56 protein-coding genes and 2 pseudogenes (2 of these 58 running past the window's edge) are annotated in these 55,180 nt (G+C 61.9%); 51 read left to right on the top strand and 7 right to left on the bottom strand.

Features of this window, described 5'->3' with window-relative positions; all coding sequences use genetic code 11:
- The 38 genes from fliF to H7R73_RS16415 all read left to right on the top strand — a co-directional run.
- Nucleotides 1–1,141: the 3' portion of a flagellar basal-body MS-ring/collar protein FliF gene (gene fliF / locus H7R73_RS16600; RefSeq protein WP_041212623.1), read on the top strand. It extends 560 nt beyond the left edge of the window; the window shows 1,141 of its 1,701 coding nt (coding positions 561–1,701); the start codon falls outside the window, past its left edge; its stop codon occupies nucleotides 1,139–1,141.
- On the top strand, nucleotides 1,134–2,195 hold the full coding sequence (gene fliG / locus H7R73_RS16595) for a flagellar motor switch protein FliG (RefSeq protein ID WP_010673917.1): 1,062 nt from the start codon (nucleotides 1,134–1,136) through the stop codon (nucleotides 2,193–2,195). The genes fliF and fliG overlap by 8 nt, the downstream gene beginning before the upstream one ends.
- Nucleotides 2,196–2,265: 70 nt before the next feature.
- The gene (gene fliH / locus H7R73_RS16590; protein ID WP_010673918.1) at nucleotides 2,266–3,069 is read left to right on the top strand and encodes a flagellar assembly protein FliH; all 804 of its coding nucleotides are present in this window, start codon (nucleotides 2,266–2,268) and stop codon (nucleotides 3,067–3,069) included.
- Between the two features lie 74 nt (nucleotides 3,070–3,143).
- Nucleotides 3,144–4,475 (top strand): flagellar protein export ATPase FliI, encoded by a 1,332-nt coding sequence (gene fliI / locus H7R73_RS16585; protein ID WP_182951331.1) that lies wholly within the window; start codon nucleotides 3,144–3,146, stop codon nucleotides 4,473–4,475.
- Nucleotides 4,476–4,491: 16 nt separating this feature from the next.
- Entirely contained in the window at nucleotides 4,492–4,932 is a 441-nt protein-coding gene (gene fliJ, locus H7R73_RS16580) for a flagellar export protein FliJ (RefSeq protein ID WP_039039911.1), read from the top strand.
- Between the two features lie 87 nt (nucleotides 4,933–5,019).
- Nucleotides 5,020–6,921 (top strand): flagellar hook-length control protein FliK, encoded by a 1,902-nt coding sequence (locus H7R73_RS16575; protein ID WP_103259759.1) that lies wholly within the window; start codon nucleotides 5,020–5,022, stop codon nucleotides 6,919–6,921.
- Nucleotides 6,922–6,978: 57 nt separating this feature from the next.
- On the top strand, nucleotides 6,979–7,485 hold the full coding sequence (gene fliL, locus H7R73_RS16570; protein ID WP_010673922.1) for a flagellar basal body-associated protein FliL: 507 nt from the start codon (nucleotides 6,979–6,981) through the stop codon (nucleotides 7,483–7,485).
- Between the two features lie 10 nt (nucleotides 7,486–7,495).
- On the top strand, nucleotides 7,496–8,569 hold the full coding sequence (gene fliM / locus H7R73_RS16565) for a flagellar motor switch protein FliM (protein ID WP_041212627.1): 1,074 nt from the start codon (nucleotides 7,496–7,498) through the stop codon (nucleotides 8,567–8,569).
- 42 nt (nucleotides 8,570–8,611) lie between these two features.
- Nucleotides 8,612–9,007, top strand: a complete 396-nt coding sequence (gene fliN / locus H7R73_RS16560; protein WP_010673924.1) for a flagellar motor switch protein FliN — start codon at nucleotides 8,612–8,614, stop codon at nucleotides 9,005–9,007.
- Nucleotides 9,004–9,387 carry a flagellar biosynthetic protein FliO gene (gene fliO / locus H7R73_RS16555; protein WP_103259760.1) on the top strand — a complete coding sequence of 128 codons (384 nt, stop codon included), beginning with the start codon at nucleotides 9,004–9,006 and terminating at the stop codon, nucleotides 9,385–9,387. Before fliN ends, fliO begins: the two co-directional genes overlap by 4 nt.
- Nucleotides 9,374–10,132 (top strand): flagellar type III secretion system pore protein FliP, encoded by a 759-nt coding sequence (gene fliP / locus H7R73_RS16550; RefSeq protein ID WP_010673926.1) that lies wholly within the window; start codon nucleotides 9,374–9,376, stop codon nucleotides 10,130–10,132. The genes fliO and fliP overlap by 14 nt, the downstream gene beginning before the upstream one ends.
- 123 nt (nucleotides 10,133–10,255) lie before the next feature.
- On the top strand, nucleotides 10,256–10,525 hold the full coding sequence (gene fliQ, locus H7R73_RS16545; protein WP_010673927.1) for a flagellar biosynthesis protein FliQ: 270 nt from the start codon (nucleotides 10,256–10,258) through the stop codon (nucleotides 10,523–10,525).
- A 91-nt stretch (nucleotides 10,526–10,616) separates the two neighbouring features.
- Nucleotides 10,617–11,414, top strand: a complete 798-nt coding sequence (gene fliR, locus H7R73_RS16540; protein ID WP_010673928.1) for a flagellar biosynthetic protein FliR — start codon at nucleotides 10,617–10,619, stop codon at nucleotides 11,412–11,414.
- A 74-nt stretch (nucleotides 11,415–11,488) separates the two neighbouring features.
- On the top strand, nucleotides 11,489–12,619 hold the full coding sequence (flhB, locus tag H7R73_RS16535; RefSeq protein ID WP_010673929.1) for a flagellar biosynthesis protein FlhB: 1,131 nt from the start codon (nucleotides 11,489–11,491) through the stop codon (nucleotides 12,617–12,619).
- A gap of 344 nt (nucleotides 12,620–12,963) precedes the next feature.
- Nucleotides 12,964–15,066, top strand: coding sequence for a flagellar biosynthesis protein FlhA (gene flhA / locus H7R73_RS16530; RefSeq protein WP_010673930.1), 2,103 nt, complete (start codon nucleotides 12,964–12,966; stop codon nucleotides 15,064–15,066).
- A 16-nt stretch (nucleotides 15,067–15,082) separates the two neighbouring features.
- Entirely contained in the window at nucleotides 15,083–16,579 is a 1,497-nt protein-coding gene (flhF, locus tag H7R73_RS16525) for a flagellar biosynthesis protein FlhF (RefSeq protein WP_010673931.1), read from the top strand.
- 1 nt (nucleotide 16,580) lies between these two features.
- Nucleotides 16,581–17,456: a MinD/ParA family protein gene (locus H7R73_RS16520; RefSeq protein ID WP_010673932.1), complete on the top strand. Its 876-nt coding sequence runs from the start codon at nucleotides 16,581–16,583 to the stop codon at nucleotides 17,454–17,456.
- Complete coding sequence (locus tag H7R73_RS16515) at nucleotides 17,449–18,168, top strand: RNA polymerase sigma factor FliA (protein WP_041212632.1); 720 nt, start codon at nucleotides 17,449–17,451, stop codon at nucleotides 18,166–18,168. The genes H7R73_RS16520 and H7R73_RS16515 overlap by 8 nt, the downstream gene beginning before the upstream one ends.
- 122 nt (nucleotides 18,169–18,290) lie before the next feature.
- On the top strand, nucleotides 18,291–18,662 hold the full coding sequence (gene cheY, locus H7R73_RS16510) for a chemotaxis response regulator CheY (RefSeq protein WP_425278782.1): 372 nt from the start codon (nucleotides 18,291–18,293) through the stop codon (nucleotides 18,660–18,662).
- A 12-nt stretch (nucleotides 18,663–18,674) separates the two neighbouring features.
- Nucleotides 18,675–19,415 carry a protein phosphatase CheZ gene (locus tag H7R73_RS16505; protein WP_010673935.1) on the top strand — a complete coding sequence of 247 codons (741 nt, stop codon included), beginning with the start codon at nucleotides 18,675–18,677 and terminating at the stop codon, nucleotides 19,413–19,415.
- Between the two features lie 11 nt (nucleotides 19,416–19,426).
- Nucleotides 19,427–21,574, top strand: coding sequence for a chemotaxis protein CheA (locus tag H7R73_RS16500; RefSeq protein WP_103259761.1), 2,148 nt, complete (start codon nucleotides 19,427–19,429; stop codon nucleotides 21,572–21,574).
- 31 nt (nucleotides 21,575–21,605) lie between these two features.
- Nucleotides 21,606–22,721, top strand: coding sequence for a protein-glutamate methylesterase/protein-glutamine glutaminase (locus H7R73_RS16495; RefSeq protein WP_103259762.1), 1,116 nt, complete (start codon nucleotides 21,606–21,608; stop codon nucleotides 22,719–22,721).
- Nucleotides 22,722–22,723: 2 nt separating this feature from the next.
- Complete coding sequence (locus tag H7R73_RS16490; RefSeq protein ID WP_042016381.1) at nucleotides 22,724–23,461, top strand: flagellar motor protein; 738 nt, start codon at nucleotides 22,724–22,726, stop codon at nucleotides 23,459–23,461.
- Between the two features lie 2 nt (nucleotides 23,462–23,463).
- Nucleotides 23,464–24,372, top strand: coding sequence for an OmpA family protein (locus H7R73_RS16485; protein WP_103259763.1), 909 nt, complete (start codon nucleotides 23,464–23,466; stop codon nucleotides 24,370–24,372).
- Between the two features lie 4 nt (nucleotides 24,373–24,376).
- Nucleotides 24,377–25,171, top strand: coding sequence for a ParA family protein (locus H7R73_RS16480; RefSeq protein ID WP_010673940.1), 795 nt, complete (start codon nucleotides 24,377–24,379; stop codon nucleotides 25,169–25,171).
- Entirely contained in the window at nucleotides 25,168–26,034 is an 867-nt protein-coding gene (locus tag H7R73_RS16475) for a chemotaxis protein CheW (protein ID WP_103259764.1), read from the top strand. The genes H7R73_RS16480 and H7R73_RS16475 overlap by 4 nt, the downstream gene beginning before the upstream one ends.
- A 69-nt stretch (nucleotides 26,035–26,103) precedes the next feature.
- Nucleotides 26,104–26,592, top strand: coding sequence for a chemotaxis protein CheW (locus H7R73_RS16470; protein WP_010673942.1), 489 nt, complete (start codon nucleotides 26,104–26,106; stop codon nucleotides 26,590–26,592).
- A 71-nt stretch (nucleotides 26,593–26,663) separates the two neighbouring features.
- The gene (locus tag H7R73_RS16465) at nucleotides 26,664–27,050 is read left to right on the top strand and encodes a DUF2802 domain-containing protein (RefSeq protein WP_010673943.1); all 387 of its coding nucleotides are present in this window, start codon (nucleotides 26,664–26,666) and stop codon (nucleotides 27,048–27,050) included.
- Nucleotides 27,051–27,269: 219 nt separating this feature from the next.
- Nucleotides 27,270–27,905, top strand: coding sequence for a cytochrome c biogenesis heme-transporting ATPase CcmA (gene ccmA / locus H7R73_RS16460; protein ID WP_039039903.1), 636 nt, complete (start codon nucleotides 27,270–27,272; stop codon nucleotides 27,903–27,905).
- Between the two features lie 3 nt (nucleotides 27,906–27,908).
- Entirely contained in the window at nucleotides 27,909–28,577 is a 669-nt protein-coding gene (ccmB, locus tag H7R73_RS16455; protein ID WP_010673945.1) for a heme exporter protein CcmB, read from the top strand.
- Nucleotides 28,578–28,743: 166 nt separating this feature from the next.
- Nucleotides 28,744–29,484: a heme ABC transporter permease gene (locus tag H7R73_RS16450; RefSeq protein ID WP_010673946.1), complete on the top strand. Its 741-nt coding sequence runs from the start codon at nucleotides 28,744–28,746 to the stop codon at nucleotides 29,482–29,484.
- A 2-nt stretch (nucleotides 29,485–29,486) separates the two neighbouring features.
- Entirely contained in the window at nucleotides 29,487–29,693 is a 207-nt protein-coding gene (ccmD, locus tag H7R73_RS16445) for a heme exporter protein CcmD (RefSeq protein WP_039039901.1), read from the top strand.
- The gene (gene ccmE, locus H7R73_RS16440) at nucleotides 29,690–30,181 is read left to right on the top strand and encodes a cytochrome c maturation protein CcmE (RefSeq protein WP_103243523.1); all 492 of its coding nucleotides are present in this window, start codon (nucleotides 29,690–29,692) and stop codon (nucleotides 30,179–30,181) included. Before ccmD ends, ccmE begins: the two co-directional genes overlap by 4 nt.
- Nucleotides 30,182–30,260: 79 nt before the next feature.
- The gene (locus tag H7R73_RS16435) at nucleotides 30,261–32,216 is read left to right on the top strand and encodes a heme lyase CcmF/NrfE family subunit (RefSeq protein WP_041212639.1); all 1,956 of its coding nucleotides are present in this window, start codon (nucleotides 30,261–30,263) and stop codon (nucleotides 32,214–32,216) included.
- Complete coding sequence (locus tag H7R73_RS16430) at nucleotides 32,213–32,743, top strand: DsbE family thiol:disulfide interchange protein (protein WP_041215578.1); 531 nt, start codon at nucleotides 32,213–32,215, stop codon at nucleotides 32,741–32,743. The genes H7R73_RS16435 and H7R73_RS16430 overlap by 4 nt, the downstream gene beginning before the upstream one ends.
- A 10-nt stretch (nucleotides 32,744–32,753) precedes the next feature.
- Nucleotides 32,754–33,236 (top strand): cytochrome c-type biogenesis protein, encoded by a 483-nt coding sequence (locus H7R73_RS16425; protein ID WP_103259765.1) that lies wholly within the window; start codon nucleotides 32,754–32,756, stop codon nucleotides 33,234–33,236.
- Nucleotides 33,233–34,495 carry a c-type cytochrome biogenesis protein CcmI gene (gene ccmI, locus H7R73_RS16420; protein WP_052815848.1) on the top strand — a complete coding sequence of 421 codons (1,263 nt, stop codon included), beginning with the start codon at nucleotides 33,233–33,235 and terminating at the stop codon, nucleotides 34,493–34,495. Before H7R73_RS16425 ends, ccmI begins: the two co-directional genes overlap by 4 nt.
- 78 nt (nucleotides 34,496–34,573) lie before the next feature.
- Complete coding sequence (locus H7R73_RS16415) at nucleotides 34,574–35,386, top strand: MlaA family lipoprotein (protein ID WP_029314176.1); 813 nt, start codon at nucleotides 34,574–34,576, stop codon at nucleotides 35,384–35,386.
- Nucleotides 35,387–35,496: 110 nt separating this feature from the next.
- On the opposite strand, the gene sodB is transcribed toward H7R73_RS16415, so the two are convergent.
- Nucleotides 35,497–36,081, bottom strand: coding sequence for a superoxide dismutase [Fe] (sodB, locus tag H7R73_RS16410; RefSeq protein WP_010673954.1), 585 nt, complete (start codon nucleotides 36,079–36,081; stop codon nucleotides 35,497–35,499).
- A gap of 287 nt (nucleotides 36,082–36,368) precedes the next feature.
- Between sodB and H7R73_RS16405 the strand changes: the two genes are divergently transcribed.
- A complete protein-coding gene (locus H7R73_RS16405) occupies nucleotides 36,369–36,713 on the top strand; it encodes a Grx4 family monothiol glutaredoxin (protein WP_010673955.1) in 345 nt (114 codons plus the stop codon).
- 67 nt (nucleotides 36,714–36,780) lie between these two features.
- Here the strand turns inward: H7R73_RS16405 and H7R73_RS16400 are convergent, their stop codons facing one another.
- Entirely contained in the window at nucleotides 36,781–37,992 is a 1,212-nt protein-coding gene (locus H7R73_RS16400; protein WP_069652836.1) for an RsmB/NOP family class I SAM-dependent RNA methyltransferase, read from the bottom strand.
- Between the two features lie 211 nt (nucleotides 37,993–38,203).
- Here H7R73_RS16400 and H7R73_RS16395 point away from each other — a divergent pair.
- The 4 genes and pseudogenes from H7R73_RS16395 (at nucleotide 38,204) to H7R73_RS16380 (ending at nucleotide 42,235) form a co-directional block, all read left to right on the top strand.
- Nucleotides 38,204–40,160, top strand: a pseudogene (locus H7R73_RS16395) (reprolysin-like metallopeptidase).
- Nucleotides 40,157–40,480 (top strand): hypothetical protein, encoded by a 324-nt coding sequence (locus H7R73_RS16390; RefSeq protein WP_039039894.1) that lies wholly within the window; start codon nucleotides 40,157–40,159, stop codon nucleotides 40,478–40,480. Before H7R73_RS16395 ends, H7R73_RS16390 begins: the two are co-directional and overlap by 4 nt.
- Before the next feature lie 157 nt (nucleotides 40,481–40,637).
- A complete protein-coding gene (gene pdxH, locus H7R73_RS16385; protein WP_103259767.1) occupies nucleotides 40,638–41,276 on the top strand; it encodes a pyridoxamine 5'-phosphate oxidase in 639 nt (212 codons plus the stop codon).
- Nucleotides 41,276–42,235: a LysR substrate-binding domain-containing protein gene (locus tag H7R73_RS16380; RefSeq protein WP_010673960.1), complete on the top strand. Its 960-nt coding sequence runs from the start codon at nucleotides 41,276–41,278 to the stop codon at nucleotides 42,233–42,235. The genes pdxH and H7R73_RS16380 overlap by 1 nt, the downstream gene beginning before the upstream one ends.
- A gap of 66 nt (nucleotides 42,236–42,301) precedes the next feature.
- On the opposite strand, the gene H7R73_RS16375 is transcribed toward H7R73_RS16380, so the two are convergent.
- The 3 genes from H7R73_RS16375 to H7R73_RS16365 are packed head-to-tail and all read right to left on the bottom strand — an operon-like array spanning nucleotide 42,302 to nucleotide 44,747.
- Nucleotides 42,302–43,483 (bottom strand): M20 metallopeptidase family protein, encoded by a 1,182-nt coding sequence (locus H7R73_RS16375; RefSeq protein WP_103259768.1) that lies wholly within the window; start codon nucleotides 43,481–43,483, stop codon nucleotides 42,302–42,304.
- Complete coding sequence (locus H7R73_RS16370; RefSeq protein ID WP_103259769.1) at nucleotides 43,483–43,932, bottom strand: hypothetical protein; 450 nt, start codon at nucleotides 43,930–43,932, stop codon at nucleotides 43,483–43,485. Before H7R73_RS16370 ends, H7R73_RS16375 begins: the two co-directional genes overlap by 1 nt.
- Nucleotides 43,929–44,747 carry a DUF3100 domain-containing protein gene (locus tag H7R73_RS16365; RefSeq protein WP_010673963.1) on the bottom strand — a complete coding sequence of 273 codons (819 nt, stop codon included), beginning with the start codon at nucleotides 44,745–44,747 and terminating at the stop codon, nucleotides 43,929–43,931. The genes H7R73_RS16370 and H7R73_RS16365 overlap by 4 nt, the downstream gene beginning before the upstream one ends.
- A gap of 262 nt (nucleotides 44,748–45,009) precedes the next feature.
- On the opposite strand from H7R73_RS16365, the gene H7R73_RS16360 reads away from it, so the two are divergent.
- Both H7R73_RS16360 and H7R73_RS16355 read left to right on the top strand, forming a co-directional pair.
- On the top strand, nucleotides 45,010–46,200 hold the full coding sequence (locus H7R73_RS16360) for a GNAT family N-acetyltransferase (protein WP_103259770.1): 1,191 nt from the start codon (nucleotides 45,010–45,012) through the stop codon (nucleotides 46,198–46,200).
- A gap of 152 nt (nucleotides 46,201–46,352) precedes the next feature.
- Nucleotides 46,353–46,859 carry a GNAT family N-acetyltransferase gene (locus tag H7R73_RS16355; protein ID WP_010673966.1) on the top strand — a complete coding sequence of 169 codons (507 nt, stop codon included), beginning with the start codon at nucleotides 46,353–46,355 and terminating at the stop codon, nucleotides 46,857–46,859.
- A gap of 72 nt (nucleotides 46,860–46,931) precedes the next feature.
- On the opposite strand, the gene H7R73_RS16350 is transcribed toward H7R73_RS16355, so the two are convergent.
- On the bottom strand, nucleotides 46,932–47,432 hold the full coding sequence (locus H7R73_RS16350; RefSeq protein WP_010673967.1) for an SRPBCC family protein: 501 nt from the start codon (nucleotides 47,430–47,432) through the stop codon (nucleotides 46,932–46,934).
- 182 nt (nucleotides 47,433–47,614) lie between these two features.
- Between H7R73_RS16350 and H7R73_RS16345 the strand changes: the two genes are divergently transcribed.
- Nucleotides 47,615–48,055: a GNAT family N-acetyltransferase gene (locus H7R73_RS16345; protein WP_103259771.1), complete on the top strand. Its 441-nt coding sequence runs from the start codon at nucleotides 47,615–47,617 to the stop codon at nucleotides 48,053–48,055.
- Nucleotides 48,056–48,177: 122 nt separating this feature from the next.
- Here H7R73_RS16345 and eda read toward each other — a convergent pair whose 3' ends face one another.
- Complete coding sequence (eda, locus tag H7R73_RS16340; protein WP_232092703.1) at nucleotides 48,178–48,798, bottom strand: bifunctional 4-hydroxy-2-oxoglutarate aldolase/2-dehydro-3-deoxy-phosphogluconate aldolase; 621 nt, start codon at nucleotides 48,796–48,798, stop codon at nucleotides 48,178–48,180.
- Between the two features lie 56 nt (nucleotides 48,799–48,854).
- On the opposite strand from eda, the pseudogene H7R73_RS24580 reads away from it, so the two are divergent.
- The 5 genes and pseudogenes from H7R73_RS24580 to H7R73_RS16320 form a co-directional block, all read left to right on the top strand.
- A pseudogene (locus H7R73_RS24580) lies at nucleotides 48,855–48,965 on the top strand (GntR family transcriptional regulator); the annotation flags it as partial.
- Between the two features lie 6 nt (nucleotides 48,966–48,971).
- Nucleotides 48,972–49,142, top strand: a complete 171-nt coding sequence (locus tag H7R73_RS24575; RefSeq protein WP_223924562.1) for a hypothetical protein — start codon at nucleotides 48,972–48,974, stop codon at nucleotides 49,140–49,142.
- A gap of 984 nt (nucleotides 49,143–50,126) precedes the next feature.
- The gene (locus tag H7R73_RS16330) at nucleotides 50,127–50,432 is read left to right on the top strand and encodes a hypothetical protein (protein WP_103259773.1); all 306 of its coding nucleotides are present in this window, start codon (nucleotides 50,127–50,129) and stop codon (nucleotides 50,430–50,432) included.
- The gene (locus tag H7R73_RS16325) at nucleotides 50,429–50,644 is read left to right on the top strand and encodes a hypothetical protein (RefSeq protein ID WP_158657307.1); all 216 of its coding nucleotides are present in this window, start codon (nucleotides 50,429–50,431) and stop codon (nucleotides 50,642–50,644) included. The genes H7R73_RS16330 and H7R73_RS16325 overlap by 4 nt, the downstream gene beginning before the upstream one ends.
- Nucleotides 50,645–51,606: 962 nt before the next feature.
- Nucleotides 51,607–55,180, top strand: the 5' portion of a protein-coding gene (locus H7R73_RS16320; RefSeq protein WP_182951330.1) for an ATP-binding protein. The gene runs 1,856 nt beyond the window's last position; only the first 3,574 of its 5,430 coding nucleotides appear in the window; its start codon is at nucleotides 51,607–51,609; the stop codon falls past the right edge of the window.

Below are 55,180 nucleotides of genomic sequence, written 5' to 3'. Positions count from 1 at the left end.
GCCCAGCGCCACCGTGGTCCTGAGCCTCAAGGGCAACGCCCTGGGCCAGGGTGAGGTGGACTCCATCGTCGACATGGTCGCCTCCGCCGTTCACGGTCTGGAGCCGACCCGCGTCACCGTGACCGACCAGAACGGTCGCCTGCTCAACTCCGGCTCCCAGGATCCCCTCTCTGCCCAGACCCGCAAGGAGTTTGCGATGCAGCAGAAGCAGGAGCTCGAATACAAACAAAAAATTGACGCCATCCTGATCCCGGTGCTGGGGGCCGACAACTATACGGCAGAGGTGGATCTCTCCCTCGACTTCTCCCAGCAGGAACAGACCCGCAAGACCTACAACCCGGACCTGCCGGCGGTGCGCTCCGAAATGACCATGGAAGAGAACAGCGCCAGCGGCAGCAACGGCGGGGTACCCGGCGCCCTCTCCAACCAGCCGCCCGCTGCGTCCAACATTCCCGAGCAGGCTGCCGGCGGGGAAGGAACCGCCTCTTCCGGCCGTTCCCGCAAGGAAGCGACCCGCAACTTCGAACTGGACACCACCGTCAGCCACATCCGGCGCCAGCAGGGCGGCATTCGCCGCATGACGGTGTCGGTGGCGGTAGATTACAAGGCCATCCCCGGCGCCGACGGTGCCGTGACCCGGGAAGCCCGCAGCCAGGCCGAACTCGATACCCTGCGCCGTCTGCTGAGCGGCGGTCTGGGCTTTGACGTGACCCGGGGGGATACCCTGGAGGTGGTCGCCATTCCGTTCAACCGCCCGGAACTCGAGACCGTGGCCGACATCCCTCTCTACGAGCAGCCCTGGTTCTGGCGCGCGGTGCGCATCGCCGCCTCCGTGCTGGTCATCATAGTGCTCATCGTCACCGTGGTGCGACCCATGCTCAAGCGCCTGCTCTACCCGGACGCCAAGCCGGAAGGGGAGCTGGACTTCGACAACCACACCGTGCTGGGTGGCGACGACGAACTGAGCCTGCTGGCCGCCCAGGCCGAGGCCGAACCGGTATTCGGTCTGCGGGATGGTCAGCTCAAGCTGCCTGACCTGCACCGTGACGAGGATCTGCTCAAGGCCGTGCGCGCCCTGGTAGCGAACGAACCTGACCTGGCCGCCCAGGTCATCAAAGAATGGGTAACCAAAGATGCCTGAAGAGAATAAAAGCCAGGTCACCGGTAACGACATCACCGAAAGCCAGCGTCTGATCCTGGATCAGATGGGCGGCATGGAGATGGCGGCGGTGCTGATGCTGAGCCTCAACGAGGAGGATGCGGCCCAGATCTTCCGCCACCTCGAGCCCAAGCAGGTGCAGCGGCTCGGCATGTCCATGGCCTCCATGTCGGATTTCAGCCACGATCGGGTGGCGGCGGTGCATCGTCAATTTATCGACGACATCCAGAAGTACACCAACATCGGCATCGGCAGTGAAGACTTCGTGCGCAAGGCCCTGGTGGCGGCGCTCGGGGAGGACAAGGCCAGCAACCTGGTGGATCAGATCATCCTGGGGTCAGGTGCCCGCGGTCTCGACTCCCTCAAATGGATGGATGCCCGCCAGGTGGCCAGCATCATCCAGAACGAGCACCCGCAGATCCAGACCATCGTCCTCTCCTATCTGGAGCCGGAGCAGTCCGCCGAGATCCTGAGCCAGTTCCCGGAGCAGGTGCGCCTGGATCTGGTGATGCGCATTGCCAACCTCGAAGAGGTGCAACCGGCGGCGCTGCAGGAGCTCAACGACATCATGGAGAAACAGTTCGCCGGTGCGGCCGGTGCCCAGGCGGCCAAGATGGGCGGCCTGAAGGCGGCGGCCAACATCATGAACTACCTGGATACCAACATCGAAGGCCAGCTGATGGACTCCATCCGCGAGTCGGACGAGGAGATGAGCCAGCAGATCCAGGATCTGATGTTCGTGTTCGAAAACCTCATCGACGTGGACGATCGGGGCATCCAGACCCTGTTGCGGGAAGTGCCCGGGGATCTGCTGCAACGGGCCCTCAAGGGGTCGGACGACCAGATGCGGGAAAAAGTATTCAAGAACATGTCCAAGCGGGCCGCCGAGATGCTGGCGGACGACCTCGAGGCCATGGGGCCGATCCGGGTCTCCGAGGTGGAAGCCGCCCAGAAGGAGATCCTCTCCACCGCGCGCCGCCTGGCGGATGCGGGCGAGATCATGCTGGGGGCGGGTGGTGGCGAAGAGTTCCTCTAAGCCATGGGCCATGGAATGTGCGATGATGTCGGCCCCTGTACCCGGCCCTCGATAGGAGTCTCTTCGGCACATGAATGACAAGAACAGCAAACTGCGCGGCTATCTGAGGCCCGAGTCCGACACGGCGCAGATTGAGACCTGGGGCTGGCCAGAGATGGAGACCGAAGCAGAGGTCGAGACCAATGCCCTGGGGCTGGCTCCTGACTGGTATCGTCAGGAGCAGGCCGATGCGGCCCTGCCGGAAGAACAACCCGAAGAACCCGCCCCCAGCATCACCGCCGAAGAGGTGGAGGCGATTCGTCAGGCTGCCTGGGAAGAGGGGATGCGTGATGGGCGCGAGGCCGGTTTTGCCAAGGGGCTGGAAGAGGGCAAGCTCGAAGGCTTGCAGCAGGGCCACCAGGCTGGGCTGGAGCAGGGCAGGGAAGAGGGACTCGCCATGGGGCGGGAGCAGGTGGAGCTGGAGATAGCCCGCTGGCAAGCCCTGGTCTCACGCCTGGCCACTCCCCTTGGCGAGATGGACGAGGCGGTGGAGCAGCAGCTCATCGCCCTGGTGCAGCAGCTCGCCCGCGCCCTCATCCGCCATGAGGCGCAAACCTCCCCCACGCTGCTGCTGGAGGCCCTCAAGCAGGGGTTGGCCCTGCTCCCTGCCGCCGAGCAGGGGGTCACCCTGATGCTGCACCCGGAGGATGTGACCCGGGTAGAGGCCGCCTTTGGCGCCGAGGAGTGCGCCAGGCGCCACTGGCGGCTGCAAAGCGAGCCGACCTTCTCCCCCGGCGATCTGCAACTGGCCACCGAGCTTTCCAGCATCGATCTCACCCTCTGTGGGCGCATCGATCAGCTGCTGCGCAACTTCCTGCGTGACAACGCGAGCTGAGCCATGGCCCGGTTCGAACCCGTCGTGCAGCGTCCTGCTGACGGCATCATCAGGCACTCATCGTCGGAGGCGACATGACGGCACCCCTTCTTGATCGGCTTAAAGGCTACCGGGTTCGCGAGCAGGCCCCCATACCGCCGGTGGCGGGCAAGCTCACCCGGGTGGTGGGGTTGACCCTGGAAGCCATTGGCTGCCGCGCCGCCATCGGCTCCCTGTGCCGCATCGGTACCCAGGATGGGGCCCTGGAGGCCGAGGTGGTGGGGTTTGCCGGGGATCGCCTGTTCTTGATGCCGAGCGAGCAGCTCAAGGGGGTCATTCCCGGCGCCCGGGTGGTGCCCGTCACCGAAGATCACGGCATTCCGGTGGGCATGAGTCTGCTTGGCCGGGTCATCGACGGCATCGGCCAGCCCCTGGACGGGCTCGGCCCCATCATCTCGTCCCAGACGGTGCAGTTCGCCCAGCACCGCATCAATCCCCTGGCCCGTCGCCCCATCCATCAACCCATGGACGTGGGGGTACGGGCCATCAATGCCGTGCTCACCGTGGGCCGGGGTCAGCGCATGGGGCTGTTCGCCGGCTCCGGTGTCGGCAAATCCGTGCTGCTTGGCATGATGACCCGGGGCTCGGTGGCGGATGTCGTCGTGGTGGGCCTCATCGGCGAGCGGGGCCGGGAGGTGAAGGAGTTCATCGAGGAGATCCTCGGCGCCGAGGGGCGCGAGCGCGCCGTGGTGGTGGCCGCCCCTGCCGATGCCTCGCCGCTGATGCGCCTCAAGGGGTGCGAGACGGCGCTCGCCATCGCCGAGTATTTCCGCGAGCAGGGGCTCAACGTGCTGCTGCTGATGGACTCCCTCACCCGCTACGCCCAGGCACAGCGGGAAATTGCACTGGCGGTGGGGGAGCCGCCGGCCACCAAGGGCTATCCCCCCTCGGTGTTTGCCAAATTGCCGGCGCTGGTGGAGCGGGCCGGCAACGGCAGCGACGGCCAGGGCTCCATCACCGCCTTTTTCACCGTGCTGACGGAGGGGGACGATCTGCAGGATCCCATCGCCGACGCGGCCCGGGCCATCCTTGACGGCCATATCGTGCTGGCGCGGGAGCTGGCGGATGCAGGCCACTATCCGGCCATCGACATCGAAAAATCCATCAGCCGGGTCATGCCCATGGTGACCTCACCGGAGCACATGGAGCTGGCGCGCACCTTCAAGCAGTTCTACTCCCTCTACCAGCAGAACCGGGACCTCATCACCATCGGCGCCTACAGCCAGGGCTCGGATCCGCGCATCGACCGGGCCATCATCCAGAAACCCTATCTGGATCAGTTCTTGCAGCAGAAAATGCGCGAGGTCATTCACTACGATGAAGGCCTGCAATCCCTGCAACTGGTGGCCATGCCCCTGATGCGTTGACCGGTGGAGAGCCCTTATGAGTAAAGGATTGACGTTGCTGGCGAGTCGGCTGGAGGAGGCCGAACAGCAGGCCGCCATGGCGCTGGCCAAGGCCCAGCAGGATCTCAAGCTGTTCATGGATCAGCAGAACGCCCTCAACCAGTACCGCCAGATCTACCACCAGCAGTGGACGGAGCGCGGTCTGCAGGGGATCAGCCCCCAGCAGAACAGCCAGTATCACGCCTTCATCAACAAGCTCGAAAACGCGGCGACCCAGCAGTACCAAGGGGTGTTGCAGGTGCGCGAGGCACTGGCCGAGTGCCGCACCCAGTGGCTCGAAGCCCAGCAGCGGCGCAAGGCGGTCGAGCTGCTGCTGGAGAAGAAGGCGGACAAGGTGCGCCAGAAGGCCCAGCGCCAGGAGCAGAAGATGCTGGATGACTACGCCATCCTGCGTCGTTATCACCAATCTGGCCTGTAATTTGCTTTCTTCCGGTCATGCGAGGCCGATGGGCCAAGCCATGACCGCACGTGCGGCCGTCACCGAATCGTCGTCAGGGATCCCAGCATGATACAGACCCCCTTGATTAGCACTCTCCCCCAGGCGCCTTCTGCCGATAGCAGCGCCACCCTGCTGGCTTCCACCGTCGGGGGCGAAGGGGGCGTGCAGCCGTCAGGCGAGGGCAAGGCCGCCTTCTCGCAAGCCATGGCCATGGCCCAGCTGATGGGCAAGGCGCCAGCCAGTCAGGGCAATCCACCACTCCAGGGCCCCGCCGAGGGCGCCCGGGAGGGGCTTGCCCCGGCTGCCAAATCTTTGGCGTCTGACGAGCCCGCCACCGAGTCTGCGTCTTCCTCGAAGGGGGCGGACGACGAGGGGGAGCTGCCTCCCGACGACTTCCTGCAACAGTTGCAAGCCTCCCTGCGCCAGGATGTGAGTCTGGTGGTGCCCCCGACATCGCCCGCCCTGGCCGGTGAGGCGGCGGCGCCTGTGGACGGCAACCCCTTGCCGCCTGGCGCCGCTGCGCCTGGGATGGCAGAGGGGGTGGGAATGGCAGAGGGCGTGGAGGCGGCAGAGGGGAGCGCCTTCCTGCCGCAGATGGCGCCAGAGCGTCAGCATGAAGAGAACAAAACGAAAGCCATCCACGGTGCGGCCCAAGGCGCCAGCGCCGTGCCGAGCGGTCAGGGTGCTCTGCCGCTGGGGGCGGAAGAGCCCCCCTTGGCCGATGACATTGCCGTGGCCGACCAGGGCGGAGCGACCCGCCAGCCCATGGCAGGCAAGGGAGCGGAGCCGGATGCCAAGGGGGTCGAGCCCCCTCTCTCGGGTCAGGAGCGTGCCGCCCTGCTCGCCAAAGTGGTGGCAGGAGAAAACGCCCTGGCTCCCACTGTCACCCGGGCTGACTCATCGCAAGAGGCACGGGTGGCCGATCCCCTGACGTCGGCCGGACAGGGGACAACCGCTTCCCGTGCCGCCAGCGCCTATGGCGATGGCGTGATCCGGACGGTGGCGCAGGGGCCGGCCTCTGCAGCCACACCGGAGTCCGCCCCGCCCGCGACGGCGGCAGGGGCAGAGAAGGAGGCCCCTGTCGCCGGTGAGGCCAGACAGGCCGAGGCCGCGAGCGGGCCGGGAGCCCGTGCAGGGGCCGAGCCTGCGGTGAATGCAGGGAGCAGCCAGCCCGTGACGACGGACGACCCGGCCCCAGTCCAGGCGGCGCCGCAGATCCTGGCCCGTCATGAATCCCAGGGGGCACAGGCCCCCCTGACGGCCCTCTCGGCGGGCCTGGACCAGATGGAGAGCGCCCCCGTGGTAGCCGCCGGCGCGGCCGTGTCGGTGAAGCCCGCAGTGGACAAGTCCCGGCTCGATGAGCTGGGCAAACAGTCGGGGATGGAGGTCAAGGGCAGTGAACCCGCCGTGGGGAGCCAGCCTTTGCATCAGGCACAGAGCCAGGTCGGCGAGAACCGACCGCTGGCCGAGGCGACCGTCAGACGGGAGCCTCAGAGCCTGCCCCACCTCAAGCTGGCGACCCCTGAGGCCCCCGAGCAGCTGCACCACAAGGTGAACCTGATGCTGGCGGACAAGCTGCAACAGGCGGAGATCCAGCTAGACCCCCTGGGGCTTGGCAAGATGAAGATCCAAATCCAGATGGATGCCTCCAGCCAGGCCAGCGTGCACTTCGTGGTGCAGCATGGCCAGACCCGTGAGATGCTGGAGCAGGCCATGCCGCGCCTGCGCGACATGCTGGCAGGGCAGGGGATCCAGCTCGGCCAGACCGTGGTGCAGCAACAGGCGCAGCAGCAAGCCTTCCAGCAGCAGGGGCAGTCATCCTCCCAGGGTCAGTCCGGTTTCGGTGACCAGGGGCGACAGGGGGGAAATGGTGGTGGCAGCGATGGCAGAGAGGCCGAGGGGAGCGCTCGCAACCTCACGCTGCTGGTGGAATCGGCAAACGATGCCGGAATCGATTTCTATGCTTGATGCATTCTTAAGTAAGTTTATGATACCGAACAAGTTTGAGACTAGGGTGGACAAGGGATGGCAGACGATAACGAACTGACGCTGAAGGATCCGGCGGCAGGCAAGAAAAAGAAGCTGATCATGATAGTCGCCCTGGCCGTCGTGCTCCTTGGTGGGGGTGGCGCCGGCGCCTGGTTCATGCTCGCCGGTGGGGATGAGCCCGCTGCCGAAAAAAGCGAGGCCAAGCCGGAGGCGAACACGCCCCAGCCCTCGCTCTATGTGGGCATGCCCCGTCCCTTCGTGTTCAACGTGGCGGGAGGCCAGCGGGATCGGCTGGTGCAGATCAAGATCCAGCTGATGGTGCGTGGCACCGCCGACGAAACCCTGGCCAAACAGAACATTCCCCTGATCGAAGGCACCTTGCTGCGGGTCTTCAGCTCGGCGACCGCCGAACAGCTGATGACCTTCGAGGGCAAGGAGAAGCTGCGTCAGGATTCGCTGGAAGAGTGCCGCCGGGTGCTGAACGACCTGGTCTCTTCTCCCGTAATCGAACAAGTGCTGTTTACCGGCTTTGTCATGCAATGAAAGGTGAAGCGTGAGCGATCTGTTAAGTCAGGACGAGATTGATGCCCTGCTGCATGGCGTCGACGATGTCGAGGAGGAGGAGCTGGGATCAGCCGGAGATCCCGGTATCGCCCAGTTCGACTTCTCCTCCCAGGACCGCATCGTCCGCGGCCGCATGCCGACCCTGGAGCTGGTGAACGAACGGTTTGCTCGCCACATGCGCATCAGCCTGTTCAACATGATGCGGCGCACCGCCGAGGTCTCCATCAACGGCGTGCAGATGCTCAAGTTCGGCGAATATGTCCACACCCTGTTCGTGCCCACCAGCCTGAACATGGTGCGTTTCCGCCCCCTCAAGGGGACGGCGCTCATCACCATGGAGGCGCGGCTCGTCTTCATCCTGGTGGAGAACTTCTTTGGCGGTGATGGCCGCTACCACGCCAAGATCGAGGGGCGGGAATTCACCCCCACCGAGCGGCGCATCATCCAGATGCTGCTCAAGCTGGTGTTCGAGGACTACAAGGATGCCTGGGCACCGGTGATGGACGTGGGCTTTGAATACCTTGACTCCGAAGTGAACCCTGCCATGGCGAACATCGTCAGCCCCACCGAGGTGATCGTGGTGAGCTCCTTCCACATCGAGCTGGACGGCGGTGGCGGCGACTTCCACGTGGCCATGCCCTACTCCATGCTGGAACCCATCCGCGAACTGCTGGATGCGGGGGTGCAGAGCGACAAGGGGGATACCGACGTGCGCTGGAGCAAGGCCCTGCGCGACGAGATCATGGACGTCAAGGTGGAGCTCAAGGCCAAGCTGCTGGAGACCGAGCTCTCCTTGCGTGAGCTGATGGAGCTCAGACCCGGGGACATCATCCCGGTGGAGATGCCGGAGAACCTGCTGGTGTTCGTGGAGGACTTGCCCACCTTCCACGCCAAGATGGGGCGCACCAAGGAGAACGTGGCGCTCAAGATCACCGACAAAATCAAGCGCCCTGACGGGGTCAAGACAGAGATGCATCTGGTGACCCGCGGGGGCGTGCGCATTGATGGCGAAGCCGAGCTGGAAGAGCTCGAGCGAAGCATCTCTGACAAACACCCTGATTGATCCTCCCCCCAGGGGAGGTGTTGCAACACTGAGGAATTGAAGATGAGCGGAACCGATGACGAGCAGGATTTGATGGCTGACGCCTGGGCGGCCGCACTGGAGGAGCAGGTCACGGCCGAAGCCAAGCCTGCCCCCCTGGAGGAGTTGAAGGACGAAGCCCCCATCAGCGCTGAAGAGCGGCGCAAGCTGGACACCATTCTGGACATCCCGGTGACCATCGCCATGGAAGTGGGCCGCAGCCAGATCAGCATTCGCAACCTGCTGCAACTGAACCAGGGCTCGGTGGTGGAGCTGGATCGGGTGGCGGGTGAGCCCCTGGACGTGCTGGTCAACGGCACCCTGATCGCCCACGGCGAGGTGGTGGTGGTGAACGACAAGTTCGGTATCCGCCTTACCGACGTCATCAGCCAGATTGAAAGGATAAAGAAGCTCAAATGATCCGTGTGCTTCCGTTGTGGCTGTTTTCCCTGCCTGCCCTGGCCAACCCGGGGGTAGGGGCCAATCCCCCCAGCCTCACCTCCTGGCTGCTCTCCAGCCTGATGGTGATCGGCCTTATTCTGGTGCTGGGCTTCCTGCTCAAGAAGAGCAAGCTCTCCCAGGTGATAGGAGGGGGCCAGATGAAGGTCATCGCCACTCTGCCCCTTGGCTACAAGGAGAAGCTGATGGTGGTCAAGGTGGGCGGCCAGCAGCTGCTGGTCGGGGTGACGCCGCAGCAGGTCAACTTCCTCTATCGCCTGGAGGAGCCGCTGGACGAGAGCCAGCCTCAGGCGTTCTCCGAGCAACTGGGCAAACTGATGGGCAAGCATGAAAAACGTTAACTGGACTCGGTGGCTGGCACTGCTCTCCCTGGTGCTCTCGCCCCTGGCGATGGCCCAGGACGGCATGTCGGCACTCACCGTCAAGACCATGGCGGATGGCAGTCAGGAGTACAGCCTGACCCTGCAGGTGCTGGCGCTGATGACCGCGCTCTCCTTCCTGCCGGCCATGGTGATCATGATGACCTCCTTCACCCGGATCATCGTGGTGCTCGGCATCCTGCGCCAGGCCATCGGTCTGCAGCAGAGCCCCTCCAACCAGGTGCTGATCGGCATCGCCCTCTTCATGTCATTTTTCATCATGTCGCCGGTGCTGGATCGCATCAACAACGAGGCGTTGCAGCCCTATCTGGCCGAGACCATCGGGGCCAAGGAGGCCCTGGAGAAGGCGGAGCTGCCCATTCACCAGTTCATGCTGGCACAGACCCGGGTCAAGGATCTCAATACTTTCATGGAGATAGCGAACGTGCAGGTGGCCGAGCCTGCGGACGTGCCGCTGCGGGTGTTGATCCCGGCCTTTGTCACCAGCGAGCTCAAGACCGCCTTCCAGATAGGCTTCATGTTGTTTCTGCCCTTCCTGGTCATCGATCTGGTGGTCGCCAGTATCCTGATGGCCATGGGGATGATGATGCTCTCCCCCATGCTGGTCTCCCTGCCGTTCAAGCTGATGCTGTTCGTCATGGTGGATGGCTGGAACCTCATTCTGGGCTCCCTGGCCACCAGCTTCGGGCTGGGCTCGGGTGGTTAGGGGAGGGCAGACCCTCCCCCTGGCTCTCCCCTTCACTCGGGGAGGGCGCGAGGCCTCTCTTTCTCTCGAAGGAGGAGGCCAGGAGGATGCGGCCTTGGGCAAACCCATCACAAGGAGCGAGCAATGAGTCCTGAAACCTTCGTCGACGTCTTTCGCGAGGCGCTTTGGCTGGTGACCATCATGGTGTGCGCCGTGATCTTGCCGAGCCTGATGGTGGGGTTGGTGGTCGCCATCTTCCAGGCCGCCACCTCCATCAACGAACAGACCTTGAGCTTCCTGCCCCGTCTGGTGGTCACCCTGCTGGCCCTGGGAGCGGGGGCCCACTGGGGATTGCAGAGTCTGATGGACTTCTTCCAGCTGATGGTGAGCCAGATCCCCGAGGTGGTGGGTTGATGCCAGCCAAGGGCCACTCTTTTGCTCTGGCCGAGGCAGACCGGGGCCTGCGTCCTCCCGTTGGCCTGTTCCTGCCGGGAGTGCCGCTGTCATGACCTACACCACGGCGCTCATCATGGAGTGGCTCTCCTCCATTCTCTGGCCCCTGGCCCGGGTGAGCAGTCTCCTGATGGTGATGGCGGTCTTTGGCAGCCGGCTCGCCCCTGCCCATATCCGCATCGGCCTGGCGCTGGCGATCACCCTCATCATCGCCCCCCTGCTGCCCCCCATGCCGAAGATCGAGCTCTTCTCCCTCGGCAGCTTCCTGGTGCTGGGGCAGCAACTGCTCATCGGCATCGCGCTCGGCCTCATGACCCAGTTCCTGCTGGAGACCTTCGTGATGGCGGGTCAGGTCATCGCCATGCAGACCAGCCTGGGCTTTGCCACCCTGGTGGATCCCATGAACGGCCAGTCGGCTCCCGTGGTGGGCCAGTTCTACCTGATGCTGGCGACCCTGGTGTTTCTTGCGGTGGACGGCCACCTGCTGATGCTGCGCATGGTGGTGCTGAGTTTCGAAACCCTGCCGGTATCTGACAGCGGACTCACCCTGCCAGCCATCCGCAGCCTGGTGAGCTTTCTCGGGGTCATGTATCAGGCTTCTCTGGTGATGGCGCTCTCGGCCATCATCGCCCTGCTGCTGATCAACTTCGCGTTCGGGGTGATGACCCGTGCGGCCCCCCAGCTCAACATCTTCAGCATCGGCTTTGCGGTCAGCATGATGTCGGGGCTCTTCATCCTCTGGCTCACCATCGGTGGCTTCATGGGGCACTTCGACGCGCTCTGGGAGCGGGTGCAGGAGACCAGCTGCGAGCTCATCAACGTCCAGTGCTTCGGGGGCCAGCATGACTGAGGCCCTCCCGGTTGCGGCCCTTTTGCCGCCACTCTGGCGGGCCGCCAGTCGGCTGATGCCGGCAGGAGACCAGCATGGCTGATACCGATCAGGAACGCACAGAACAACCCACGGGCAAACGACTGCAACAAGCCCGGGAAAAAGGGCAGATTGCACGTTCCAAGGAGCTGGGTACCGCCAGCGTCCTGCTGGCGACCGTGTTCGGCCTCCTGATGATCAAGGAGAGTCTGGCAGGGGCCATGATCAAGGTGCTCACCATGGGCTTTACCCTGGACCGGGATCAGGCGTTCGACCCCAATGCCATGGGGGCCATGGTGCCCGCCCTGCTGGGAGAGCTGATCCAGCCTCTGGGGCTGCTGTTCATGCTGGTGATCATCGCCGCCTTCGTCGGCAACACCCTGCTCGGCGGGATGAACTTCTCCTCCGAGGCCATGCTGCCCAAGTGGAGCAAGCTGAGCCCCCTGAGCGGCATCAAAAGGATGTTCGGGGTGCAATCCCTGGTGGAACTTGTCAAATCCATCGCGAAGGTGGTGTTTATCAGTCTTTTCGCCTGGTGGATGCTGTCTAGCCAGTTCAACCATCTGCTGAATCTCTCTCTTGAGGGCTTTCCCGGCGGCATCGTCGATGCCCTGGACCTGCTGCTCTGGATGCTGATCATCCTCTGCTGCGCCCTGATCCCCATTGTCGCCATCGACGTGCCGTTCCAGAGTTGGAACCACAATCGCCAACTCAAGATGACCAAGCAGGAGATCAAGGACGAGTTCAAGGACAGCGAAGGCAAGCCCGAGGTCAAGGGGCGGATACGCCAGTTGCAGATGCAGATGGCCATGCGCCGCATGATGGGGGATGTCCCCAAGGCCGATGTGATCATCACCAACCCGACCCACTACTCGGTGGCGCTCAAATACGATGCGGGCAAGCCGGGGGCGGCGCCCAAGGTACTGGCCAAGGGGGTCGACGAGGTGGCGATGAAGATCCGGGAGATCGGGCGCGAATACGACATCCCCGTCATGTCCTCCCCGCCGCTCACCCGGGCCCTTTACCACGCCACCGAGATTGGCCAGGAGATCCCGGAGGGGCTCTTCGCCGCCGTCGCCCAGGTGCTGGCCTATGTCTATCAGCTCAAGAAGTTCCGCCGTGGCCGCGGCCGGCGCCCGACCCCCATCGCCACGGATCTGCCCATTCCCCCCGAGTTTCGCAAATAACGCAGTGGTGGCAGCCTGATCCCGGGTGCTCTCCCTTGTGCCCCCCGCGTTTCGCAAATAAAGCGGTGGGATGGCCCCACCATCCGATCTTTCCCTTGTGTCGCAAACAAGGCCGCAATCTCCCTGTTGAGGCGCGGCGCCTCGCCCCATGGCCTGGGCTGGCCTTTGGCCGGCTTGGTGAAGGCAGCTTCCCCCTGTCACCATTCCCCCTGTCACCATTCCCCGTGACGCCAACGACGGACTTCTGACAGCGTGAAAATAAAAACCATATAGATCAATGCATTGAATCCTTGGCTTGATATTTGCTTTAATCCGCTATTGGCAGTTTATCATTGAGAAGCACGATGGGATTCAAAGCGGGACTGGGCCGTTTCAAAGAGTACAAGTGGCTGCTCAGCAGAGGGGTAGGGACGCCGCTGCTGGTATTGGCCTCTCTGGGGATGGTGGTACTCCCCATTCCGCCCCTGATGCTGGATATCCTCTTCTCCTTCAACATCGCCCTCTCCATCGTGGTGCTGCTGGTGGCGGTCTATACCCGCCGCCCCCTCGAATTTGCCGCCTTTCCCACCGTCTTGCTGATTGCCACCCTGCTGCGGCTCGCCCTCAACGTCGCCTCCACCCGGGTGGTGTTGCTGGAAGGCCACAACGGCAGCGCGGCGGCAGGCCATGTGATCGAGGCGTTCGGCAACGTGGTGATCGGCGGCAACTATGCCGTGGGCATCATCGTCTTCATGATCCTGGTGATCATCAACTTCGTGGTGGTCACCAAGGGTGCGGGCCGGATCTCCGAGGTGAGCGCCCGCTTCACCCTTGACGCCATGCCCGGCAAGCAGATGGCCATCGATGCGGACCTGAACGCCGGTCTCATCAATCAGGAAGAGGCCAAGAAGCGCCGTCAGGACGTGACTCAGGAAGCGGACTTCTACGGCTCCATGGACGGTGCCTCCAAATTCGTGAAGGGGGATGCCATCGCCGGCATCATGATCCTCTTCATCAACATCATCGGCGGCTTCATCATCGGCATGATGCAGCACCAACTCACTTTCGGCGAAGCGGCCCAGGTCTATACCCTGCTCGCCATCGGTGACGGTCTGGTCGCCCAGATCCCCTCGCTCCTGCTCTCCATTGCCGCGGCCATCATCGTCACCCGTCAGAATACCGACCAGGACATGGGGACAGCGGTACTCGGCCAACTGTTCGAAAATCCCAAGGCGCTGGTGATCTCCGCCGGCATCCTGCTGATGATGGGCAGCGTACCCGGCATGCCGCACCTGGCTTTCCTGAGCCTGGGGGCGGTGGCGGCGGCGGGCGCCTGGTGGCTGCTGCGCCGCGAGAAGCAGAACAAGGCGAAGGCGGCGAGCGGCGAACTCATGCCGGCCCAGGGGGATGCCCCGGTGGAGCAGAAGGATCTCAGCTGGGACGACGTCATGCCGGTGGACATCATCGGCCTGGAGGTGGGTTATCAGCTGATACCTCTGGTGGACAAGAACCAGGGGGGAGAGCTGCTCAACCGGATCAAGGGGGTGCGCAAGAAGCTCTCCCAGGAGCTGGGCTTTCTGGTGCCTGCCGTCCACATTCGTGACAACCTGGATCTTGCCCCCAACCAGTACCGCATCACCCTGATGGGCGTGAGCACGGGGGAAGCCACCGTCTATCACGACAAGGAGATGGCCATCAACCCGGGGCAGGTGTTCGGCCAGATCCACGGTATCGCTACCCAGGACCCGGCGTTCGGGCTGGAGGCGGTCTGGGTCGCCAAGGAGCAGGTCTCCCAGGCCCAGACCCTTGGCTACACCGTGGTCGATGCGGCCACCGTGGTGGCTACCCACCTGAGCCAGATCCTCTCCAACCATGCGGCGCTGCTGCTGGGTCATGACGAGGTGCAACAACTGCTCGACATGATAGGGAAGCATCAGAGCAAGCTGGTGGAAGGACTGGTTCCCGAGGTGATCAGCATGGGCAACCTGGTGAAGGTATTGCAGAATTTGCTCAATGAAGGCGTGCCAATTCGCGATATGCGCACTATCCTGCAGACCCTCGTGGAATATGCGCCCCGCAGCCCGGACCCGGAAGTGCTGACCGCAGCCTGCCGGATCGCCCTGCGCAGATTGATTGTGCAGGAGATTGCCGGCCCCGAGCCCGAGCTGCCGGTGATCACCTTGTCACCAGAACTGGAACGTATATTGCATCAATCCCTGCAAGCAGGTGGGGGAGATGGCGCCGGTATCGAACCGGGACTGGCGGAGCGGATGCAACGCTCCCTGGTGGAAGCCACTCAACGACAAGAACTGGAAGGCCAGCCGGCCGTGCTTCTGACATCGGGGATATTGCGCAATACCCTGGCGAAATTTGTCAAGAATGCCATTCCTGGATTACGCGTGCTGTCCTATCAGGAAGTGCCTGACGACAAGCAGATCCGCATCGTCAGTGCGGTGGGACAGGGCTAGTTAGCGGAGATGACGGGTGAAGATTAAGCGGTTTTTTGCCAAAGACATGCGCACGGCGCTGGCCGAGGTCAAGGAGACTCTCGGACCCGATGCCGTCATCATGTCCAACAAAAAGGTCACCGGTGGGGTGGAGATAGTCGCGGCCGTCGATTATCAATCCCAGGTACCGGGGCCCAAAGACGCGCCGGTTCGCCGTCAGTTGAATGAAGAGAGCGTCAATATCTCGTCTGCGGGCAAGCAGATGACGAGGTCGGCGCCACCCAAGGAACAGAACGAATACTACGCCGATACCCTGGCGGCCCTGCTGGCACGCCAGCAGAAGCTCAATCCGGCCAACCCGGCGGGTGGCAATGGCGCCCCGGGATCATGGTCTGGCAACGGAGGTAACGGTCAGCCAGCTTCGGCCTCCTGGCCCGCCAATGGCGCTGCCGGCACCCAGTCCGCCGGACTGGCGGGCGCGGCCAGTGCTCCCAGAACGCTGGCCGAACAGGGCCAGTGGGGCGCCGCTCCCGAGCCCGCCAAGCCCAAGGCCCGTCCTGCCGCCGCCCCGCGCCAGACCCAGTCCGCCCAGCGGGATCAGGAGATGGAGGGGATGCGCAAGGAGATGGCCAGCATCCGCAAGCTGCTGGAGCACCAGATCTCCGGCCTGATGTGGCAGGAGGTGGAACGCCGCGAACCCATGCGCGCCCTGCTCATCAAGGAACTCAAGAAGATGGGGTTCGACGATGCCTTCGCCGATCAGCTGGCGGGCCTCATCCCCGAAGACATGCCGATCCATCAGGCCATGGCCCAGCTGGCCGAGGTGCTGACGGCCCAGCTCAAGATCAGCGAGGACGAGATCCTGCGTCAGGGAGGGGCGGTGGCCCTGCTCGGACCGACCGGGGTGGGCAAGACCACCACCATCGCCAAGTTGGCGGCCCGCTTTGCCATGAAGTATGGCGCCGAGCAGGTGGCGCTCATTACCACGGACAACTACCGGATCGGGGCCCACGAACAGCTGCAGACCTATGGTCGCATTATGGGTTGCCCGGTGCGGCAGGTGCGGGACGCCGAAGAGCTGGCCAGTGCCCTCTATCAGTTCCGCCATCGCCGGCTGGTGCTCATCGACACCGCCGGGGTGGGTCAGCGGGATATCCGCCTGACCGAACAGCTCGACACCCTGGTAAAGAATGCCAAGGTGCGCATCCGCAGTTATCTGGTCATGTCGGCCACCTCCCAGCGACGGGTGATGCAGGAGGCGGTGGATCACTTCCGGCGCATTCCGCTCTCCGGCTGCATTCTGACCAAGCTCGACGAGAGCCTGAATCTGGGTGAAGTGATCAACGTGTGCATTCAAAACGCCCTGCCCATCAGTTACATCACCGACGGGCAACGGGTGCCGGAAGATATTCAAGTTGCCAACGCGGCGCTGCTGGTCGGTGCCGCCATGGGGTCGCTGGAACGGGAAGCAGAAGATCCCTATTTCTGGGGATCGGGTTTTGGCGAATCCGAAGATTCGGAGTTTTATGAGTAACATGTATATGGATCAGGCGAGTGGTCTGCGCAAAATGCGTCAAAACAATCGAGTGAAAGTGATCGCCGTGTCCGGAGGCAAGGGGGGCGTCGGCAAGACCAACGTGACCCTGAACGTGGCGGGAGCCATGGCCGCCCAGGGCAAGCGGGTGTTGGTGCTGGACGCCGACCTTGGCCTGGCCAACGTCGACGTCATGCTGGGGCTGAGGGTGCATCGCAACCTCTCCCACGTGCTGGCGGGGGAATGCACCCTGGATGACATCATCGTCGAGGGGCCCTACGGCATGATGATAGTGCCAGCCACCTCGGGTACCCAGTCCATGGTGGAGCTCTCTCCGGTACAACATGCCGAGCTCATCCGCGCCTTCAGCGAGATGAAGACCCAGGTGGACGTGTTGCTGGTGGACACGGCGGCGGGGATTTCCGACATGGTGCTGAGCTTCACCCGTGCCGCCCAGGACATCATGGTGGTGGTGTGCGATGAACCCACCTCCATCACGGATGCCTACGCGCTCATCAAGATCCTCTCCAAGGATCACGGTGTGTTCCGCTTCAAGGTGGTGGCCAACATGGTCCGCTCCCTGCGCGAGGGGCAGGAGCTGTTCGCCAAGCTGACCCGGGTCACCGACCGCTTCCTGGATACCTCCCTGGAGCTGGTGGCCTGCGTGCCTTACGACACCAACCTGCGGGCCGCGGTGCGCAAGCAGAAACTGATAGTTGAGGCGTTTCCAAAATCCCCTGCCGCCCTGGCATTTCGTGCCCTGGCGAACAAGGCGGCGAGCTGGCCCATCCCGAATCAGCCGGGCGGCCACCTCGAATTTTTCCTGGAAAACTTGTTGCAAAAGCCGGTCATAACACAGGAAGACTCCCGTGAATAAAGCCCAAGCATACTTGCGTCATCAGGATTCCTACGTGCTGGTCGAGCGACACGCTCCGCTGGTCAAGCGGATTGCCCAGCATTTATTGGCTCGCCTGCCAAGCAGTGTCTTGCTGGATGACCTGATCCAGGCAGGTATGATTGGGCTGCTCGAAGCTTCCCGCAACTTTGACGGCAGCAAGGGCGCCAGCTTTGAAACCTATGCCGGCATCCGCATCCGTGGTGCCATGCTCGACGAGATCCGCCGCGGAGACTGGGTGCCCCGCTCGGTGCACCGCAACAGCCGTGCCATCGCAGAAGCGATCGAGAACGTGGAGCAGGCCCATGGCCGGGATGCCAGAGACACCGAGGTGGCCGCCAATATGGGGGTGTCCCTCGGGGAGTACCATGCCATGCTGCAGGATGTTTCATGCGGCAAGATCATCGGCATCGAGGATCTGGGGGTCAGCGAGGATGTCATCGGTCATCCCGATGACGGCAACGGTCAGGGAGGATTCGACGATCTGGCGGCCGAGCGCTTCCAGGGCGCCCTGGCGGAGCACATCGCCCGCCTGCCGGAGCGGGAGGCGCTGGTGCTCTCCCTTTATTACGATGAAGAGCTGAATCTGCGCGAGATCGGTGAAGTATTGAGTGTGAGTGAGTCTCGGGTGAGCCAGATTCATAGTCAGGCCATGCACAGGCTGCGCGCCCGTTTGCGAGATTGGAATTTATAAGTGGTTGTACTGGCTACACTGGAGCACAACTCTAAGGCATAATCCGCACCATAAAACCTGCGATCTGCATCATGTAAGTGAGCCGTCTTGGCGGCTATTTAGGAGGAACTTTGGACAAGAACATGAAAATCCTCATCGTCGATGACTTTTCAACGATGCGCCGGATTATCAAGAACTTGCTGCGTGACCTGGGATACAACAATACCCATGAAGCAGACGATGGCAACACGGCGTTGCCGATGCTGAAAAATGGCGACTTCCAGTTCGTGGTCACCGACTGGAACATGCCCGGTATGCAGGGCATCGACCTGCTCAAGGCGATTCGCCTCGACGACAAGCTCAAGCACCTGCCGGTTCTGATGGTGACTGCCGAAGCCAAACGCGAGCAGATCATCGAAGCCGCCCAGGCCGGGGTCAATGGCTATATCGTCAAGCCGTTCACCGCTGCCACCCTCAAAGAGAAGCTCGACAAAATCTTTGAACGTATCGGCTAAGGAGCGGCAGGGATGAAGGCCAAAACGAGTGCCATGATCTCGCTTGACCAGGCAAGGATGCTGGTTGCCCACCTGGAGCGGGAAGAGTTTGAACAGGCCGATACCATCCTCGCCGATGTGTGCGCCCCCAACGCGGCGGCCCTGTTTGACAAGGTGGGGCAGCTGACCCGCCAATTGCACAATTCATTGCAGGACTTTCGCCTGGATCCCAGGATCCCCGACCTGGCCACCCATGAGATCCCGGATGCCCGGGAGCGTCTGAGCTATGTCATCGACATGACGGACAAGGCGGCCAATCGCACCATGGATGCGGTCGAGGCAAGCCTTCCCATCGCCGATCGACTCAACGACAACATTCAGCTGGTCATGCCCAACTGGAATGCCCTGATGAGCCGGGATCTCGAGCTGGGTCAATTCAAGGCACTGTGCCATCAACTGAATGATTTTATTAAGGCTTCTGAGACGGATGCCGATAAGTTACGACAACTGCTGACGGAAATTCTGATGGCTCAGGATTTCCAGGACCTGACCGGTCAGATGATCCGCAAGGTGATCAAACTGGTGCAGGAAGTTGAAACGAAGTTGATAGAGATGCTGACCATGTTCGGTGAGGGCGTTAGCGACAATTCGGCACGTAGCCTGCCAGCGAGCGGCATCGAGGCGGAAGGGCCCATCATGAACCCGCAGACCCGCTCAGATGTGGTCAATGGTCAAGATGATGTGGACGATCTGCTGTCTAGCCTGGGATTCTAATGGAGTGACGCATGGCCTTCGAAGTTGATGAAGACATACTGCAAGACTTTTTGGTCGAAGCATCAGAAATATTGGAACAGTTGTCTGAACAACTGGTCGACTTGGAAAAGCGGCCCGATGACAAGAACCTGTTGAACGCCATCTTCCGCGGCTTCCACACCGTCAAGGGGGGAGCGGGTTTCCTCTCTCTCACCGAACTGGTGGATGTCTGTCACGGTGCCGAGAACCTGTTCGACATGCTGCGCAACGGCAAGCGGACCCTCAGTGCCGAGCTGATGGATGTCATCTTGCAGGCGCTGGATGCCATCAACGTCATGTTTGCCCAGGTCCAGAACCGCGAAGAGATAAGCCCCGCCTCTCCCGATCTGCTGCACGATCTGCACGAGCTGTGCAAGCCGGAAGGGCAGGAGCAGCTGCGTACCGCCAGCGTGGCGGCCCAGCCAGAGCCGGAGCCTGAGCCCGAACCCGCACCAGAACCCGAGGTCATCGCCGAGGTGGCGCCTGTCGCCGTCAATGGCGGTGGCTCCATCGACGAGATCTCCGCCGACGAATTTGAACGCCTGCTCGATGAGCTGCACGGTGTCGGCAAAGCGCCGACGGTCTCTGCCGCCCCCGTGCTGAGCGGTTCAGGTGACATCACAGACGACGAATTCGAAGCCCTGCTCGACCAGCTCCATGGTCAGGGCCAGCACGGTGGTGCCCCCGATCTGGCACCTTTGCAGTCGGTCCAGAAAGAGGTGGACGAGCTCATCGACGACGACGAGTTCGAGCGCCTGCTGGATGAACTGCACGGCCGTGGCCAGGCGCCCCAGCACAGTCTGGCACCTGCTCCTGCGCCCGCTCCCGAACCCAAGGCCCCGGCACCCGCAGCCCCGGTGACGCCGCCCAAGGCGCCGGTGGCCGCCAAACCCGCGCCGGCAGAGCCCCCAGCGCCAGCCAAGGCCGCCCCTGCCAAGCAGGCCGCTCCCGCCGAGAGCAACGCAGTACAGAGCGATACCACGGTGCGGGTGGATACCAAGACCCTGGACGTCATCATGAACATGGTGGGCGAACTGGTGCTGGTGAGAAACCGCCTGGTGAGCCTCGGCATCGCCAGCAATGACGAAGAGATGTCCAAGGCTGTCGCGAACCTCGACGTCGTGACCGCCGATCTGCAGGGCGCGGTCATGAAGACCCGCATGCAGCCTATCAAGAAAGTATTCGGCCGCTTCCCGCGCGTGGTGCGCGATCTGGCTCGTACCCTCAAGAAGGAGATCGAGCTGGTGATGGTGGGTGAGGACACGGATCTGGACAAGAACCTGGTGGAGGCCCTGGCCGACCCCCTGGTTCACCTGGTGCGCAACTCCTGCGACCATGGCGTCGAGATGCCGGACGTGCGCGAGAAGGCGGGCAAACCCCGTCAGGGCACCATCACCCTGAGCGCCTCCCAGCAAGGGGACCACATTCTGCTCTGCATCGAGGATGACGGCGCAGGGATGGACCCGGAGAAGCTCAAGTCCATCGCCATCAGCCGTGGTGTGCTCGATGCTGACAGCGCGGCGCGCATGAGCGACAACGATGCCTACAACCTGATCTTCGCGCCCGGCTTCTCCACCAAGTCGGAGATCTCCGACATCTCAGGCCGTGGAGTGGGCATGGACGTGGTGAAGACCAGCATTGTCAGCCTCAATGGCTCGGTGCACATCGATTCCACCTGGGGCAAGGGCACCCGTCTCGAGATCAAGGTTCCCCTGACCCTGGCCATTCTGCCGACCTTGATGGTGGAGGTGGGTCAGCAGACCTTCGCCCTGCCCCTCGGTTGCGTGAATGAAATTTTCCACCTGGATCTGAAAAAGGCCAACGTGGTGGATGGCCAGCTCACCATCATCGTCCGTGACAAGGCGATTCCGCTGTTCTACCTGCACAAGTGGCTGGTACGCGGTGCCGGCAAGACGGCCCGCCAGGACCAGGGCCACGTGGTCATCGTCCAGATCGGCACCCAGCAGGTGGGCTTCGTGGTAGACAACCTCATCGGTCAGGAAGAGGTGGTGATAAAGCCCCTGGACAACCTGCTGCAAGGTACCCCCGGCATGGCCGGCGCCACCATTACCAGCGACGGCGGCATCGCCCTCATTCTGGATGTGCCCAGCCTGCTCAAGGCCTATGCCCGTCGCCACTGAGCGCCAGGCTCAAGGAGTTAAAAGAATAACAATGGCAGTCAAGGTATTAGTGGTCGACGATTCGAGTTTCTTCCGCCGTCGGGTCAGCGAAATCATCAATCAGGATCCCCTGATGACTGTGATCGACACGGCCCAGAACGGGCGGGAGGCGGTAGACAAGGCGCAGCAGTTGCGGCCCGACGTCATTACCATGGACATTGAAATGCCGGTGCTCGACGGCATCAGCGCCGTGCGCGAGATCATGGCCAAGTGTCCGACCCCCATCCTGATGTTCTCCTCCCTGACCCACGAGGGAGCCAAGGCAACCCTGGATGCGCTGGATGCGGGCGCCCTCGATTTTCTGCCCAAGAAGTTTGAAGACATCGCCCGGGACAAGGACGAAGCCGTCAACCTGCTGCAGCAGCGGGTCAAGGAGATCGCTCGCAAACGCTTCCTGATGGCGACCCGGCCCCGTGCCCCCGAGCCTGCCGTCCGGCCCGCCGTCACGGGGGGCCTGAATCGCCCCTTGGCCGAACGCCAGCCCGAGCCTGTGCGGGCAGCGGCGGCTCCCGCCGCGTTCAAGCGCAGTGGCAAGAGTTACCAGCTGGTTGCCATCGGTACCTCCACCGGCGGGCCGGTGGCACTGCAGAACGTGCTGACCAAGCTGCCGGGAGATTTCCCTCATCCCATTCTGCTGATCCAGCACATGCCGGCCACCTTCACCGCTGCCTTTGCCGCCCGCCTCAACGGGCTGTGCCAGATAGGGGTCAAGGAGGCGCAGGATGGCGACGTGCTCAAGCCGGGTCAGGCCTATCTTGCCCCCGGTGGCAAGCAGATGCTGCTGGAAGGGCGCGGACCCGGTGCCCGTCTTCGCATCATCGATGGCAATGACAAGGTCAACTACAAACCCTGCGTGGACATCACCTTCGCCTCCGCCGCCAAGACCTATGGCGACAAGGTGCTGGCCATCGTCCTGACCGGCATGGGCGCGGATGGCCGCGACGGTGCCCGTCTGCTCAAGGAGCAGGGGGCGACCATCTGGGCGCAGGATGAAGCCTCCTGCGTGGTCTATGGCATGCCCCAGGCCGTTGCCAAGGCGGGCATAGCAAGCGAATCCCTGCCGCTGGATCGGGTGGCCCAGCGCATTCTGGTCGAGTTGGGTCGCTGACCATGGGCATGCTCGGCCTGGTGCTGGCGCTGGGGGCCGTCGCCATCGCCCAGTGGTGGCATGGCGGGAGCCTGCTGACCCTGCTGGATGGCCCGGCCTTTGTCATCGTCGTCGGGGGAACCTGGGGGGCGGTGATCTTGCAGACTCCCCGCAGGTACCTGCTCAGTGCCCTGAGGCAGGCGACCTGGATGCTGTTTCCGCCGCAGCTGGATCTTGCGGAGCAAGCCGAGCGCCTGAAGGCGTGGGCCCAGTTCGCCCGCCAGCAAGGCTTGCTGGCGCTGGAAAACCAGGCCGAGGCCGAGCCCGATCCCTTCACCCGCCAGGGGCTTTCCATGATTGTGGATGGCGTCTCCATCGAGGATATCCGCAGCCTGCTGGAGGCGGATATCGACATCGAGCAGGAGCGCAACGAGCACTCGGCCAGGGTGTTCGAGTCCATGGGGGGGTACAGCCCCACCATCGGCATCATCGGGGCCGTGATTGGCCTCATCCAGGCCATGTTTCATCTGGAGGAGCCAGGCACCCTGGGGGCGGGCATTGCCGTGGCCTTCGTCGCCACCATCTACGGGGTGGGCTTTGCCAACTTGCTCTATCTGCCGATTGCGAATCGGTTGCGCGCCTTCCACTACCATTACGGCCTCTATCAGGAGATGACCCTGGAGGGGCTTCTGGCCATCGCCCACGGGGAGAACGGCCCGCAGGTTGAAAGGCGGTTACGGGCTTATCTGAAAGGGGAGTAGCCATGCGCAAGCGCTATCGTTTGCACCTGCAAGGGCGAGAGCATCTCGATCGCTGGCTGGTCTCCTATGCCGATTACATGACGCTCATCTTCGCCCTTTTCGTGGTGCTCTACTCCGTTGCCATCGTCAACAAGGAGGAGTACCGCGCCGTCATCGAGGGTATGACCCAGGCCTTCAACCAGGCGCCGCGCAGCGATGGCCTGCTGGAAGGGCGGGGTAATTCCTTGCTGGACAACTCGGTCTCGGCCGCCCCCAGCCTGCTGGAGAGCCAGGCCTCTGCGTCCCCCTCGCGTGCCCCCATCACGGGTACGCCCGTCTCGCAAGATGGCACGGCTCTTGCGCAGATCGACATGCAGATCCAGGAGTCCATGGGCGCCCTGGTCGATGCGGGGGTGGTGAAGCTTGCGCAGGATGACAACTGGCTGACGGTGGAGCTGAGTTCAGGTCTCCTGTTCAACAGTGGCAGCGCTTTTCTGGGGAGCAATGCCGCCCCTGTGCTCGATACGCTTTCAGGTATTCTCAAACCGGTCGATAACTATGTCAGGGTGCGGGGCTACACGGATAACCAACCGATAAACAACGAAATTTTCCGCTCCAACTGGACATTGTCAGCGGCCCGCGCCGAGGCAGTGCTCAATGCCCTGGTGGGCAAGGGGGTGGCTCCCGGTCGGCTCGCCTACGAGGCGTACGGAGAGTTTTCCCCCTTCGTCGACAATGGCACCGAGCAGGGACGATTACAGAATCGCAAGGTGGTGGTCGCCATATCCAGGTTCGCCTGGGTGCCGCCAGCCCCCGTCAAACCGCTGACGGGGGCACCGGTGCAGGACGCACCGCAGAGTGTCGACAGTGAAAAGATCAGGGTGATCGCGCTGCCCGGTGGGGGCATACGCATAACAACAAGGCAGGATTGATACAGTGATTGTTTGGACGGTTGCCAATCAGAAAGGTGGAGTCGGTAAAACCACCACGGTCGTCTCCCTGGCGGGCATTCTGGCCCAGCGTGGCCAGCGGGTACTGCTGATCGACACCGACCCCCACGCCTCCCTGACCTCCTATCTCGATTTCGACTCGGACAGGCTGGAAGGCACCCTGTACGAGTTGTTCCAGGCGGCCAAACCCAGCGCAGAGCTGGTCAACCGGATGACCCTCAAGACCCGATTCGAGAACATCAGCCTGCTGCCCGCCTCGATTACCCTGGCCACGCTGGATCGGGTGATGGGCAACCGGGAAGGGATGGGGTTGGTGCTCAAGCGCGCTCTGCTGCGGGTGCAGGATCAGTTCGACTACGTGCTCATCGACTGCCCGCCGGTGCTGGGGGTCATGATGGTGAACGCGCTGGCGGCCTGCGATCGCATCCTGGTGCCGGTACAGACCGAATTCCTGGCCCTCAAGGGGCTGGAGCGGATGATGAAGACCTTCGAGATCATGCAGCGCTCCAAGCGGGAGAAGTTCCGCTACACCATCATTCCGACCATGTTTGACAAGCGTACCCGCGCCTCCCTGATGACATTGCAGTCCATCAAGGAGCAGTATGGGGAGGCGGTGTGGAATGCGGTCATTCCCATCGACACCAAATTCAGGGATGCCAGTCTGGTGCACATTCCTCCCTCCATCTATGCACCGGGCAGCCGGGGCACCTATGCCTATGAGACCCTGCTCAACCATCTCGACGCGCTGGAGCGTCAACGGACCCAGGAGGTGATGCCGTGAGAGAGACCACCCAGGTTCGGGCCATGGACGACTATTTCCACTCCCTGCTGCTGGACGATGCCCTGCTGCGGGAAGATCCCGAAGACGAAGCACCGGCCCCAGCGTTGCAACGTCAGACCGTCGCCGTGCCGGAGGTGGCTGCCACCCCCTATCTTGAAGCCGATACCCGACTGGCCCAGCTGAGCGAGCTGCTTGCCCAGGTGGGACAGGTCCAGTTCGAGATGGATGCCCTGAGCCACGAAGAGGTGCATGTCGAGCCATTCCAGCTCGAGGCGGAGGTGGTTGGCAGTGAGCCTCTGGTCGCCCTGGCAGAGCCGGTGGTGGAAGCCGTGGTGGAGGAGGTCGAGCCCGTCGCCCTCGCGGTGGCGGAACCCGCGCCCGCCCTCGAAGCGGCGCCCGCACCATCGACCTGGGAGAACCTGGATACCGGCAACGAGTTTCAGGCGCTCTTCTTCGACGTGGCCGGGGTGACGTTTGCGGTGCCTCTGACCGAGTTGGGGGGCATCCATCAACTGGGGGAGGTGACCTCTCTCTTCGGCCAACCGGGCTGGTACAAGGGGATCATGACCTCCCGCGAGCAGAAGATGAACGTGGTGGACACGGCCCAGTGGGTCATGCCGGGCCAGCATCTGGAGATGGACGATTACAAATATCTGATTATGCTGGGAGAATCACCCTGGGGATTGGCCTGTCACCAGTTGAAGGGCACAGAACTGCTGCACCGGGACCAGGTGAAGTGGCGCCATCAGGAGGGCAAGCGCCCCTGGCTGGCCGGCATGGTCAAGGAGAAGATGTGTGCCCTGCTGCACGTCAGGGAGCTCTTGCTGCTGCTTGGCCGGGGCGTGAACATCGAAGGCCGCTGACAACATCGGCATCGCCATGGTTTTATTGCTAATTTTACCCGTTGACGGGTTCATACAAGGATCAAGAAGATGACAGAGAAGCGCAATATTGCACAGAATCTGGCCGAAGACGAAGTGCTGCAGTGGGTGACCTTCCAGTTGGAAAACGAGACCTATGGCATCAACGTGATGCAGGTTCAGGAAGTGTTGCGCTACACCGAGATCGCTCCGGTCCCGGGTGCACCTGACTACGTGCTGGGCATCATCAACCTGCGTGGCAACGTGGTGACCGTCATCGATACCCGCTCCCGTTTTGGCCTGCCGGCCGGGGACGTGAGCGAGAACTCCCGCATCGTCATCATCGAGGCGGAGAAGCAGGTGATCGGCATCATGGTGGACAGCGTGGCCGAGGTGGTCTATCTGCGTTCCTCCGAGATCGATGCCGCCCCGGCGGTGGGCACCGAGGAGAGCGCCAAGTTCATCCAGGGCGTCAGCAACCGTGACGGCCAACTGCTGATCCTGGTGGATCTCAACAAGCTGCTCTCCGACGAAGAGTGGGAAGACATTGGTTCCCTGTAACAGGGACGGGAACGTGCGGACGGGGGCGATGGCACCTGTCCGCCTCCCTGTGACGGTAAGGTGATGGTTTGATGATTGAATTTGCAGCCTTGGGGTTGTCCTTGCTCGCACTGGTGCTGGCCCTTTACGGGATCCTGGGGCACCGTCGTCGCCAGCGAGAGTCCGAGGCCAGGGTGGAAGCGCTGCAGGGGCAGCTCGAGAGTCTGCGCAAGCAGATGATGGAGTTGCACACGGGCGCCATCGGCATGGGTCAGCGTCTGCAAGCCGCAGAAGGGGCCATGCAGAAGATCCACGACAGCCAGCAGGAGCTGACGTTGCAGGATCCGGAGCGCCGCCTCTACAGCCGCGCCGCCAAGATGGTGGAGCTTGGTGCCGATCTGGACGAGGTGATGAGCGAGTGCGAGTTGCCCCAGGCGGAAGCGGAGCTGCTTATTTCCCTGCGAAAGGGACGCAGCTGACGGATGTGTCGCGGGGAGGCCGGTGCCTCCCCGCTTTCTGTTCGACCCGTGGCCGCCTCTTTCTCGATGCCGGGACGGTGGATAATACTTTGGCATCAATCTCTTTGGTGGGGGCGCGATCTTCCCCACAAATCCTGTTGATTATTGGCATCTTTGAAAAGACGCCTCCGGATCCTGTGTTAAGATGCAGGCCGCCTCATTTTCAACGATTACATCCCCATGCTGCTTCAAGCGAACAATCTGAGCTGCGTGCGTGAAGATCGCACCCTGTTTGAACATCTCTCCTTCGCGGTGCGTGCCGGGGATTTGATGCAGATTGAGGGTCCCAACGGGGTGGGCAAGACCAGCCTGTTGCGCCTGCTCACCGGCCTCTCCCAGCCCTTTGCTGGCGAGGTGTGCTGGAATGGGGAGAATATCCGCCATTGCCGGGATGAATACCACGCCAGCCTGCTTTACCTGGGCCATCAGCCCGGCGTCAAGGCGACCCTGACCCCCCTTGAGAATCTCTCCTTCTACCAGAAGCTCCATGGTCCTGCCGGGGACGGCGTGGATCTCTGGCGGGTGCTGGCCCAGGTCGGCCTCGCCGGTTTCGAAGACTATCCCGCGGGGCAGCTCTCCGCCGGGCAGCAGCGACGGGTGGCGCTGGCCAGGCTGTGGCTGAGCGAGCGACCGGCGCTCTGGATCCTGGACGAGCCCTTCACCGCCATCGACAAGCAGGGGGTCAGGGTGCTGGAGCAGTTGTTCCTCGCCCACGCGGACAGGGGGGGCATGGTGGTCCTTACGACCCACCAGGATCTGACCCTGATGCAGGGACGGCTCAAGACCCTCTCTCTGACCTCGCTGTTGCAGGAGTAGCCCATGCTGCGCGCCGTCATACACCTTATTCACCGCGAGTTGCTGATGGCCCTGCGCCAGCGCGCCGACATCTTCAACCCGCTCTGGTTCTTCCTCATCGTCATCACCCTGTTTCCGTTAGGGATCGGGCCCGAGCCCCAGTTGCTGGCCCGCATCGCTCCCGGCATTATCTGGGTGGCGGCCCTGCTGGCAGCCATGCTCTCCCTGGAGCGGCTGTTTCGTGACGACTTCAGTGACGGCGCCCTGGAGCAGATGATGCTGATGCCCCATCCCTTGGGGTTGCTGGCCCTGGCCAAAGTGATCGCTCACTGGTTGCTGACCGGTCTGCCGCTGTTGCTGGTCTCCCCCTTGCTCGCCATCCTGCTCTCCCTGGAGCTGAAGACCTATCTGGCCGTGGTGGCCACCCTGGCGCTCGGTACACCGGTGCTGAGCCTGCTCGGGGCGGTCGGAGTAGCGCTGACCGCAGGGCTGCGCAAGGGGGGCGTGCTGCTCAGCCTGCTGCTGCTGCCGCTCTATATTCCGGTGCTTATCTTCGCCACGTCCGCCATCGACGCGGCCAGCATGGGACTGCCCTATGCCGGTCAGCTCGCCATCCTGGGGGCCATGCTGGTGGGGGCATTGACCCTGACGCCCCTGGCCATCTCGGCGGCGCTGCGGGTGAGTGTCAACTGATTGATTTGGCGAAAAGATTTTCGTTTGAAGCCTTATTGGGGGCGAGATAGTTGAGATAGATCAAGGGGATGGCTGCTTATTGCTTTCGGGGGATATGATGTTTTTCCCCCATGGGTATGGTAGCCCTCGCCACTTAAAAATTAATAACTGAAAGGTTTCGTGAGCTATGTGGAAATGGTTGCACCCTTATGCCAAACCCGAGCGCGCCTATGGGCTGGCCGGCACCCTGCTGCCCTGGTTTGCCGTGACAAGCCTGCTCGCCTTCATCATCGGCACCGTCTGGGGGCTGGCTTTCGCTCCCGCCGATTACCAGCAGGGTGACTCTTTCAGGATCATCTATATCCATGTGCCCTCCGCCATCCTCTCCATGGGCGCCTACTCCACCATGGCGGTGGCCGCCTTCATTGGCCTGGTGTGGCAACTGCGCATGGCAGACATGACGGTGGCAGCCATCGCCCCGGTGGGGGCCGTCTTCACCTTCATCGCCCTCTTTACCGGCGCCGCCTGGGGCAAACCCATGTGGGGCACCTGGTGGGTGTGGGATGCCCGGCTCACTTCCGAGCTCATCCTGCTGTTCCTCTATCTGGGTGTCATCGCCCTCTACAACGCCTTCAGCGACAAGGTGGTGGCGGGCCGCGCCGCCGGCATCCTGGCGCTGGTCGGGGTGATCAACCTGCCCATCATCCACTACTCGGTGGAGTGGTGGAACACCCTGCACCAGGGGGCCACCATCACCAAGTTTGACAAACCCTCCATCTCCCCCGAGATGCTGTGGCCGCTGCTCATCATGATCCTGGCGTTCGCCGCGTTTCTCGGTGCCCTGACCCTGATGCGTTTTCGCAATGAGCTGCTGATGCGGGAGTGGCACCGCCCCTGGGTCGCCGACATCGCCAGGCAGGAGAAGTAAGCATGCACTTTGCCTCGTTCAGTGATTTCATGGCCATGGGAGGCTATGCCTTCTACGTCTGGCTCTCCTTCGGTCTGACCCTGCTCTGCCTGGTCGGCATCGTCATTTCCACCCGGTTGAAGACCCGCAGCCTGCTTGGCGAACTGCGCAACAAGCAGGCTCGGGAGGCTCGCCGCAAGGCGGCCCAGCAGATGGAGAACACCCTATGAACCCGCGCCGCAAGAAACGCCTCACCATCATCCTGGCCATCAGCCTGGGCCTTGCCAGCGTGACTGGCCTGGTGCTCTATGCCCTGAGCCAGAACATCGACCTCTTCTACACCCCGAGCGAGCTGGTGGAAGGGAAGGGGCCGGAGAAGGTCAAGCCCGAGGAGGGGCAGCGCCTGCGCATCGGTGGCCTGGTGGTGCCGGGGTCTGTGGTGCGGGATCCCCAGAGCCTCAAGGTAGCCTTCAAGCTGGTGGACAACGGCGGCCATCTGGTGACGGTGGAGTTTGACGGTATCCTGCCGGATCTCTTCCGGGAAGGGCAGGGCATTGTCGCTCAGGGCACCCTCAAGGATGCCACCACGGTCGCCGCCTTCGAGGTGCTGGCCAAGCACGACGAGAACTACATGCCGCCGGAAGTGGCCGACGCCACCAACGGCATGCACTTCAAGCCCGAATACACAGAGGCGCAGTTGCAGGGAGCCAAGCAATGATGCCGGTATGCGCCAAGAATTCACTTCTTTATACCGCCAAATCGGCAGGTTTTTCCGTGCAATCGAGAGGAAATAGTCAATGATCCCGGAATTAGGGCAGTTCTCACTGATCCTGGCCTTCGCCACCGCCCTGCTGCTGGGCAGTTACCCGCTGATCGGGGCCCATCTCGGTCGTCTTGGCATGATGTCGGCGGCCCGCCCGCTCGCCTACAGCCAGTTCCTGCTGCTGCTGCTGTCGTTTCTCTGCCTCACCTGGGCCTTTATCGACAACGACTTCACCGTGCAGTACGTGGCCACCAACTCCAACAGCCTGCTGCCCCTGCAATACCGCATCTCGGCGGTGTGGGGAGCCCATGAAGGCTCGCTGCTGCTCTGGGTGCTGACCCTGGGGGGCTGGACGGCGGCGGTAGCCCTCTTCAGCCGCCGCCTGCCGCTCGATGCAGTGGCGCGGGTACTCGGGGTGCTCGGCCTTATCTCGGTGGGCTTCACCGCCTTCGTGCTGTTCACCTCGGATCCTTTCACCCGCACCCTGCCGTATTTCCCGGTGGACGGGCGGGATCTCAATCCGCTGCTGCAGGATCCCGGTCTCATCTTCCACCCCCCCATGCTCTACATGGGCTACGTGGGCTTCTCGGTGGCCTTCGCCTTCGCCATCGCCTCCCTGATGACGGGGCGTCTGGACGCCACCTGGGCGCGCTGGTCCCGTCCCTGGACCATGGCGGCCTGGGTCTTCCTGACGCTGGGCATCGTGCTCGGTTCCTGGTGGGCCTATTACGAACTCGGCTGGGGCGGCTGGTGGTTCTGGGACCCGGTGGAAAACGCCTCCTTCATGCCCTGGCTGGCGGGCACGGCCCTGCTCCACTCCCTCGCGGTGAGCGAGAAGCGCGCCACCTTCAAGGCCTGGACCGTGCTGCTGGCGCTCTCGGCCTTCTCCCTGAGCCTGCTAGGCACCTTCCTGGTGCGTTCCGGCGTGCTGGTGTCGGTCCATGCGTTTGCCTCGGACCCGACCCGGGGTCTGTTCATCCTGGGCTTCCTGCTGGCGGTGATAGGCAGCTCCCTGCTGCTGTTCGCCTTCAAGGGCTCCCAGGTGAAGAGCCACGGCAAGCATGAGCTGTGGAGCCGCGAGACCCTGCTCCTTGGCAACAACATCCTGCTGGTGGCGGGCCTGCTCACCGTGCTGCTCGGCACCCTGTTGCCCCTGGTGCACAAGGAGCTGGGGCTTGGCAGCATCTCCATCGGCACCCCCTTCTTCAACCACATCTACAGCTGGCTCATCATCCCCTTCGCCCTGCTGCTGGGGGTGGGCCCCCTGTTCCGCTGGCGCCGCCAGGATCTCGGTGAGCTCAAGGGCAAGGTGATGCTCGCCCTGGTGCTGAGCCTGGCCGCGGCTCTGCTGTTGCCCAAACTCTTTGCCGAGGCGTTCAAACCCTGGGCTGCGCTCGGTATCGGGCTTGGCGTCTGGATCATCGTCACCAGCGTGCAGGAGACCTGGGCGCGGGCCACCCACAAACACGGTTTTGCCACCGGCGTGCGCAAGCTTGGCAACAGCCACTGGGCCATGATCCTGGGGCACGTGGGGCTCGCGGTCAGCATCATCGGCATCGCCTGCACCCAGAACTACAGCATCGAGAAGGACCTGCGGATGCAGGCCGGCGATCGCGTCCAGTTCGCCGATTACGAGTTCGTCTTCACCGGCATCAAGGAGAAGAACGGCCCCAACTACGACGGTTTCAAGGGCGTGCTGGAAGTGCACCGGGATGGCAAGCAGGTAGCCCTGCTCAAGCCCGAGAAGCGGATGTACACCGTGAGCCGCATGCCGATGACCGAGGCGGCCATCGATGCGGGGGTTACCCGGGATCTCTATGCGGCGCTCGGCGAGCAACTCGACAACGGCGCCTGGGCGGTACGGATCTACTACAAGCCCTTCGTGCGCTGGATCTGGTTTGGCGGCGTCTTCATGGCCCTCGGCGGCGTGCTGGCCATGTTGGACAAGCGCTACCGCTTCGGACGTCGTGACGAGGAGGCCAAGGCATGAGCAAGAAGACCTGGCTCTATCTGCTGCCCTTCATCATCTTCCTGATGGGGGCCGTGTTTCTGTTCAAGGGGCTCTACTCCGATCCCACCAAGCTCGAATCCGTGATGGTGGACAAGGAGGTGCCCGTGTTCACCCTGCAGGACATCTATGACCTGGGCAAGCAGCACGACAGGAGCATCCTCAAGGGGCGCCCCATGCTGCTCAACGTCTGGGCCACCTGGTGCCCGACCTGTTACGGAGAACACACCTACCTCAAGGAGCTGGCGGGGCAGGGGATCTACATCGTCGGCATGAACTACAAGGACGAGCGTGACAAGGCCATCAAGTGGCTGGCGGAGCTTGGCAATCCCTACCAGGTCAACCTCTACGATCCGGACGGCATGCTGGGGCTGGATCTCGGTGTCTATGGCGCGCCCGAGACCTTCTTCATCGACAGCCAGGGCATCATCCGCTATCGCCACGTGGGGGACATCAACCCAGACGTCTGGGCCAGTACCCTCAAACCCATCTTTGATGCCATGAAGTGAGGCCTCCCCGATGAAAACACTGATTGCATCCTTGTTGCTGCTGGCTGGTCTCGTCTGCGCCGGACAGGCCCGCGCCGCCATCGATGTCTACACCTTCGAGAGCGACGCCCAGGAGCAGACCTTTCGCGAGCTGACTAAGGAGCTGCGCTGCCCCAAGTGCCAGAACCAGGATATCGCGGACTCCAACGCCGGGCTCGCCAAGGATCTGCGGGACAAGACCTACCAGATGGTGCGCGAGGGCAAGGAGAAGCAGGAAGTGGTGGACTACATGGTGGCCCGCTACGGCAACTTCATTCTCTATGATCCCCCCCTGATGGCCTCGACCCTGATCCTCTGGCTTGGCCCCTTGTTGGTCATCGTGATTGGCGTCGTCACCGTGGTGGTGCGAAGCCGCCGCCATGCCCCTGCTCCCTTGCAACAGCCTGAAGGCACCCTGAGTGCAGAAGAGCAGGCCAGGCTGTCCGCCCTGCTCAAAGAGGAAGAGAAATCATGACCCCATTCTGGATACTGGGTGCGGCCCTGCTGGTGCTGGCGAGCCTGGCGCTGATCGTGCCGCTGTGGCGCGGCGAGGGCAGGCAGAGCATCAGTCGCTCGGCCCTCAACAAGCAGCTCTATCGCCAGCGCCTGCTGGAGATAGGGGAAGAGCGGGAGCAGGGGATACTGGCGGAGGAGCCGGAATCCCTGGTGGAGCTGCAGCGCAGCCTCCTGGACGACATTCCCGACGTGGAGCAGACCGCCCGTGGCGGCAAGAGCCTGATCTGGATCCCCGGTGTGCTGGTGCTGGCGGTGGTGAGCATCGGCCTCTACGCCAAGCTCGGCGCCTGGCAGGAGGTGAGCCGCTGGCAGGATGCCAGCAGCCGGTTGGGGGAGCTCAGCAATCGCATCCTGGTGGAGCGTGATGCCCGGGTGACCGAGCAGGATCTGCTGGACTTCACCCTGGCCCTGCGAACCCGGCTGAAAGAAGAACCGAACGACTACCGTGGCTGGCTGCTGCTGGGGCGCCTGACCCTGGATGGCAATGATCCCGAGATGGCCCGCGAGGCGCTGGAGCGTGCCTACGCCCTCGCGCCCCAGAAGGCCATGGTGGCGGTGCCCTATGCCCAGGCCCTGATGATGACGGGGGAGGAAGCCCGTGCGGATCAGCTGTTGCAGGCGGTCATTGCCGAGGACCCGGCCAACATCGAGGCCCGCTCCGTCCACGCCTTCATGGCCCTGCAAAAAGAGGATTTCCAGACCGCCCTCGACCGCTGGCAGGGGATGTTGCCGCTGCTGGAGCCGGGCTCGGCCCGCTACACCATGGTGGAGCGCTCCATGGAGTACGCCAGGCAGCAGCTTGGCCAGCGTGGCATCGCCGTGACCACCCCGTCTGCCGAAGGCCAGGCACAAGCCGAGGTGCTGGCGGTGAAAGAGGGGGAGTTCCCCCTGCACATCACCCTGGCGCCGGGAATAAAGATGCCGGAAGATGCCCATCTGTTCGTCTTTGCGGTGATCCCCAACGGTCCGCCCATGCCCATCGCGGTCAAGCGCATTGCTGGCCCGCATCTCCCGCTCACCCTCTCCCTGGGGGACGGGGATGCCATGATGGAGGGGAGCAAGCTGGCGGCCCATGCCGAGCTGCAGTTCAAGGCGCGCCTCTCCCGAGGTGGCAACGTCATGAACAAGGAAGGCGCCTTTGAAGGGGTTTCGGTCACCGTGCCGACCAGCACCATCCCCACAGCGCCGATTGACATCCGCATCGATCACGCCCTCTAATACGCTTTTGGCCCACCCCTTGGGGTGGGCCCCCTGTATAATTCATATCAATACCCAAAAAAATCTTAGGACTTTCATATGTATCTGCGTTCAGGAGCATTGGCGGTGGCATTGCTGCTCGCGGGCTGTGCGGGCGGCCCTCCCAAGCCGGGCCCGGAGAGCCTGGATCTCGGCGAGACCCCGAGCCGCCCCGGGGCATCCAGCACGGCCAGCGATCCTCGCGACCCCTTCCAGGGGCCCAACCGTGCCATGTGGGCCGTCAACTATGACGTGCTGGAGCCCTATGTGGCGCGCCCCGTGGTACACGGCTATGCCCGCTATGTTCCGCAAGGGGTGAGGGACAGCATCGAGAATTTCGTGGACAACTTCGACGAGCCGAGCAGCATGGTAAACCACCTGCTGGTGGGTGATCTGAAAGGGGCCGGTACCAACCTGGGTCGCTTCACCCTCAACACCACTGTGGGCCTGCTCGGTCTGTTCGACGTGGCCAAGCATGCGGGCCTGGCTCGCAACACGCTGGAGATGGATACCGTGCTCGGCAAGGCCGACATCGGGGATGGCGCCTATCTGATGGTGCCGGTCTACGGTCCCACTACCACCCGGCAACTGGTGGGGGATACCATCGATACCATCTACTTCCCCTATGCCCTGCTGACCTTCCCGCTGAAGGTGGTGCACTGGGCGCTGGATGGCCTCGGTACACGCTCCAAGCTGATCGATCAGGAGCGCATCATCGACAACGCGCTGGATCCTTACGCCCTGACCAAGGACTTCTACTTGCAGTACAACGATGGCAAGGTGACGGGCCGCAAACCCGAGCTCCAGGAGCAGAAGCCAGAGGCGGCGGATGATGGCAACCTCGACGATTACATGGACGAGATAGACCAGTAAGCACGGTCATCTTCCACAAGGCGCCTGCGGGCGCCTTTGTTGTCGATGGCAGGTGTTCGACCATAAAAAAACGCCCCGCAAGTGCGGGGCGTTTTGGCAAGAAAGGCTTATCAGGCAGCCAGGTTCTTGGCCACGAATTCCCAGTTGACCAGGGCCCAGAAGGTTTCCATGTACTTCGGACGCAGGTTGCGGAAATCGATGTAGTAGGCGTGTTCCCACAGGTCGACGGTCAGCAGCGGGGTGGTACCGGCTTCGGTCAGCGGGCAACCGGCGTTGGAGGTGTTGACGATGGCCAGGGAGCCGTCAGCCTTTTTCACCAGCCAGGTCCAGCTGGAGCCGAAGTTGCCGATGGCAGACTTGGTGAACGCATCCTTGAACTCGGCGAAGGAGCCGAAGGCCTTGGTGATGGCATCGGCCAGGGCGCCAGTGGGCTCGCCACCGCCGTTCGGGGAGAGGCAGTGCCAGTAGAAGGTGTGGTTCCAGATCTGGGCAGCGTTGTTGAAGACGCCACCAGTGGAGGTCTTGATGATCTCTTCCAGAGACTTGCCTTCAAACTCGGTACCCGGCACCAGGTTGTTCAGGTTGACCACGTAGGTGTTGTGGTGCTTGCCATGGTGGTATTCCAGAGTTTCCTGGGAGATGTGCGGTTCCAGAGCATTGATTGCATAGGGCAGAGCGGGAAGTTCGAAAGCCATTTTCTACTCTCCATTGGCTGGTCCGTGCGAAGGCGACGGTTGCAAGACATTGCGTACTCTTTTCTATCTTGAAAAGAATTGTTCTTGAAATGAGGGGGCCAGACGGCCCAAAGCCCGTCGATTGTAGCAGTATCAAAGATGGGCGAACAACCCTTGATTCTTGCCATGATCCGGATCAAGCTGCGGCGTATTGATGCATGACTTCTTTCATTAGCAACGGTTTGCCAGTTTGTGGTCTGCCCGGATTGCAGTAGAATGGCCGCCGAAATCGCTCCAGTGAGGCATTTATGGAAACTATTGAAAAGATCAAACAGCAGTTGGCTGAGAATCCCATCATCCTCTACATGAAGGGATCCCCCAAGCTGCCCAGCTGCGGTTTCTCTGCCCAGGCCTCCCAGGCCCTGATGTCCTGCGGCGAGCCTTTCGCCTATGTCGACATCCTGCAGAACCCGGACATCCGCGCCGAGCTGCCGAAATTCGCCAACTGGCCCACCTTCCCGCAACTGTGGGTCGAGGGCGAGCTGGTCGGTGGTTGCGACATCATGATCGAGATGTTCCAGGCCGGCGAGCTGCAGACCCTGATCAAGGAAACTGCCGCCAAGCACAAACAGGATGACGCTGCCGCCGAATAAGGCCGCATCCATACCATGCAAAAAGGGGAGCCACTGGCTCCCCTTTTCTTTGTGCCCACGACAGACATCAGGCGATGCGCTCGAGGCGCGCCATGTAGAAGCCGTCGAAGCCGGTCTCGGCCGGGCTGACGTTGTGATCGCCGATCAGGCGGAAGTGCTCGTTGGCGGCGAGGAACTTGTCCACCTGCTGGCGGTTCTCCTCGGGCAGGATGGAGCAGGTGGCGTAGACCAGCAGGCCGCCCACCTTCACCATCTGGCTGTAGCGCTGCAGGATCTCCTCTTGCAGGGCGACCAGCACCGGCAGGCGCTCGGCGGTGTCGCGCCACTTGGCATCCGGGTTGCGCTTGAGCACGCCAAGGCCGGAGCAGGGGACGTCCAGCAGCACGCGATCGGCGCTTTCTTTCAGGCGCTTGACGGTCTTGCTGCTGGTGATGACCCGGGTCTCCACGTTGTGGGCACCGGCGCGGCGGGCACGCTGCTTGAGGTTCTCCAGTTTCCACTCTTCCACGTCCATGGCCAGCAGACGGCCCTTGCCCTGCATCATGGCGGCCAGGTGCAGGGTCTTGCCGCCGGCACCGGCACAGGCGTCGATGACCCGCATGCCGGGCTTGACGTCGAGGGCCGCGGCCACCAGCTGGGAGCCGGCATCCTGCTGCTCGAAGCAGCCATCGGCAAAGGCCTGGGTACGGAACAGGGCGGCGTCCGAGGTCACTTGCAAGGCAGTCTCCACTCCGTCGACGAGCACTGTGGTGACATGCTCTTTGGCCAGCATGGCTTGCAGCTCGTCCCGGGTGCACTTGAGGGTGTTGACCCGCAGGTAACGCTTGGGCATCCAGGCCAGGGCGGCACGCTCGGCCGGCCAGGCGTCGCCCAGTTGCTCGCTGCCGAGCTTTTCCAGCCAGGCAGGGCAGCCGTCCATCAGCACCGGGTTCTTCTTGGCCTCGGTCAGGCGGCGGCGGAACGCCTCCTCGTTGAAGCGATCCAGGGTCGGGTGGTTGGGCTGATCTATCTTGTGGAAGGCGTGCCAGCTGTGCAGCAGCGGCCAGACATTCTTCTCCGCCTGACGGACCTGGATGCCGGTGAGGAAGCAGTAGAGGCTGAGGCGGCGCAGCAGATCGCCGGTGACCAGGGCAATCCTTGCCTGTTCTTGCGGTTTGAGTTCGATGCCGGAGAAGTGACGTGCATAGGCGCGGTCGAGGGTAAGACCCTGACCCAGCACATCGTCAACGATGGCAACGACCAGATCCCCGAAACGGGGCAACAGTGGGGACTTGAGCATGAGATTAACCTTGGCCAAAGAAAGAGTGAACCGGCCCCGTCGAAGAGGGGTTCTGGAACGGACAAATCCGCGCCATGATAGGGGCTAGTCTGCATTGGTGCAACCTTCCCCATTCGGGGAATGTACAGAGGATGTTGCTGGACTAATCGGACCAGCGGGCAAATGATGCCGTGGCAGTTCAGGTGAATCCGTTTAAAAAGGAATTAAAAAGATGCAGTTGATGAAATATTCTCCGCTGGCGGTGCTGGTGGCGGGTCTGATGACGTCCGGCAACCTGATGGCCGGCGAGTGGCATACGGTCACGGCGCGGGCCACCGCCGCCGATGGGTACGAGGTGAGGGCCAGCCAGTATCGCCTCGTCACCGTCTCCACCGATTACCTGGCTGCCCTGAAGGGGGGCGAGCGCCGCCTGACCCTGCCTCTGCCGGATGGCAAGGAGGTGACCTTCAGTCTGCAACCTTATGATCTGCTGCCGGCGGATCTGGCCGCCAAATATCCCGATATCCTGGCCTTCAAGGGGTACAACGAAGCGGCGCCGGGCGAGACCGGGCGCTTCGATCTCGGTCCCCAGGGATTCCACGCCATGTTCAGCCATGAAGGGAAGATGGTGTTCGTCGATCCCCTTCGCAATGGGGAAGGCTATGCCGTCTATTACCAGCAGGATGCCCACAGCCGGCTGGAAGAAGAGGCGGACAAGGTGATCGGGGGCGAGGCCAAAAAGCTGGCCCGCCAGGTGCTGGTGGATGGCAACGAGCGCAAGCGCTATGTCATCGCCATCTCGGCGGCGGGGGAGTACACCCAGTATCACGGCGGCACCGTGGAGGCGGGTCTTGGCGCCATCACCACCCTGCTCAACCGGGTCAACGAGGTCTACCAGCGTGACGTGGCGGCCGAATTCCAGCTCGCCAGCGGCAACGACACCATCATCTTCACCGACGTGGCGAACGATCCCTTCAACAATGATGACGGCGATATCGATGCCAACATGCAGGTGCAGGCCGATGCCCTGACCAAGGGGCTGGGGGCCTTCGACATCGGCCATGTGGTCAACACCGGTGGCGGCGGCCTGGCGGGACTGGGCGTACTCTGCACCCCTGACAAATCGGCGGGGATGACGGGCTCCTCCGAGCCGGTGGGGGATGCCTTCTTCATCGACTACGTAGCCCACGAGATTGGTCACCAGTTCGGGGCAGACCACACCTTCAACGGCACCACAGGCAGTTGTGGCGGCGGCAACCGGGAGGCAAGCCAGGCCTGGGAGCCGGGCAGCGGCAGCTCCATCATGGCCTATGCAGGGATCTGCGGAGACGAAGATCTGCAGCCCCACAGCGAGCCCTATTTCCACAGCAAGTCCATCGAGCAGATGCGGGCCCACATGGCCACGGAGCCAAATTGCGGCACCCCGTTGGCGCTGGTCAACAATGCGCCCCAGGTGGCGGCAGGCAATGACTACGTCATCCCTGCCAACACCCCCTTCGTGCTCAAGGGGGCGGGGGCCGATCTTGACAGCGATCCGCTGAATTACACCTGGGAGCAGATCGATCTGGGGACGGAGTCGAGCAGCCCGGCCACCATGGTGGACGACGGCAGCCGCCCGCTGTTCCGTTTCGTGGCGCCCACCAGCGTGCCGGAGCGCACCCTGCCGAGTCTCACCTCCCTGCTCACCAACACCCTGGCGATAGGGGAGGCCTGGCCTGCCACCAACCGGGACCTGAACTTCCGCCTCACGGCGCGGGACGGCAAGGGCGGATGACATGAAGATCCAGGTGGTCAACACCGGCAAGGCCTTTGCCCTGACCAGCCCGGTGGTGACCCCCCTGGGGGCGGGCAAGACGCAGACCATCAGTTGGGAAGTGGCCGGCACCAATGCCGCCCCCATCAACTGCAGCAAGGTGGATCTCTTCATGACCCGGGACGAGGGGGCAAACTGGACTCCCCTTGCCAGCGGCAAACCCAACTCGGGCTCGGCGAGCGTCACCATCCCGGCGGGCCAGGATGGCACTGCCCGCTTGAAGGTGGCGTGCAGCGACAACATCTTCTTCGCCATCAGTCCCCTCAAGCTCTCGGTCACCCAGCGCGGTGAAGAGGGGGGAAGCGGTGGCGGTGGTGCCCTCGGCTTCTGGACCCTGGCCCTGGCGTTGCTGGGCTGGCAGCGGAGGCGGGCATGAGACTGGCCGGGGTGCTGCTGCTCACCCTGCTCGGCGGTTGTCAGGCCGATGCAGACACCCTGGATCAGGCGGTCAGCGCCAGCCTCGCCAGGCAGGATTACCGGCTGATCGTGCGGGCCGGGCGCGGCGAGGTGGCGCCCGGGATCGCGGCGGATCAGCAGGCGGCGGCCAAGGCGCGCTGCGGCGTGCGCTATCTCGACGGATTCGGGGATGTCATCAAGCCGGATCAGAAGGAGGCCCACGCCAGGCTGAGCGCCTATGCGGCGGACTACAACCGGCGCATGCTGGCCCATTGCCCGCCGGTTGACGGCAAGCAGTAGGCTGACGGTCATCGGCATAAAGGGGGAGGCATGAGCCTCCCTCTCTTTTTGCTCCGCCATTTGGCCGCTCCGAGGCTTGTACCCATGGCGCGCTCGTCGCACAATGCCTGCACCCATCGCCGCACGGGCGGCAGAGAAAGAGAGAAGGAAAATCAAGATGATGGATGTGGCTGATCTGCGTCGCGAATACACCAGGGGTGGACTGCACCGGGCCGATCTGCCGGCCGAGCCCCTCACCCTGTTCGAGAAGTGGCTGGCCCAGGCGTGCGAGGCCAAACTGACCGATCCCACCGCCATGGTGGTGGGCACCGTGGATGCCGATGGCCAGCCCTGGCAGCGCACCGTGCTGCTCAAGCACTACGATGCCGACGGCATGGTGTTCTACACCAACATGGGCAGCCGCAAGGCGCATCAGCTGGAGGGCAACCCCCGCATCAGCCTGCTCTTCCCCTGGCATACCCTGGACAGACAGGTGCACGTGACCGGCCGGGTGGAGAAGATGAGCACCTTCGAGGTGATGAAGTATTTCCACAGCCGCCCCAAGGACAGCCAGATCGCCGCCTGGGTCTCCAAACAGTCGACCCGCATCTCGGCCCGTGGCGTGCTGGAGGCCAAGTTCCTCGAACTCAAGCAGAAGTTTGCCAATGGCGAGGTGCCGCTGCCGAGCTTCTGGGGTGGTTTCCGGGTGCGGATCGAGACGGTGGAGTTCTGGCAGGGGGGCGAGCATCGTCTGCACGATCGCTTCTATTACACCCGCGAGGGGGACGGCTGGCACATCGAGCGCCTGGCGCCCTGATGAACATCGCCCGGCTCAAGAACTTCACCGAGATAGTGAAGAACAACTTCAACATCTCGGCGACGGCGGAGAAGCTCTATACCTCCCAGCCGACCCTCAGCAAGCAGATGAAGATGCTGGAAGAGGAGCTGGGGCTGGCGCTGTTTACCCGCAAGGGCAAGAACCTGGCGGGCCTGACCCCCATGGGGGAGCAGGTGATGGAGCTGGCCAGGGGAGTGGTGGCCCAGGTGGAGCAGATTGGTCAGCTTTCCCTCGGGGATCAGCTGGCCACCAGCGGGGTGCTGCGCATCGCCACCACCCACACCATGGCCCGCTACAAGCTGCCGGCGGTCATTACCGAATTCTCCCGCCGCTACCCCGAGGTGAGCATCCAGCTGCATCAGGGAGCCCCTGCCCAACTGGCGCAGATGGCGCAAAACGGGGATGTGGAGATGGCCATCGCCACCGAGTCCATGCACCTGTTCGACGAGCTGGCGACCGTGCCCTGCTATCGCTGGGGGCGCAGCGTGGTGGTGCCCCACGGCCATCCGCTGCTGGACTGCCAGCCGCTGGCCATGGCGGATCTGGCCCGGTACCCCCTCATCACCTATGTGTTCGGTTTCACCGGCCGCTCCAAGATGGACAAGGCGTTCGGTCGCCATGGTCTCAGCCCCCGCATCGTGCTGACAGCCACCGACAGCGACATCATCAAGCACTATGTGCGCCTGGGGATGGGAGTCGGGGTGATCGCCACCTCGGCGTTCGACGAAGGGGACAGGGAGAGCCTGGTCTGCCTCAACATCGATCATCTGATCGCCTCGAGCGTGGCCCATGTGTGCCTGCGCAGGCACGCCCACCTGCGGGACTACATGTACGACTTCATCCACCTCTATGCCCCCCATGTGAGCCGGGAGACGGTGCAGCTGGCGCTGCTCAACCAGGGAACGCCCGCTCCGTCTGCGACTCTGCCCTGGCTCTGACGCCGAGACATAAAAAAGAGAGGCCGTCGGCCTCTCTTTGCATTGCTATCCCCTTGTACTGACCCCTCAGGCGGCTCGGGTCGCCAGATTGACGAAGATCTGGGCCCCTACCAGCAGGCAGTCGTCGTCCAGGTAATAGGGGTTCGCGTGCAGGTAGTTGCAGATCCCCTTGGCCTGGCAGCCGCTGCCGAGGAAGAACATGGCCCCCTTGCGCTCCGGGGTGGCGTTGATCATGTAGCTGAAGTCCTCGCTGCCGGTCATGGGCTGGCCCTGGGCATTGATGCCCTCGGCCGGCAGCACCTCGGCGGCGGCCTGTTGCAGTCGCGCGCAGGCCTCGCCATGGTTTTCCACCGCCGGGTAGCCGGCATAGACCATGGTGGTCTTGAAGCCGCGCAGCTCGCTCTGGGCGATGATGTCCCTGAAGCTTTTTTTCAGGATCTGATCCGTCTCGGCGTCCATGGCGCGGATGGTGCCGCGGGCCTGCACGTGATCGGCCACCGCGTTGGGGATGGTGCCGCCGTTGATCATGCCGCAGCCAAACACCGCCGGACTGAACGGGCTAGTGCGCTTGGCGACGATGTAGTCCATGTCCTCGATGATCCGCACCGCCTCCCGGATGGCATCCAGCCCCTTGTGGGGGGTGGAGCCGTGGGCGGAGATGCCGTGCACATCGAGCGTCCAGGCAGACCCCCAGGAGGACATGACCCCTTTGTTGAACTTGATGGTGCCCGTCTCCATGGCGCCGTCGTTGTGCAGGGCATAGACCTCGTCCACCCCCTTCATGCAGCCAAGCTCCACCATCTTTTCGGCCCCGGGGACGCGCATGTCTTCTTCCGCCATCTGGAAGATGAAGCGGACGTTGTACCGCAGGCGCTCGCGGTTGGCGGCCAGAAACCTGGCGGCGGTCAGAGCGATCGCCATGTGGGAGTCGTGGCCGCAGTTGTGGGCCATCCCCTCATGGGTGGATTTGAACGCCACCTCGCTCATGTCGTGCATCTCCAGGCCATCCATGTCGGCACGAAAGGCAATGGTGGGCAGGGCAGGGTCGACCGCCAGATCCCCGTGAAAACCGGTGAAGCCGGGATACAGGGTGATCCTGTAGCCGAACTCTTCCATCAACCCACGGCAGTAGGCAGAGGTCTTGAACTCGGCCCCGGAGTATTCCGGGATGCGGTGCAGGTGGTGGCGCACTTCGTAGCTGAAGTCGCGCAGGGCCAACAGGTCAGGTTCGATATGGTAGTGGTTCATCAGATGATCCCTTGAATGGAGAAACCGAGCTGGGCAACCAGGGAGGCGCCAAAGAAGCAGCAGGTGGAGACGATCATGAAGATGAGGATCACCTTCCACGACATCTTCTTGAGCTCCTCCAGCTGACCGCCCACCGAGAGGCCGGCGAAGGCCAGGAGCGGCACGCAGCAGGAGAGGAAGGAGATCTTGGCCACGGCATCGATGAAGAGGCCGCGCACCGGGGTCTCGGGCAGGCAGATGAGAATGCCGATGATGGTGGCATAGGCAAAGGCCGGCAGGGAGGAGGGCAGGTAGCGCTTGGTCACCAGGGAGACGAACACCACCAGGGACATGGCGATGAAGCTGTCCCCCATCTGCCACAGCGGCAGGCCCGAGGTCAGGGTCTGGGTGAACATGGCCAGCAGGATCGCCAGGAAGACGAAGCGCATATCCATCACGATGCTTTTCATGCTTTCTCTCCTTTGGCGGTCAGGGCATAGATTTTTTCTGCGAGCGGCAGACCCAGATAGGTGAGGGAGAGCGCTCCCAGGGCCGACGAGAGCAGGTTTGAGGCGGCGGCGATGCTGAGCACCTGCTGGGCCATCGCCTCATCGAGACCGTTGATGAGGGCACCGGAGGCGGCGCTCAGCATGGAGCCGGATCCCACGCCGGAACCGGCGGCCAGGGCCAGGGGATGCAGCCCGGTGAGGGGGGCGATGCTGCCAAGCACGCTGAACCAGAGGGTGCCGATGACGGAGCCGCACAGGTAGATGGCGAGCACGCCGATGTACTCCTGGGAGCCGGTGCCGAACTTGCCCTGGATCACCGCGACCGAGGGTTCACGGCTGATGGAGGAGCAGGCCCCGATGGCGCGGCGGCCAAAGCCGAACTTCACCGCCAGCGGAATGGCGATGAGGATGGGCAGGAGGTTGCCTATCTCCTGCAGGAAGAGCGGTACGCCGACGCTCAGGATCATCTTGAGGTTGGGGATGATCATCCCCGCATACTGGGTCCCGAGGATCAGCAGGCTGAAACCCACCATCTTGCCGCAGAAGCCCTCTTCTCGCTCGGTGAAGAGCCTCTTCCAGCCGGGAATGCGATCCTTGACGGGCTTGGCGGAGACGATCATGCCGATGATGACGGCAAAGAGCATGGGCAGGATGGGGATGATGGCGATGCCGAGTCTGATCTCCTGCTTCCCGATGAGGGATTGGGCCACGAAGATCAGCAGGGCGGTCGCCAGGGTACTGACTACTACCGTTTTGAGTGGGCTGGTTGGCTGCATAGTGTGTTCTCTTGTTATCCGTTGTCCTTCATGGGCGTCTTTGGTCGCGCCATGATGGGGGCATGATAGGAAGCGAGGAGGGGAAGGAATGTGACCGCCATCAAGTCAGCCATATGGCATTTTTTCATGGGGTATGCCGTTTAACCATGGTAAACATATGGTTTAACAACTCATTGGCAGCTGCTTATGCTGCCTCAGACAGGAGTGTGGTGCCGCCCGGGCACCCGGTGCCTGATCCGGGGGGGCGGATGTGGGGGAAGGAATGGATCTGTTGATCGAGGGTGCGCTCTGGCGCCCCTCCTGGCAAGCGGCGTTGCAGGCCTGGCAGCACCGGGGAAACCGCTGGTGGCTGCTGCTTGGCAAAGGGGAGACGAGGGAGATGGCACCCTGGTCGGTCAGCCCGCCAGATGGCATTCTCCGTGCCCGCGACCTGCTTGCCGCCTGGCTGGGTGAGGCCGCCTCCCCGCTGATGGCGACACAGCCGGACCGGCAGATCCTGATCGCTGCCTCCGGCTCCCTGCTGACCCTGGCCAGAGAGAGCGGCCTGCTCATCCTGGGGCCCGCGGGGGCGGATCATCGCCTCGGTGCCGATGACGACCTCGGGGTTGCCCTGCAACGCCTGCTTGCCCGCCGCCTGATGACCCCGGTGCTGCGCGAGCCTGGCGGGCAGGACGCGCTGGTGCTGCGCCCCCTGCTGCCCGGCGATGAGAGCGCCATCCTGCGTTATTGTTCGGATGCGGCGCTCGCCCGCTATACCCTCAACATCCCCCACCCCTATTCGCCGGAGGCGGCGCGGGACTGGCTTGCCCTGAGCGGGCGCAAGGCTGCTCTCGGGCTGGGATGCACCTGGGCCCTGACTCTGCCCCAGGGGCGTGAAGACGAGCCCGCTCCCCTGGTCGGTACCCTCTCCCTGCACTGGCACGGGGAGCTGGCATGGTGGGTCGGCGTGCCCTGGCAGAACAGGGGGCTGGCCACCCGGGCCGCGAGCCTGGTCAGGGCGTTTGCCTTCGAGCAGTGGCACCTGCCTGCCCTCACCGCCCGCCACATGCCGGGCAACCTCGCCTCAGGCCGGGTGATGGAAAAGACTGGCATGCACCATGACGGGCGTCGGCCAGATCCGGCCGATGGCGCCCTCGAGCTTGATCACTGGCGGCTGGATCGCCCGGCGCGCCTGACGGATGCACGCAAAGAGGCGCTGGCCCCCTGGCTGGATAACGAGGAGGTGGCTGTGGCCATACTGCACGGTGAGGGGGTGGCGCTCTTCATGGCGGGGGAGGCGACAGAGGGCGAGCAGACACTCAGCGGGCTGAAGGTGCGGCGCTATCCCCTGGCCATGCTTGCGCCAGAGGCGCCCGGGGTGCAGGCCCATGGTGGTGGCGTCCTGCTCAAGGAGTGCGGGGATCTGGGCCTCGCCTATCTGCGGCGATTACGACAGCCTGACGACGGACGCTGATGGCTTGCGCAAGCTCGGTCATCGCGAAGCCTGGTGCGGGGTCTGTCAGGCGTTTTCCTGAGTCCGTCCTCCCATTTTCAGACAAAGGCAGTGAAGAGGCGCACCACTTCTGTGGAATAATGGCCGCCCTGCTGTACGAGGAGTAACGCTGTATGTTGAGAACCGAGCGTCCCGGCGACATGCTGCCAGTCTATGAGCTGGTGAGTGCCGCCTTTGGTCGTCCCGACGAGGCCGAACTGGTCAACCGCCTGCGAGAATGTGGGGCCGCCGTGGTCACCATGGTCGAGGAGGAAGAGTACGAGTTCATGGGGCACCTGATGCTGAGCCCGATCACCATTGAGGGACAGGAAGGGCCCTGGCTGGGACTGGCACCCGTGGCCGTGCATCCCGACTGGCAGGGGCAGGGCATTGGCTCGGATCTGGTGCGGGAAGGGCTGGACACGGCACTGGAGATGGACTGGAAGGCGGTGGTGGTACTCGGGGATCCCGCCTACTACGCCCGTTTCGGCTTTCGGCCTGCCAGCGACTTCGGCCTGCACTGCATCTACGAGGTGCCGACGGAGTGTTTCATGGCGATGGAGTTGCAACCCGGCGGGCTCGACGGGGTAAGGGGCGAGGTGCTCTATCACCCCCTGTTCGATGAAGAGCCGGTGGAGTGACCGCCTGCCCATCCATGAAAAAGGACCCTGAGTGGGTCCTTTTTCGTGCCATGCCCATCGCTTGAATGGACGTCACTGGGCCAGTGATTTCAGCTGCTGCTTGCCCGGCGGGTTGTTCCAGTCGATGGGGCCGTGGGTGAAACGGTACTGAAGCCTCGGCAGACTCAGTTCCAGCCACTCCTCCCGGAAGTAGGCATAGCCCTGGTCCCAGTCTGGATCCTGCGCCCAGCCGGTCTGCAGGAAGTGGAGCCGGGTGCCCTGGCCCTCCGGCACGAAGCGCAGGCTGACCTGGGTCTTCTGCTGACGAATGTGGGGAAACTGGGGAGGGAAATTCCAGCTGAAGCTGAGCAGATCATGGGGCATGACCGCCATCACCCGGCACCCTTCGCTGCCACGCTCGCCGAGGGGAGCATCGGGTCTGAAATAGATCTCGAACGGTCCGTTGGGTTCCGGGACCATGAGGCACTCCGGCGCCAGAAAACTGCGCAGCCCGCTCTCCGTGGTCCAGGCCCGCCAGACATCGTCAATGTGGGCGGGTACCAGAATACTGCCTTCAATTTGCTTGTTATCCATAAATCAGTGAACCTCAAACCAGTCATGGACGGGACCTCGGCAGTATAGCCCCTGAGGCGATAAAATAGGCAGCTCTGTGTCACACGGTTACGTATTCAAGAGGGTCCACATTGCCGATTTGACAGCACGGCGGGATCCATCGAGAGTGGGAAGCGACAAGCACGCAACGCAAGGATGGTGTCATGATCAGAATGATGACGGAAGCTGACGAGCCCATGCTGGCGCAGCTCTTCCTCAAGGGAAGGCGCCAGGCCTTCCATTGGGTTGATCCCGCCCTGTTCCGGCTCGAGGATTTTGCCGAGCAGACCCGGGGCGAGGAGATCTGGGTGGCGGAGAAAGGGGGCAGCCCGTGCGGATTCGTCTCCATCTGGGGGGCCGAGAGCTTCGTGCATCATCTCTACGTGGTGGCGGACTGGCATGGGCAGAGCATGGGGCGGGCCTTGCTTGCCGCCGGCTTGGCCGGATACCCTTCCCCGGCCTCCCTCAAGGTGGCCATGCGCAACACCACGGCGATGGCTTTCTATCATCGCCTGGGCTGGGAGAACACCGAAGAGACGGGTCATTGCGACATCACGGGGCCCTGGCGCAGGCTGGTGTTGACGCCCGATGACGCAGGGGAATAAGCCGCTGGCAGACTGCGGCAACCGCACCGCACATTGATCTCCAGCCCTGGCAGGGCATAAAAAAGCCACTTCGCGGGAAGTGGCTCTTCAAGACATCCTGGGGAGGGCAGACCCTCCCCTAGTCAGCTGATGATCACAGGGCCGCCACGGCCTCTCTTACCAGGGCGGTCAGCTCTTCCCACCTGCCCTCGTCGATGAGCTTGGCCGGCACCATCCAGGTGCCGCCGCAGGCGATCACGGCATTCAGCCCCATACTCCTTCAGATTGGCCGGCGTCACGCCGCCGGTGGGCATGAAGCGCACCGGATAGACGGCGCCCAGGGCCTTGAGCATGGCGGTGCCGCCTGACTGCTCTGCCGGGAAGAACTTGAGGTGGCGCAGCCCCATCTCCATGGCCTGCTCCACCAGGCTGGGGTTGTTGACCCCGGGGATGATGGTGACGTCCTTGTCCAGGCAGTACTGCACCGTGGTCGGGTTGAAGCCGGGGCTGACGATGAAGTCGGCGCCCGCCGCAACGGCCGCGTCCACCTGTTCGCGGTTGAGCACGGTGCCGGCCCCGATCAGCAGATCCGGGTAGGCCGCGCGCATCTGGCGGATGGCCTCTGCGGCGGCGTCGGTGACGTCGGCCCCTTGCAGGCGTGCGGGGAGATAAGCGGCGCTGAAGGAGTCGCCCGCTGCCGTGGTGTCGATCACCTGTTCGGCGGACAACCGCAGGGCGGCGATTTCGATCCGCTGCGTTGCCATGACCACCAGGCAACCTCAGAGCCGCGCTTGACGACGATCTCGCCAACCCCGAAGCCCTGGCTCCCTGGCTGCATTGCGAGCGCAACTCCTACTGGCGCAAGCTCCACGAGCATATCGACGACAAGGCCATCTCCAGCTGGTGCGACGATCACGACCAGATCCTCAAGGCCCTGATGCGCAAGGATCCGCAGGCGGCCAAGCTGGCCATGTGGCAGCACCTGGAGAACACCAAGCAGATGCGCTTCCAGGCCACCATCTTCGATGACGAAATGGAGGATGACCGCTACCTCTTCTCCGAAAATCCCGTCGTTCATCTGACCCAGCCTTCCACAGCCAACGGCTAGTGGAAGGTTCTCGGGGGCGAACCCTCGAGGTTGTTTCAACCCCATGGAGGCGCTGGGCTGATGGCGTGGCCCAGAGCTCCCGGGCAAATTGCTGCTCCACTCGCCGGTTTTTGCTGGCGACGCCACCTGGAGCTGGCCCATGTCAAATGCAGCCACCCCCCGCAGAGCCTTTGGCCTCAGGTCTGGACATGCACTGTGCTCTTGGGGCGGTTACATCCTCTGAAAGCCAGAAAAATGATACAAAAAGGGCCACTTCTTGCGAAGTGGCCCTTTCCAAACGTTTGGTGCTGGGGACGTTTTATATCTTCACATATATATATGATATACATTGGTTTTATTGCAGTTAATGACTTGTGGCATACACACTGGCATACACGGAATTGATTGCTAGGTCGCAATCAGCTGAATTTCGCCTACAGCTGTAGGATCGGTCCAGATGATTATGCTCAGTTAAACAACCTTTGACCTTGGATGCCAAGTATTCAAATTCTTGCTATTTCATAGCGCAATATTGAGTCCCAATGCCTCCCTCATTAATGGGTGAACGCCACCCGCATCCAGTGTTGAGGCCCCAAAAACACGCCAGCGATCAAGCTGTTGATTGCCCTCCTAATGAGCCAAACACCAAAATCAAGATGGGTGTTAGTTGGGGCTTGCATTAAGGTCATGTTCCTCACCAGTGGTTCTTGAGCTAACTCAAACTGTTTCCTAGCGTCCCGACATGCCAGCCTGTCAGTCCAGCACCTTCTATTCTGGATACCGATCAATTCAGCTCCCTATTCAGAATCTGAATTCACGTCCAAAAAATGCATTTATGCCTCGTCCTCGGCTTCAGGTTTTTGTTGCCCACGGCCAACTTGAATCATTTCATTTTACAGAATCTGAGTCCTGTAAAAAACAGGTTATTAACAGAGGGTGCTGTATAAATAAACAGGTTGGTGGTTATAATGTGAGCTGTCAGTGGCAGGTGTCGGGAGCATAGAAATGAAGTATCAACCTGGGGAGTCTGGTAACACTGCTGGCCGACCCAAAGGCGCATTGGGCAAGCGCAGCCAGTTGCCGGCCAACCTCGTCGCCGAAGCTTTGCAGCAGTTACGGGCGGCCGTTGAGGCGGGCGAGATGCAAGCAGTGAAGTTGGTCATCGAGCGGGCTTTTCCTGCGCTTAAGCCCGTGACACCAGAGCACTCCATTGATGCCGAATTGTTGGAGCTCAAGATCAGCAGCCTGCGTGACGTTGAAGAGCGGGTGGCAAAGCTGGAAGCTTCTTTGCTGCCAGAGGGGAACGTATGACCAGCCGCACCTTGTCCAGTCGCCTGGATCGTCTCGAGCAACGTGTAGATCCCGATAAGCAACTGAAAATAAGTATTCGTGTGACTTTTGTCGCGCTGGTTGAAGCCGATGATCCACTGTGCGGTACGTCAACCATCCCGAAGCAAGAAATAAGTGGTAATTCTACGATTACTACCACAACCAGTTATTGGCCGAGACGTTACTCAGATTGAGGTACTTAACGACGAGTACTGGTCATAACAGGTGCCTAGATTGTGACACTGTTGACCAGTTATTTCATCAGTGAATCCAGCGCTGCAACCTCGTTCGGGACGAATGGGGCGGAGGTTTGAATCCTCGCACACCGACCAAATCCAGCAAAGGCTTAGCTTCGGCTAGGTCCTTGTGCTTTTCGGGTTTGCCTGTTTTGTGGGGCATATGTGGGGCATTTTGTTTTGCTACACCCTATTCCCCGGCCAGCAATGGGGATGATGGGGTGACAACGCGAGGCTAGGTGCACGTCGGTCACTGCGAAACCAGCCGATCTTGCAATTCAATTGGAGCATTCGCAGCCCTCTGTAAGAGAGGACTGGTGGGAACCTCAAAAGTCCCAATACCCTCCAATGAGTGCCGCTTTATCCTGTACTAACCCCACTTTGCAGGGACTATTACCATCATCGACCCGGAAGTACAAAGCGCCTGCACCGATGACGGTAATTTCCTCCTCACCTGAGAATCGGATCTTCTCTCCCCGTGGCTTTCCAAAGGCCATTATCCCCATACCTACCTGGATGCGGCGATCGGATGGGCATGCAACTGGGTATGTGGCCATTTTTTACACATACGTTTCTGCTCATTGCCAATCATCGCTTGCCACATCCAGGTAGTTAATTTGAGTTGGCATAGGTAGGCTCCTTGAACTGTACCGCGCTCTTCCAGGAGGTTTGGATACCTTGCTTAGTCGAGGAGAATGCCACGGGGTTGCTATCAAATTCGCGCAGAGGTCTCAGAAGTAAGGGGCCATATATTAGTAAGATACGAGCGGGATGCGTTTTGGACAGTTTCAGATTATCGACGCACAGGACCGAGAAGGTCAGGGATATGTGTTGACACAATGCTTTGTAAAAAATGAAGAAAGAGTTCGTAGTACCAGCAAATAAGCAAGCAACACACTCCGCGCAAAGGAAGACGTGACATGACTTCAATTGTTAGAACTACACCCGTCCATGACCGAGAACCTTCTCCTGCGGATGTAATCACTCAACTCATGCATCAGCGGCTCTCGAACTACTTGGCTGTGCGAGGCGAACCGAGCCTCTACCAAAGCGTACGTAAAATGTCGCAGTTCGTCTCCGACGACTACAGCAATCGCTTTCTCGTTGAGCTCATCCAGAACGCGCATGACGCTCATGACCCATCCCGTACCGATGGCGAGATCGCTGTAGTATTAGATGTTTCTGAAGGTGATGGATGCCTCTATGTTGCAAACCGCGGTGTCGGTTTCACCGGCAATAATCTAAAGGCTATCACCAACATAGCCCTGAGCAGCAAGCCCGTGAATGCGGGCATTGGCAACAAGGGCCTCGGCTTTCGCAGTGTGCTGCAGGTGTGCAATTGGCCTGAGATCTACTCAGTTCAGGGTGAGGGTGGAAGCGGTACCTTTGATGGTTATTGCTTTCGCTTTGCGAGCATCGATGACCTGCGTAACCTACTTAGAGACGAGCCGGAGGATCTAGTTGAGGAGATGGCACGCAACCTACCGTGTTGGCACGTGCCTATTCCCGCAGAATCAGGCCCCAATGTGGCGCGATTTGCTGAGGAAGGGTTTGCCACTGTAGTTCGCTTACCACTGAAATCGACCGATGCTCTTCAGGCTGTGAAGGCGCAATTCGAAGTCTTGAAGAGTCTCACGACACCGCTTCATATGTTTCTTGAGCGAGTTGGGCGCATCTCACTCGTTCTCGAAGAGGGTGAGCCCTTCGTATTGGAACGTTCAGTAGTAAAAACTTGGGATTTTGACCCACCGGGTTTCAAGGTTGATTCGCCAATCACTGTGGCACAGCTCCGGCTCGGTACAGATGAGTTCGTTGCTGCACACTGGGACATTGATGATCATCTGTTTAGGGGGGCGCTTCAATCGAGTTTAGATAAAGGTGAGGTCCCGGAAAGTTGGGAAGCTTGGGAGGGGGCAGCCCGGGTGAGCATCGCCGTCCCGCTTGGTGCATCTATTGAGGTAGGACGGCTATATTGTTTCCTCCCGCTTGGGGTGGAGGGCAAGGCCCCGTTCGCCGGCTACATCAACGCGAACTTCTACACGAAAATGGATCGTCGTGCCGTCGACACATCGATTCTTCTGAACAACCTCTTCATGCGAATGTCCGCGTGGTTGAGCTGCCAATTGCTCTGCTTTCTGGTTAAGAATAATTGGCTGCACGCACCGAGTGCGGTTGTCAGCCTCTTGTGCTGGAACGACGAGTATCTTGAGACGTTGAAGAATGCGATGGGCGATCATGGCCAAGGAATCTTGAACCGTGCCATTTTGCCCGTTCGCGGCCAGGATGGCACGGTTGCCTGGGCATCTCCTAAGGAGACCTATTCATGGTTTGCTTCGCACGATGCGTGTCTGTCGCCTAAGAGCGTATGCGAGGTCGGAGGTGGACAGATCTTGGTCGATTTGCTCACCTTGAACCAACGAGCGGCTTTGGACCGGCTGTACGTCCGTTTGCGCCAAACCGGCTTTACTCCCCCCGCCGACGTTGTAGCGAAATGGGTGGAAAAAATTGCCGTAAAGATGCTCGAAGGGAATGCGGCTCCAGAACGTTGGGCTGCGTTTTATGATGAGGTTTCCGTTGCACTGGCCGACCATGCCTCTACGCTCTTCGGAAAGCGCTTCTTGCTCAGTGTGAATAACGAGCTGATCTGCAGCGAACTGCCAGCAAGCGGGGTCACTGGTCGTAGTCGCCGAGCAGCGGATGTCTACTTTGCACCGGTCCTATCCGTCGACGCAGATGTCGACGACGATGACAGCAAGCAATCACTGCCCTTGGAGCGTCTGCCTGCGACCCTGCGCAAGGGGTTCGCATTGTTGAGCCGTGATGTGCCATGGCTAAAGGACGACGGTGGCTATCGTCCTGGCCGCACTTTCCTCATTGCAGGAAAGCTGGCACGCGAATACGACACTCGCGACGTATTGCGCACCCTTGCTGGTGTGACCCGTCGTACGTCAGATGCTGATAGCACCCGCCAACAAGCACTCGAATGGGCTTTTCGCCTATGGAGCAGCGGTCGGTCACTGTCCGAAAAAGAGACGAGATCGGCTGGGTTTTTCGTTCCTACGGATGACGGCTGGATTGACGCCGAGACCGCGATGTTTGGTGATGGGTGGGACGTTCAGAATGGCAAGAAATTACACGCGCTACTGCGGGCAACATCAGATGTGTCTGAGGATATGAGGAGATCACTGGCTCGTCTGCTGCCTGCGCATGCCGCATGGCCGATCAGTCATGGGGGGCAAGTTGATTGGGTACGATTTCTCACTGCTGCCGGGGTAATGGATTGCTTGCGCCCCGTCGGTGGTGAGAGTGTCGCATCGGATCTGTTTGGGTATCCAGCCAACTTGCCGACCGAAATCTCCCGCAGGGTGTCGGAAGTGCCTGAAGTACTGCGTTCACACTGGTGCAACCAACTCAGGCAGGACTGCTACAGCATGTACTCATCACGTCAGTATCGTTGCGAATTGCGGCCCTGGCGCATCCCTGGTCAAGGCGAGCATGAGTCATTTCAAGCCGAGGTGCGCCGGGACTATGCAGTGCAGGTCGTGATAGCCATGCGAGCGTTTGGTGATGAACATCGGTCATTCCACGCTGCGCGAGCGGATACTCGTGTGGCCACCGAGCGACGCAATTTATCGACGCCATTACATGCTTTCTTAACCGGCGCAGATTGGCTGCCTGTCATGCGGCCGGGTAGTCGGTGGCGGTTTGTCAAACCATCGGCCGCCTGGTACTTCAATGCTGACGAGGAGCGGTCTCCTCGCTTCATCGATTTTGTGGATCGCAGAGTGGCCGCTGTGATAAACGAAACAACGCTGGAGTGGCTTCAGAACAATGCACGATTGGGACTGTTCAATAGCGAGCAGCATGCAGAAAGAGCCCTTGTAGCGCTCTGCGAAGCAGCATCCTCGGGGCTCTCCGATATTCGCGACGTTCGCCGTTTTCAAGAGTTATTTAAGCGTCTTTGGGACATCGCCCGCAAAAAAGGGGGGCTTAAAGCCAGCCCGTGCGTGCCAGTTCTCGTGAGTGGTGAAATTAAGATTGTATCCGGAGCGGCGGAAGAGGCTGGTGTTGCTTACTTCGACGACGAGAAAGATGGGCTGAAGAAGCAGCTGCTAGAGGAAATTGGCGAACCGGTCTTCGATTTCATACTTGGAGATACAATCGCTGCGTGGGATTGGGTCAACACCAGCGCACCGGGAAGATTTCGCCGAATTTCTGACGAACCAACCGAGGTGTATATTGACGGCATCAAATTCGATGACGGTACGCCAAACCGCTTGCTGAGTGACATATTTGGGTCATGGATTATCGACTTCCTTGTCTGCGTGGCAGAGCACAAGAGCAGCGCATTTGTTCGAACAACGCAGAAAACATTGGGCCTGATTCGACGCTCGGCGATGGCGCTGACGGTAGTCAATGCTCAGCAGGTTTGCATCACGCATGACGATATGAAGGTCGCTTTGCCAGCTTCACTGCGTGGCTCGCTAGTTCTGA

Origin of the sequence: Aeromonas sp. WP2-W18-CRE-05, assembly GCF_014168615.1 — a bacterium.
Taxonomy (GTDB): domain Bacteria; phylum Pseudomonadota; class Gammaproteobacteria; order Enterobacterales; family Aeromonadaceae; genus Aeromonas; species Aeromonas caviae.
This window is presented reverse-complemented; position numbering and strand designations above follow the sequence as displayed.

What these genes read in the sequence shown, in the direction of transcription:
- fliG (WP_010673917.1), top strand. Translation starts at nt 1,134, where the DNA reads ATGCCTGAAGAGAATAAAAGCCAGGTCACCGGTAACGACATCACCGAA.
- fliH (WP_010673918.1), top strand. Translation starts at nt 2,266, where the DNA reads ATGAATGACAAGAACAGCAAACTGCGCGGCTATCTGAGGCCCGAGTCC.
- fliI (WP_182951331.1), top strand. Translation starts at nt 3,144, where the DNA reads ATGACGGCACCCCTTCTTGATCGGCTTAAAGGCTACCGGGTTCGCGAG.
- fliJ (WP_039039911.1), top strand. Translation starts at nt 4,492, where the DNA reads ATGAGTAAAGGATTGACGTTGCTGGCGAGTCGGCTGGAGGAGGCCGAA.
- H7R73_RS16575 (WP_103259759.1), top strand. Translation starts at nt 5,020, where the DNA reads ATGATACAGACCCCCTTGATTAGCACTCTCCCCCAGGCGCCTTCTGCC.
- fliL (WP_010673922.1), top strand. Translation starts at nt 6,979, where the DNA reads ATGGCAGACGATAACGAACTGACGCTGAAGGATCCGGCGGCAGGCAAG.
- fliN (WP_010673924.1), top strand. Translation starts at nt 8,612, where the DNA reads ATGAGCGGAACCGATGACGAGCAGGATTTGATGGCTGACGCCTGGGCG.
- fliO (WP_103259760.1), top strand. Translation starts at nt 9,004, where the DNA reads ATGATCCGTGTGCTTCCGTTGTGGCTGTTTTCCCTGCCTGCCCTGGCC.
- fliP (WP_010673926.1), top strand. Translation starts at nt 9,374, where the DNA reads ATGAAAAACGTTAACTGGACTCGGTGGCTGGCACTGCTCTCCCTGGTG.
- fliQ (WP_010673927.1), top strand. Translation starts at nt 10,256, where the DNA reads ATGAGTCCTGAAACCTTCGTCGACGTCTTTCGCGAGGCGCTTTGGCTG.
- fliR (WP_010673928.1), top strand. Translation starts at nt 10,617, where the DNA reads ATGACCTACACCACGGCGCTCATCATGGAGTGGCTCTCCTCCATTCTC.
- flhB (WP_010673929.1), top strand. Translation starts at nt 11,489, where the DNA reads ATGGCTGATACCGATCAGGAACGCACAGAACAACCCACGGGCAAACGA.
- flhA (WP_010673930.1), top strand. Translation starts at nt 12,964, where the DNA reads ATGGGATTCAAAGCGGGACTGGGCCGTTTCAAAGAGTACAAGTGGCTG.
- H7R73_RS16520 (WP_010673932.1), top strand. Translation starts at nt 16,581, where the DNA reads ATGTATATGGATCAGGCGAGTGGTCTGCGCAAAATGCGTCAAAACAAT.
- cheY (WP_425278782.1), top strand. Translation starts at nt 18,291, where the DNA reads ATGAAAATCCTCATCGTCGATGACTTTTCAACGATGCGCCGGATTATC.
- H7R73_RS16505 (WP_010673935.1), top strand. Translation starts at nt 18,675, where the DNA reads ATGAAGGCCAAAACGAGTGCCATGATCTCGCTTGACCAGGCAAGGATG.
- H7R73_RS16500 (WP_103259761.1), top strand. Translation starts at nt 19,427, where the DNA reads ATGGCCTTCGAAGTTGATGAAGACATACTGCAAGACTTTTTGGTCGAA.
- H7R73_RS16495 (WP_103259762.1), top strand. Translation starts at nt 21,606, where the DNA reads ATGGCAGTCAAGGTATTAGTGGTCGACGATTCGAGTTTCTTCCGCCGT.
- H7R73_RS16490 (WP_042016381.1), top strand. Translation starts at nt 22,724, where the DNA reads ATGGGCATGCTCGGCCTGGTGCTGGCGCTGGGGGCCGTCGCCATCGCC.
- H7R73_RS16485 (WP_103259763.1), top strand. Translation starts at nt 23,464, where the DNA reads ATGCGCAAGCGCTATCGTTTGCACCTGCAAGGGCGAGAGCATCTCGAT.
- H7R73_RS16470 (WP_010673942.1), top strand. Translation starts at nt 26,104, where the DNA reads ATGACAGAGAAGCGCAATATTGCACAGAATCTGGCCGAAGACGAAGTG.
- H7R73_RS16465 (WP_010673943.1), top strand. Translation starts at nt 26,664, where the DNA reads ATGATTGAATTTGCAGCCTTGGGGTTGTCCTTGCTCGCACTGGTGCTG.
- ccmA (WP_039039903.1), top strand. Translation starts at nt 27,270, where the DNA reads ATGCTGCTTCAAGCGAACAATCTGAGCTGCGTGCGTGAAGATCGCACC.
- ccmB (WP_010673945.1), top strand. Translation starts at nt 27,909, where the DNA reads ATGCTGCGCGCCGTCATACACCTTATTCACCGCGAGTTGCTGATGGCC.
- H7R73_RS16450 (WP_010673946.1), top strand. Translation starts at nt 28,744, where the DNA reads ATGTGGAAATGGTTGCACCCTTATGCCAAACCCGAGCGCGCCTATGGG.
- ccmD (WP_039039901.1), top strand. Translation starts at nt 29,487, where the DNA reads ATGCACTTTGCCTCGTTCAGTGATTTCATGGCCATGGGAGGCTATGCC.
- ccmE (WP_103243523.1), top strand. Translation starts at nt 29,690, where the DNA reads ATGAACCCGCGCCGCAAGAAACGCCTCACCATCATCCTGGCCATCAGC.
- H7R73_RS16435 (WP_041212639.1), top strand. Translation starts at nt 30,261, where the DNA reads ATGATCCCGGAATTAGGGCAGTTCTCACTGATCCTGGCCTTCGCCACC.
- H7R73_RS16430 (WP_041215578.1), top strand. Translation starts at nt 32,213, where the DNA reads ATGAGCAAGAAGACCTGGCTCTATCTGCTGCCCTTCATCATCTTCCTG.
- H7R73_RS16425 (WP_103259765.1), top strand. Translation starts at nt 32,754, where the DNA reads ATGAAAACACTGATTGCATCCTTGTTGCTGCTGGCTGGTCTCGTCTGC.
- ccmI (WP_052815848.1), top strand. Translation starts at nt 33,233, where the DNA reads ATGACCCCATTCTGGATACTGGGTGCGGCCCTGCTGGTGCTGGCGAGC.
- H7R73_RS16415 (WP_029314176.1), top strand. Translation starts at nt 34,574, where the DNA reads ATGTATCTGCGTTCAGGAGCATTGGCGGTGGCATTGCTGCTCGCGGGC.
- sodB (WP_010673954.1), bottom strand. Translation starts at nt 36,081, where the DNA reads ATGGCTTTCGAACTTCCCGCTCTGCCCTATGCAATCAATGCTCTGGAA.
- H7R73_RS16405 (WP_010673955.1), top strand. Translation starts at nt 36,369, where the DNA reads ATGGAAACTATTGAAAAGATCAAACAGCAGTTGGCTGAGAATCCCATC.
- H7R73_RS16400 (WP_069652836.1), bottom strand. Translation starts at nt 37,992, where the DNA reads ATGCTCAAGTCCCCACTGTTGCCCCGTTTCGGGGATCTGGTCGTTGCC.
- H7R73_RS16390 (WP_039039894.1), top strand. Translation starts at nt 40,157, where the DNA reads ATGAGACTGGCCGGGGTGCTGCTGCTCACCCTGCTCGGCGGTTGTCAG.
- pdxH (WP_103259767.1), top strand. Translation starts at nt 40,638, where the DNA reads ATGATGGATGTGGCTGATCTGCGTCGCGAATACACCAGGGGTGGACTG.
- H7R73_RS16380 (WP_010673960.1), top strand. Translation starts at nt 41,276, where the DNA reads ATGAACATCGCCCGGCTCAAGAACTTCACCGAGATAGTGAAGAACAAC.
- H7R73_RS16375 (WP_103259768.1), bottom strand. Translation starts at nt 43,483, where the DNA reads ATGAACCACTACCATATCGAACCTGACCTGTTGGCCCTGCGCGACTTC.
- H7R73_RS16370 (WP_103259769.1), bottom strand. Translation starts at nt 43,932, where the DNA reads ATGAAAAGCATCGTGATGGATATGCGCTTCGTCTTCCTGGCGATCCTG.
- H7R73_RS16365 (WP_010673963.1), bottom strand. Translation starts at nt 44,747, where the DNA reads ATGCAGCCAACCAGCCCACTCAAAACGGTAGTAGTCAGTACCCTGGCG.
- H7R73_RS16360 (WP_103259770.1), top strand. Translation starts at nt 45,010, where the DNA reads ATGGATCTGTTGATCGAGGGTGCGCTCTGGCGCCCCTCCTGGCAAGCG.
- H7R73_RS16355 (WP_010673966.1), top strand. Translation starts at nt 46,353, where the DNA reads ATGTTGAGAACCGAGCGTCCCGGCGACATGCTGCCAGTCTATGAGCTG.
- H7R73_RS16350 (WP_010673967.1), bottom strand. Translation starts at nt 47,432, where the DNA reads ATGGATAACAAGCAAATTGAAGGCAGTATTCTGGTACCCGCCCACATT.
- H7R73_RS16345 (WP_103259771.1), top strand. Translation starts at nt 47,615, where the DNA reads ATGATCAGAATGATGACGGAAGCTGACGAGCCCATGCTGGCGCAGCTC.
- eda (WP_232092703.1), bottom strand. Translation starts at nt 48,798, where the DNA reads ATGGCAACGCAGCGGATCGAAATCGCCGCCCTGCGGTTGTCCGCCGAA.
- H7R73_RS24575 (WP_223924562.1), top strand. Translation starts at nt 48,972, where the DNA reads ATGCGCAAGGATCCGCAGGCGGCCAAGCTGGCCATGTGGCAGCACCTG.
- H7R73_RS16330 (WP_103259773.1), top strand. Translation starts at nt 50,127, where the DNA reads ATGAAGTATCAACCTGGGGAGTCTGGTAACACTGCTGGCCGACCCAAA.
- H7R73_RS16325 (WP_158657307.1), top strand. Translation starts at nt 50,429, where the DNA reads ATGACCAGCCGCACCTTGTCCAGTCGCCTGGATCGTCTCGAGCAACGT.